Source organism: Proteus sp. PR00208, from assembly GCF_016238545.1.
GTDB lineage: Bacteria > Pseudomonadota > Gammaproteobacteria > Enterobacterales > Enterobacteriaceae > Proteus.
In genome coordinates this window covers 1-57671 of sequence record NZ_JAEHQE010000007.1, presented here as the reverse complement: position 1 = coordinate 57671, position 57671 = coordinate 1, and the positions used below count along the sequence as shown (strand labels likewise).

Genomic DNA, 57671 nt, shown 5'->3' with positions numbered 1-57671 from the left:
TGCAATGGTGAAGATAAAGCGGTCAGCAAATTTCGGGATCCAGTCCTCTTTAAAGAACATTTTGATCATATCCGCAATTAGCTGTGCTGAACCTGCATAACCTACACGGTTAGGCCCATAACGGTTTTGGAATAAACCCAGTAAACGGCGTTCCCCCATACTCATAAAAGCACCACAAGTGACCACAACAAGCAAGATCACAACGGCTTTTAATACGGTGAGTAAAATCTCTGTAACTTCAGGAGATAACCAGCTCATTATGCAATACCCCGCAGTTGACGAACCGATACACCCACCAGCGATGGAGAAATACCTGCCATACCTAACGGCAAGCCAATTTGACCTTGAGTCAGGTGAGCACTGATTTTCACAGGTAAGGTGAATTCACGGCCTTCGTAAGTAAACATAGCTTGCTGACCTTGAGTTAACGCTAATGCTTGGGCATCAGATTCACTCAATGTTAAATAAGCGGTTTCCATACGAGATTGGATAACTTCAGCGCGTTGTGATAACTCTTCACTACCAAATAAACGGTAGCAAGGTGCGACAGTCCATTGATTTTTCTGTGCATTAAATGGCGCAGGAATATCAGTGAAGTAGCCAAGTGTATTATCACCACATTCAATTAAACGCACACCTGGATCGCCAAAGCGTAAGCTGCCACCCACTTCTGCTTGGAATTTATTCCATGCTTGAGGTGAGTTCCAACCCGGCGCCCATGCAAATGGAATTTGCTGACGAGGTGCTGTTGGGCTGTTATTACCTTCCATTGAGAACGCAAATGGGGTGTCGATATCTTTTGGTTGACGCTGTTCATGAACAGACACATTCGCCAGCATAGATGTACGACCACTATAACGATGTGGTTCACGAGCCAGTTTTTGTCCACGAATACGGAATGACGCATTTGGTGCCGCATCAACAATGCCAGCAAACTGAGGAAGACTCGTCGCACAATGTTCAATCACATTGTCTAACTGTGTCCAATCCAGTGTTCTTTCATGCCATTGTGAATCAACCGCACTCAACCAACGCCAGCTTTCATGCATCACCACTTCTTTGTTATAGAAAGAAGGTTCGAAAACTTGGAAATAACGTTGTGCTCTGCCTTCTTGACTCACCATTGTTCCATCACTTTCAGCGAATGAAGAAGCTGGGAGAACAAGATGTGCTTTCGCCATAATGTCAGTTTGCTGGTGGTCGATGACAATTAAGTTATCTACTTTAGCAATCGCATCATCAATCACGTCGGCATCAAAATGACGATATAAATCGTTTTCCATGACAACAACGGTGTTAACTTGACCACTACGCATCATTTTTAATGCGTCATCAAGTGGCTGTGCATTCATCATGGCAAGACCCATGCTGTTTGCATCATCAGCAACGAAAGAAAGCCCTACTTCATTACCTTTTGCTTTTAATGCAAAAGCAATGTTAGCGGCTGCTTTGATAACGTCTTCGCTACCCGCATGGCTACCACTGATAATTAATGGTTTCTTGGCTTGAGAAAGTGCTTGAACAACCATTTCGATGTGTTTATTCAGCGCTTCATCAATACCATCAACAGCTGGTGCATCACCGTTAATGTTATTCGCAATCGCAAAGCCTAAACGCGCTTGATCAACAACGGGTGCGCGATAACTCCACGCAGCAACATCATCGAGGCGAGTTTCATCAACATGAGTGACAAACAGTGGGTATTTTGCACGTTGCCCGATATTCATAATCGCAGCAATTTGCCAGTCAGCCACTTTTTGAGCTGCCGCCATTTCACGCGCTTTACCTTTCACGGCCTGACGTACAGACAATGCCATACGAGCACCAGTTTGTGTTAAATCTTCACCTAACACTAAAACGGCATCGTAATCTTCAATTTCACGCAGAGATGGAGTATGAACGCCACCTTTTTGTAAAATATCTAACATTAAGGTCAGACGTTTTTGCTCTGATGCAGAGATACCGCTATAGAAGTTTTCAGCGCCAACAACTTCACGTAATGCGAAGTTACTTTCAATGCTTGCACGCGGGGAACCAATACCCACGATACGCTGACTTTTCTTCAGCATATCCGCAGCTGCTTGAGTCGCTTGAACAGCGTTAATTTCTAACCAGTTACTGCCTAAACGTTTTTTAGGCTGACGAGGTCTGCTTGCTAAATTCACATAGCCATAGCCAAAACGACCACGGTCACAAAGGAAATAGCGGTTTACAGTCCCGTTATAACGGTTTTCGATACGACGTAATTCACCATAACGTTCACCAGGGCTGATGTTACAACCCATGCTACAACCCTGACAAATGCTTGGTGCAAACTGCATATCCCATTTGCGGTTATAACGAGATGAGTGGGTTTTATCGGTGAAAACACCCGTCGGACAAATTTCAACCAAGTTACCTGAGAATTCGCTCTCTAATGTGCCATCTTCAACGCGTCCAAAAAATACGTTGTTATGTGCACCAAAGACACCAAGATCAGTACCATCAGCATAATCTTTGTAGTAACGAACACAGCGGTAACAAGCAATACAACGGTTCATTTCGTGAGAAATAAACGGTCCCAAGTCTTGGTTTCTATGTGTACGCTTAGTAAAGCGATAGCGACGCATAGTGTGACCTGTCATTACCGTCATATCTTGAAGGTGGCAGTTACCGCCTTCTTCACAAACTGGACAGTCATGAGGATGGTTTGTCATATACCATTCAACAACGCTTTCGCGGAATTTCTTCGCTTCTTCGTCATCGATAGAGATAAACGTGCCATCAGTCGCAGGTGTCATACAAGACATCACTAAACGACCGCGGGTATCCTCAGCATTTTGATACTGCTTAACCGCACACTGGCGGCAAGCGCCAACGCTTCCCAGCGCTGGATGCCAGCAAAAATAAGGAATATCTAAGCCTAAATTAAGACAGGCTTCTAACAGGTTATCAGCCCCGTTAACTTCATATTCTTTGCCGTCTACATGAATCGTAGCCATAGTCAGCATGCTTCCCAAAGGCCTGCACAGCAGGCGTTAAACCTAGAATGTGTCGTGAAAAATTACCAGCGGCTTTTCAGTAAGTTAGGCTGAATACCTCTGATCAAGTTGGCATTGGTATAATCTTCTTGAATAATGCCAGCCTCAAATTCTTCACGGAAATATTTAATGGCGCTTTGTAAAGGTTCTACTGCACCCGGTGCGTGAGCACAGAATGTGTGTCCCGGACTTAAAGAACGACATAAATGTTCAAGGGTTTCGATATCACCAGGGCGACCTTTACCGTTTTCTATCGCACGTAAGATTTCGACACTCCATGGCAAGCCATCACGACAAGGTGTACACCAGCCACAAGATTCACGAGCAAAGAACTCTTCTAAGTTACGGGTTAATGAAACCATATTAATTTCATTATCTACCGCCATTGCAAGTGCTGTACCTAAACGGCTACCTGCTTTTGCAATCGTGCCAAAATCCATTGGAAGATCGAGGTGATCTTCTGTTAAGAAGTCAGTACCTGCACCACCCGGTTGCCATGCTTTTAGCTTAAGACCATCACGCATACCCCCTGCGTAATCTTCAAGGATCTCGCGCGCTGTTGTACCAAATGGTAATTCCCATAAGCCCGGATATTTCACGCGACCTGAGAATCCCATTAATTTAGTACCCGCATCTGGGCTTTTACCTTCACTTAAGCCGATATACCAATCTTTGCCGTGTTCAATAATCGCAGGCACATTACACAGTGTTTCAACGTTATTGACACAAGTTGGTTTACCCCATGCACCTGATGTTGCAGGGAATGGAGGTTTAGAGCGCGGGTTAGCACGACGACCTTCTAATGAGTTGATTAATGCTGTCTCTTCACCACAGATGTAACGACCTGCACCCGTGTGAACAAACAGTTCAAAATCAATGCCTGAACCAAAGATGTTTTTACCCAGAAAGCCTGCTGCTTTTGCTTCTTCAATAGCATGGCGCAGATTCTTAGCCGCTTCAATATATTCGCCACGAAGGAAAATATAGCCACGGTAAGCTTTTAGTGCGTGAGCGCCGATAATCATCCCTTCAATTAACAGATGTGGAAGTTCTTCCATTAAGAGACGGTCTTTATAAGTACCCGGCTCCATTTCATCTGCGTTACAAAGGATGTAACGGATATTCATGCTTTCATCTTTTGGCATCAGGCTCCATTTCAAGCCTGTTGAGAATCCAGCACCACCACGACCTTTTAGGCCAGCATCTTTAACTTCAGTGGTCACCTCAGTCGGTGACATCCCTTTTAATGCTTTTTCTGCCGCTTTATAACCGTTTGTAGCACGGTATTCATCCAGCCATACAGGCTGACGATCATCACGTAAGCGCCACGTTAGCGGATGCGTTTCTGCGCTACGAATAATCGGTTTTGCTCCTGAAATTGCTGTCATGGATACTGCTCCAGTAACGTTTCAATCTCTTCAGGTTTAACAAAGCTGTGAGTATCGTCATCTACCATCATAGTAGGACCTTTATCACAATTACCTAAACAGCAGGTTGGCAGTAACGTAAAGCGACCATCTGGTGTAGTTTGACCAGGAATGATATTAAGGTGCTTTTCAATCGCTGCTTGAATGCCTTGATAACCTGTAATATGACAAACCACGCTGTCACAAAAACGAATGATGTGACGGCCAACGGGTTGACGGAAAATTTGGCTATAGAACGTCGCAACGCCTTCAACATCGCTTGCAGGGATCCCAAGAACATCCGCAATCGCATAAATTGCGCCGTCTTCAACCCAACCACGGTTCTTTTGCACAATTTTCAGTGCTTCAATAGAGGCTGCTCGCGGATCTTCGTAATGATGTTTTTCTTGCTCAATTTCAGCACGTTCTTCTTCAGTTAAAACAAACGTTGCTTTCTTTGAATGTGTTACATCAACGATTTCGATCTGCACAGCATCATCTTTTTGGTTTAATTCATTTTGCATGATTAACGATCCACATCCGACATTACAAAATCAATACTTCCCAGATACACAATCAAGTCAGAAACCAGACTACCGCGGATAACTGCGGGGATTTGCTGCAAGTGAGCAAAACTTGGCGTACGAATACGGGTACGGTAGCTCATTGTGCTGCCATCACTGGTTAAGTAATAGCTGTTGATCCCTTTCGTGGCTTCAACCATCTGGAATGATTCATTAGCAGGCATAACAGGACCCCATGAAACCTGTAGGAAGTGGTTAATCATGGTTTCGATATGCTGTAATGTACGCTCTTTTGGTGGAGGCGTTGTCAGTGGATGGTCTGCTTTAAATGGCCCTTCTGGCATATTTTTATAGCACTGTTCCAGAATACGTAAGCTTTGGCGTAGTTCTTCTACTTTCAGCATTACGCGGTCATAACAGTCACCATTACTTGCGACAGGGATTTCAAATTCAAAGTTTTCATAACCTGAATATGGACGCCATTTACGCACGTCAAACTCAACCCCAGTTGCACGAAGACCTGCACCTGTGACACCCCAATCTAATGCTTCTTTAGTATTATATGAGGCAACACCAATAGTACGACCTTTTAAGATACTGTTTTGCAGTGCTGCTTTTACGTAAGAATCTAGACGTTTTGGCATCCAATCTAAGAATTCACGTAATAAGCGTTCCCAACCGCGAGGTAAGTCATGAGCAACACCACCGATACGGAACCATGCAGGGTGCATACGGAATCCGGTAATTGCTTCAACGATGTTGTAAACTTTTTGACGGTCAGTAAAGGCAAAGAACACGGGTGTCATCGCACCAACGTCTTGGATAAAGGTACTGATATACAGTAAGTGGCTATTAATACGAAATAGCTCAGACAGCATGACACGAATGACTTTAACGCGTTCAGGCACTTCAATACCGGCAAGTTTTTCCACTGCAAGTACATAAGGCATTTCGTTAACGCATCCGCCGAGGTATTCAATTCGGTCTGTGTATGGGATATAACTGTGCCAAGATTGGCGCTCACCCATTTTTTCAGCACCACGGTGGTGATAACCCACGTCAGGCACACAGTCGACGATCTCCTCGCCATCAAGCTGAAGAATAATACGGAATGCACCATGAGATGATGGATGGTTAGGACCGAGGTTTAAGAACATAAAGTCCTCATTCTCAGTACCGCGTTTCATCCCCCACTCTTCAGGTTTGAATGTCAGCGATTCCATTTCCAGATCCTGTTTCTGCTTTGTCAGCACATAAGGATCGAACTCTGTCGCACGAGCAGGATAATCTTTACGCAACGGATGACCTTCCCAATCAGGAAGCATCATAATACGGCGTAAATTTGGATGCCCATTAAAGACAATCCCAAACATATCCCAGACTTCACGCTCATACCAATTCGAGTTAGGGAAGATAGATGTGATAGTCGGAACATTAAGATCATTTTCACTTAATGCGACTTTCAGCATGATATCTTTATTACGATCGATTGATATCAGATGATAGAAAACAGAAAAGTCTGCTGCTGGCAAGCCTTGACGATGCGTACGAAGACGCTCATCAAAACCATGCATATCAAACAGCATGACATAAGGTTTTGGTAAAGATTTGAGGTATAGCATTACCTCAATAAGTTGTTCCCGTTTTACCCAAACAACTGGCATGCCAGTACGAGTAGGCTGGAACGTAAACGCATCTGGCCCAAATTTCTGACGCAGTTCATTAACCACCTGATCATCAATATGATCGGTCGTTTCCCACGCTGGCCGAGCGCCTTTTTGCGCTATCTGATCGGTCATTTCTATTCACCACAACTTTGATCAGGGTTACTATGATCGCAACACATTGCTCTGGTTACGTCTTAGGCAAAAGCCTTTAAATTTCGTCAGGAGTACGCAGGTTTTTCACTGCGATACGTTCACCGTGTTTTCTTTCTCGTTCTGATTGCATATTGGCACGGTAAACACCTTGGTCGCCGACAACCCATGATAATGGACGACGTTCTTTACCAATGGACTCTTGTAATAACATCAGTGCTTGCATGTAAGCTTCAGGGCGTGGTGGACAGCCAGGAATATACACATCAACTGGAATGAACTTATCAACACCTTGCACTACTGAGTAGATGTCGTACATACCACCAGAGTTTGCACATGCCCCCATAGAGATAACCCATTTAGGCTCTAACATCTGATCGTATAAACGTTGAATAACGGGTGCCATTTTAGTAAAGCAAGTACCCGCAACCACCATAAAGTCAGCTTGACGAGGTGATGCACGTAATACTTCTGAACCAAAACGAGCCACGTCATGCACAGCCGTAAATGACGTCACCATTTCAACATAACAACAGGAAAGACCAAAGTTATATGGCCATAAAGAGTTTTTCCGTCCCCAGTTCACAACATCATGCAACGCATGTTCCAGTTTTCCCATATACACGCTGCGATGAACGTGAGCATCTAATGGGTCACTGACAATTTCCTGTGATTGCAGGGGATAACGGTCATTCTCACCGTTCGGATCTATGCGGGTGAGCGTATAATCCATTTCTAATGCCTCGCTTATTACTGCTGCGGATGTTTGCCGCTGGTTAATCGAACATGGCTTTTACTCGCGGTTTCACGACGAGAGCGAACAGGCGTCCAATCTAATGCGCCTATACGAACCAAATAGAATAATCCAGCTAATAAAATAGCGATGAAGACTGACGCTTCAATAAAGCCTAACCAGCCAACTTCACGAACGGAAACAGCCCAGGCATAAAGAAACAGTGCTTCAACATCGAAAATAACGAAAAACATGGCAACTAAATAGAATTTAGCTGACATGCGCAGACGAGCGCTGCCAACAGAATCAAGACCAGATTCATAAGGAACATGCTTTGCCCTTGCCTGTGCGCGTCCGCCTAAATAGCGGGCACCCAACAACATGAGCGAACATAACCCCAATGCGCCTATGAGGAAGACAGCAAATGCCCAATGATGGGCGATAACTTCGGTGGTTGTAGACATACTCATTGCTTACTCATCAAAGGTGGTGTCAATTAACCAACTCTTATCCGGCGGTTTACACCACATTTCTAATTACGAAAAAAAAGGCGAATTAAACAGACTTGCTAATTAAAGAAATAATAACAGTCTATTTATACCTTTATTATTTTTTGGAAAACTTTGCGACAAATCACTCAGTTTTCCATCGCGATTTAACAAATTTAACACTCATTTTTAACACTCAATTACTGGCTAATGCTAAAACGTGTCAGTCAACCGACAAACTTTATGCTAACACGCTTAGTCTAACCGATAATTCGATTTTACTACACCAGTATCTCAGGAAAAACCTGACTCAACACAGGCAAATGTGCCTTATTTTCTTGATCAAACTCACAAAATAGTCGAAAAAATACTTAATCAGTTTAAAATTTATCCAAATTTTAACAAATTAACTTTCTAATATTGTGGAGGAGGTCAAATATCCGATTAGATTTACTTTTTTATTCTCTTAAAACCTAGACAATCTTTTTATTTGTTAACAAATCCTACAACTGATTAACCAAGTGGAAAGGTAAACATTTTTTTAACAAACAGTTAAGGTAGTTTTGGGATGAAATGTCACAAAGATAAATACATAAAACAACATAATTATTAACAAGGTGTTACTATTTCAAAAAATGGCAATAAAAAACGGAAATAAACGCACTTAATTGCATCTATTCCCGTTTATCACTATTCATCACTATCCAGTTTTATTTGACTCTTTTTTAATCTTTAATTTTTGTGTTCTAACGCTAAAAAATTCACACAATTATTAATGTGATTATTCAAGTTCAGTAGAGCTAATATCTTCAGATGCAGTGACGGTATAAGGTGTTTTCTTGTTTTCAATCGCATTGAATACCGTTAACACCGCTTCATTTTGTTCATCAGAGTTACGATACAACCAATACTGTGTTTCAGGTAAACGAGGTAATCCTTCGCTTTCGCCTAAAATACGTAAATCGGCATTTTGCATTTCAAGTGGACGCGCAGTAATACCCACTTCTGCATTAACTGCGGCACGAACAGCGGATAAAGAAGCTGCTTCATAAGCAATACGCCATTGGATCCCAGCATCATCTAACGTGTTTATCGCTAATTGACGGAATGGGTTCGTTTCATCCATTACAACTAAAGGAATAGGCTCATTCATTTGTAATTGGAAATCTGGCGCGCAATGCCATAGCACTGGTGCTGTACGTAACGCTGTACGAGGATGATGACCAATACGTGCTGTTGTTAATGCTAAATCAATTTCATGATTATCTAGCATTGTTTCAATATATTGAGAACGCTTAATGCGAACATCAACAGCTAAACGTGGATACACTGATGCGATACGGTTTAATAAAAACGGTAATAAAGTATCAACAGAGTCATCAGAAGCACCAATACGTAGCTCCCCTTCTGCATCGCTATACGTTAATGATGCCGTTGCATCATCATTTGCACGCAGAATTTGACGAGCATAACCTAACAGTTGTAGGCCATGCTCTGTTAAAAGTTTATTACGACCATGGCGGGCAAAAAGCTCTCTACCGACCAATTGCTCTAAACGTTGCATCTGCTGACTCACAGCAGATTGGGTTCGACATACAGCAGCAGCGGCTGCTGCAAAAGTGTTCAAATCTGCTACAGCTACAAACGTTCTAAGCAGATCGAGGTCGAGATTCATTATCGGACGATTTGCATTAATCATTGTTTATTCTTCACTTATTTTTGATTTTTAAATTACATATACCTGGTGTTTTATATCAAAAGTCTAAAAAAGACTTCCGATTCAGACAGTACTCTACTCTGAAAAAGAGAGCAAAGACATACCGAATACTTTACATTTGTTTCTTATCGTTTACACCTCCTAGATGGAAAGGAATTGCATCTTTTTGTAACAAATTAAATTTTATTATCATTTCAAGCATTCACAAGAAAGAACTGTATACCGTCATCACAAGTTAGACTTAGATCATACTATATTGCTTTCTCATTCATAAATTTTAACATTTTGAAAATAATTTAAATTATCTTAACTATGCATTCGAATTTAAGTATCTTCCCCTATAAATTAAATTTAAGATTTAAATTTAATTTATACTTAAACTAATTGATTGCTATAGAATTAAATAGATTTAACCATATTATTTGAAAATTTAATATATTAAGCCAGATAATACAAATCCGATAAAATTATTCAATAATTGATTATGCAACATTTCATCTACCTGTGTATCACATCAACTTATTTCTAATCACCACACTAAAAAGCCCTCTTTCAATAGAATAATAATCCAGATTATTTTTCAAAACTGAAACATAAATCCGCCATAAGCAATACAATTAGTCATCAAAATAACATTCTAAGAATAAACTGACCTTTTACACCAAAAATTACCTAGCATCTTCAAAAGTTTGTAACGTAAGAGTAGAGTGATAGAACAGTTATTTGCTGGGACAGCCTTTTCATTTGTATCTTTCTATATGAATAGCAATCGGTGATAAATATCGCTAAGTCGCCATAATCACAATAAAGATACGAGTCAGACCCTATTAGGTAAACGCGCTATGAATCAGATTAAAAAATCAAACAAACTCGAACATGTCTGTTACGACATTAGAGGTCCGGTTTTGCAAGAAGCAAAACGTCTGGAAGAAGAAGGTAACAAAGTTTTAAAACTCAATATTGGTAACCCAGCACCTTTTGGCTTTGAAGCACCTGATGAAATTTTAGTAGATGTGATCCGCAATCTACCAAGCTCTCAGGGTTATAGTGACTCCAAAGGTCTATTTTCGGCGCGTAAAGCTATCATGCAGCATTATCAAGCTCGTGATATGCGTGATATCACGGTTGAAGACATTTATATTGGTAACGGTGTTTCCGAGTTAATCGTACAAGCAATGCAAGCCTTATTGAATAATGGCGATGAAATGCTAGTACCTGCGCCTGATTATCCTTTATGGACTGCCGCAGTTTCTCTTTCGGGAGGAAATGCCGTTCACTATATGTGTGACGAGCAACAAGGTTGGTTCCCTGATTTAGATGATATCCGCAGTAAAATTACAAAAAATACTCGCGGCATTGTTATTATCAACCCAAATAACCCAACGGGTGCGGTATATAGCAAAGATATTCTAATGGAAATCGTTGAAATAGCTCGTCAGCATGACCTGATTATCTTTGCAGATGAGATCTACGATAAAATTCTCTATGATGATGCAGAGCATCACTCTATTGCTGCAATGGCACCGGATTTATTAACCGTCACTTTTAATGGTTTATCAAAAACCTATCGTGTTGCTGGTTTTCGTCAAGGTTGGATGGTACTAAACGGCCCTAAAAAACATGCTAAAAGCTATATTGAAGGCTTGAATATGTTAGCGTCTATGCGTTTATGCGCTAACGTTCCGATGCAACATGCCATTCAAACTGCATTAGGCGGCTATCAAAGTATTAGTGAATTTATCCTTCCGGGAGGTCGCTTATACGAACAACGTAATCGAGCTTGGGAGCTGATCAATCAAATTCCTGGTGTTTCTTGCGTTAAGCCAATGGGTGCTCTTTATATGTTCCCTAAAATTGACTTAAATCGCTACAGTATTAAAGACGATCAGAAAATGATCCTCGATTTATTGTTGCAAGAAAAAGTGCTATTAGTACAAGGAACGGCATTTAACTGGCCACACCCAGACCATTTCCGTATCGTTACCCTTCCTCGTGAAGATGATTTAGATATGGCAATTCAAAAATTTGGTCGTTTTATCGTGGGTTATCACCAATAAGACTTATCAAATCAAAATAAAACGCAGTATAACAATCAGTTATATTGCGTTTTTTTATTTTCTTTTTTATTTACGTTTACATCTGTTAATTATCCACTCACAATAATCACTTCAATCACGCAATTGGGAGATATTATGAGTTACTTTTTTGCCCACCTTTCTCGCTTAAAACTCATTACTCGTTGGCCTTTAATGCGTAACATTCGCCAAGAAAATGTGTCTGAGCACAGTTTACAAGTGGCTTTTGTTGCCCATGCCTTAGCGGTGATTAAAAATCGTAAATTTGATGGCAATGTCAATGCCGAACGAATTGCATTACAAGCGATGTATCATGATGCAAGCGAAGTGATCACTGGCGATATGCCAACGCCTATTAAATATCACAATCCTCAAATTGCTCATGAATATAAAAAAATAGAAAAATACGCGCAGCAAAAACTAATTGAAATGTTACCCGAAGAATTACAAGATGACTTTCGCACTCTTATTGATGAGCAATTACATAGCGAGGAAGAAACCTTTATTGTAAAACAAGCCGATAGTCTGTGTGCTTATTTAAAATGCCTTGAAGAGTTAGCAGCCGGTAATAGCGAATTTAATCTGGCTAAAAATCGGTTAGAAAAGACCCTAGCAGAAAGACATAGCCCAGAAATGGACTATTTTATGAAGGTGTTTGTACCAGGGTTTAGTTTATCGCTTGATGAAATTAGTGAGTGATAATAATCACTCACTTTAAAGTTGATACTATAATTTAATGATATAAATCAATCTTCATTTTTTACATCGTTTTTATCAGGATTAATATCCTTATCATTCATACCTTTTATATTTTCCATTTCCTTTATATTTTCTGCTAAAAACTTCAATGTATTGGATTCAAAACTTACGATCAAACCTTCTGTTAATTTATTTAGCCTCTCAATTTTGCTATTATCTTTACCAATAACTAGATTTCTTATTCCTTTCATACCTCTAATAAATACATTACTTCTATTGATACTTTTTGTTTTTCCCATAGCAAGCATTATTATATCATTTTTATTTTCATTAAGTTTTAGTGCTTTCATATAATCTAATGTTTGGTCAATTGCCGAATTAACTGTCTCTAATCGTTTTTCTGAGTTTAATGTTGCAGCAAACTCTAAACCTTTATCTTTGATCATTTTTTCAATAATATTTTCGGCTTGTTCTAAATTAACATGAATATTATTGTCATTAAGATAGTGTTCAGCAATTCCTTGAAAAATATCATGTGTATTTAAATCACTTTTATTTCTAACAATATTTTTATTTTTAAAATCATTAACAAGTTCAAAAAGACCTTCTATTTTTTTATCAAATTTATTTGACTCCATTGTTTTTAATATATTTTTCGCTCTATTAGTGATATTCAACTTATTTTTTCCAGCGTCTATATATCCTTGGTATTTCTCATTTAAATAATCCTTTACATACTCAACAGAATCATTCTTATTATTATTTTCTAATATAGAAAAGATTATTGCTTCATCTGCATTGTTTAATTCTAATGAAATAGAAAAATTAGTCATTGCTTTTGATGCTTTATCATGAAACTCAGGTGCTAATGAAGTAAAATTATTATACTTTGATAATATCTCATTCCCCACACTTTCTTTATTATTCATCAAATTATTCGCGATCAATCCTTTAAAAACAGTACGACGTGTAGAAATAGCCTGTTTTATCTGTTTTAGATCATCGCTAACACTTTGAGTCAAATTTTTATTATGTTCACTAGAAAAAACAATATTTTTATTATTTACTCTTGCTGTTGATTTACCCTGGCTATTTTTTTCTATTATTATCTCTTTTATTTTATTACTTAATACTTTGTTACTTTCTTTTGATGTATGATTATTGCCATTAGTTTTAAACTCTCTACTATTGTTTGATATAGTGCTTATTCTATTGTCATCTTGAGTACTTTTATCATTCTGAATCAAAATTTTGTTTGAGGTGCTTATTGAATTTATACACATTATATGTCTCTCTTATTAAATTATTTTCAGATCAATAATATGACTATACTTTTTTTTCTAAGAAAGATTTTCAGAAAACACACATTCATAGATATGTCGCATACATCAAATAAAAAACATCGCCCAATAAATAAAAAACGCTGTTTATTAATTAACAAACAGCGTTTCAGCAAAACAAAAGTATTAATATTTAGAATGGGAATAATAGCGGGATCAGGAAGACACTAATCAACATCACAATAACCGTAAATGGCACACCAATCTTCATAAAGTCGGCAAACTTATAACCACCCGGCTCCAGGATCAGCGTATTAACAGGCGATGAAACTGGCGTCATAAATGCTGCAGATGCTGCAACACCTATCACCATTGCAAATGGTAGTGGAGAAACATTCATTTGGTTAGCCGCAGCTATAGCAATTGGTGCCATTAATACCGCCGTTGCCGTATTGGAAATAAACAACCCAATTGATGCACAAAGTATAAATAAACACACCAACATCACTTGAGGACCAGCACTACCCGCAACATCCATTAAACCATTAACAATAAGCTCTATACCGCCTGTTTTTTGTAATGCGGCTGCAAAAGGCATCATACCGACAATTAAAATAATACTTGGCCAATGAATAGAGCGATAAGCACTTTCCATATCAATACAACGGAATTTACCCATTAACAAACAGGCAATAAGTGCCGCAATAAAATTAGGGACTTCATTCGTCACCATTAACGCCACCATTAGTGCTAACGAAAACAGTGCATGAGGAGCTTGGGATGAAGCAGGGGCAACAGTTTCAATTTCTGCAGCTAAATTTAACACAATAAAATTACGTGGTTTCGTCGAAAGAATACGGATTAATTTCCAATCACCAATCACCAATAACACATCACCAAGGCGTAATGGCTCATCGACAATTTTACCCGGTAAAGCACTTCCTTCACGACGAATAGCAACCACGTTTAGTCCATAACGGGTACGAAATTTTATTTCTCTTAATGATTTGCCTAATAATTCGGAATCAGGATTCATGGAGACTTCAGCAAGCCCTACATCACGAGATTGTTCAGAAAAATATTCACCCCGCAATACCATTGGCTCTAATAGCTGTTCACGGCAAAACTCACGTAAATCGACATCACTGGCTGACATATCAACTAATAAAACATCACGCTCTCTTAATTCAGTACCACCCGTTGCGCTAACCATAACACGCCGAAAGCGCCTCCAGCGTTCAATACCGACAACGTTTGCACCATAACGAGAACGTAAATGTAATTCATCAAGTGAATGACCGACTAGCGGAGAACCTTTACGAATGGCTAAACGACGAGCACGCCCAGCTAACTGATAATCACGAATAAGATCACGGAAAGTCCGACGATAAGCTTCTTTTTGCTTACCATTATCGTTATTTCCTAGCCATCGACGTACCACCAGCATATAGAGAATGCCTGCGAATAATACGGCGATACCAATAGGTGTAATGGAGAAAAACTGAAAACTCGGTAAACCTTCTCTGACTAATTCACTGTTAACAACCATATTAGGTGGTGTTGCCACTAAGGTCATTAATCCACTAATCAGTCCAGCAAAGCCTAACGGCATCATTAAACGACCTGGCGATGTTTTCATTCGAGCAGCAACACTCAATACAACAGGAATAAAGATGGCAACAACACCTGTTGAACTCATGAAAGCACCTAAACTTGCAACGCATATCATTAATAGCACAAGCATTTTAACTTCACTGCTACCCGCGACACGAACTAGCCAGTCCCCCATTTGATAAGCCACACCTGTTCTCACTAACCCTTCACCAATAACAAAAAGGGCCGCAATAAGTAATACGTTAGGATCGCTAAACCCTACCGTGGCTTCATTTAATGAGAGAGTACCGCTAAGAACGAATGCGATGATGACAAGTAAAGCGACCACATCCATGCGGATTTTGTTGGTCGTAAAAAGGACAATAGCTATCAATAGCAGGCTTAAAACCCATAATAATTCGCTATTCAAAATGGCCTCGATCAGCAATAAGTGAAAACAGTTTAAGACATCAATTCACTACATTGATAAGTAGACCATTTTTACAACAATAAATCTTCTAATATGATCAAAGAAAAGACTATCTTTTGTGCGTTATTATTACTTTTTCAGCTTGCTTCTCGATTTGAATATCATTTAAAGAATCAATAATTAAATGAATCTCATTACGGCGAGGGAGAGAAAGAGGGGCATGAACGGCAACAACTTGGCATCCCGCATCTAAACCAGAGTAGAGCCCCGCAGCTGCATCTTCAAAAACCACACAATCTTGTGGTAATAATCCCAACTTTTTGGCACCTAAAAGATAAGGCTCGGGATTAGGTTTACCTTTACTAATGCATTCCGCTGTAACCCAATGCTTAGGTTCTGGAATACCCGTAACAGATTGGCGTGTTGTTGCGATCGGAACCGTACCTGATGTGACAATCGCCCACGGAATATTTAAGTCATTAAGGCGATTAATTAACTCAATAGCCCCCGGAAGCGGGGCTAAACCTTCTATTTGTGTTGATTCTAATTTCTCTAACCAACGAAATGTCTCGGTTATCTCTTGTTCGGTGGCATTAGGCATAAAATGGCGAATCGACTCAATAGCAGGCTTTCCGTGGATGTAGTCATTAATCTCTTGTGTTGATACACCGACACGCTCACCAAATAACGCCCAACAATGTTCAACAACTGGTAATGAATCGACTAATGTTCCATCTAAATCAAACAGAAAACCTTTACATGTGATTGCCATATTTTATGCCTACTTTTACCTTATAGTGATGCGTTAACTATTATGTACTGCAATTACGCATTAAGTATTTGCTGGATTTCAACGGCGCTAAGGTGATATTGGCGAGGGCACGCTAACCAAACATTAAGCATTCTTTGGTATTTTTCCCACATTGGTGTTTGAGAGTTAAAACCATGACTGCCACTATCGAAATGCGTGTAACGCCCTTCTGTATTCACCATAAAACGCACATAGCTAAGATAGCGGGATTCTGTCGCCGCATCAAAGCCTATAAATGCGACACGTCGAGCATCTGGCATCTCTTGTTCTTTTAAGTTATCACGAGAAACTTGCAGTGCATGGTACATTTCCATGACGTTAATAATGGTACGGCAAGTCTCTTCTGACATTTCATCGAAGTCACGATCAAGTTCACGTAATTGTAATCCATAACCACGTTCAATAATTGTCTGATAGCGACGATAACGTTCAGCGTTATCAGGATCCATCATAGTCATCATTTTATACTGATTAGAGAGGATCAAGCGTTGTGCGTGTGTCATTTCCATCATTAATTCTCCAAAGAAATCATTGAGGAGAGCATGACATTAATCAAAAGTATTGAGTAGTGCTAACTACGCGTTTTTTGATCTCAACGGGGTAATTCAGATGACAATAATGACAAACGAAGAAGGTAGAACAAATGTTCTACACATCATCAAGAAAAGAACGATCCAGTTGCTTAAAAACACGTTTTAATAAATGGGCTAAAGAAAGGTAAGTCGGTGTTTGCTCTACAGGGGCTAAAGCGATACCTGCTTCTTCAAATTTCTCACGAATTTCATAAAACCAGCGCAATAACGTAGCAGGAAGAGGCGTTGCTGCACGCTTGCCTAACCACCATAATCCTTGCATTGGCAAGCTACAAGCAAAGAGCGCTGTTGTAATTGCTGGCCCTAAATTGCCGCCTAATGCGATTTGCCATGTCATTGTAAAAATGGCGATAGGTGGCATATAGCGAATACCAAAGCGCGTGGCTTTGACAATACGATTTTCAGGGAAAACAGGCGCTAACTGCTTTTCAACCGGCCAGGTTTTTAAATACTCGTTACCCAAACGAAGCTTCTTAAAAAAGCCGGGGGGAGTCACTGTCGGTTCGCTCATAATGACCTCAATCAATTTCTTTTGTAACTTTTAAAAAATATCTATAAAGAATAAAAATCTTTTAGTAGAATTAAGTATATTTTGTCTTTGTTGCCTTTACTCTGTATCCTGTGCCCATTCTAAAGCTTTGTGGCAATAAAGCGCTATATTTTGTTTGCCGGCGTGATTTTCAACCCTTTTCGCCGATTTTAACGCGAAAAGTTAATGGGTGAATAAAAATCGTCCAATTAATGATTGGCAACTATAATTAGCATCAAGTTTTTTACTTTAAGCATGATGCGCGTCATTAATGTCATCATAGGAATGCGATAGGCTTTTATGATTGACGTTTTATTAACCACCGTCTTTATAATATAAAAGACACTACGACAACAAGATAAATAGGTAATTCCATGTCAAGTAAGCTGGTGCTGGTACTGAACTGCGGTAGTTCTTCTCTTAAATTTGCAATTATCAACCCAGAAAATGGTGATGAATTCCTGTCAGGTTTGGCTGAATGCTTCAACCTTCCTGAAGCCCGCCTGAAATGGAAAATGGATGGCCAGAAACACGAAGCTGCGTTAGGCGCAGGCGCTGCTCATAGCGAAGCATTAAACTTCATCGTAAATACTATTCTGGCTCAAAAACCAGAACTTTCTGCACAAATCGCGTCTATTGGTCACCGTATTGTTCATGGTGGCGAGAAATTCACTAAATCTGTCGTGATCACTGACGACGTTATCAAAGGTATTGAAGCAGCAATCCCATTTGCACCATTGCATAACCCAGCTCACCTTATTGGTATTGAAGAAGCACGTAAAGCATTCCCTCATTTAATTGAAAAAATGGTTGCTGTATTTGACACTGCATTCCATCAAACAATGCCAGAAGAAGCTTATTTGTATGCTCTGCCATACAGCTTATATAAAGATCACAGCATCCGTCGTTATGGTGCTCACGGAACTAGCCATTTCTTCGTTTCTCGTGAAGCCGCTAAAATGTTAAACAAACCTGTTGATGAGCTGAACGTAATCACTTGCCATTTAGGTAATGGTGGTTCTGTTTCTGCTATCGTTAATGGTAAATGTGTTGATACTTCTATGGGGCTGACTCCATTAGAAGGTTTAGTCATGGGTACTCGTAGTGGTGATATCGATCCTGCTATCGTGTTCCATTTACATGATGCTTTAGGCATGAGCGTTGAAGACATCAACAAACTGCTGACTAAAGAATCTGGTTTATTAGGTTTAACTGAAGTCACTAGTGACTGCCGTTATGTTGAAGATAACTACGACACTAAAGCAGATGCTAAACGTGCAATGGACGTTTACTGCCATCGTTTAGCGAAATACATCGGTTCTTACTGTGCACTGATGGAAGGTCGTTTAGATGCTATTATCTTTACTGGTGGTATCGGTGAAAACGCAGCAATGGTACGTGAATTATCACTGAAAAAACTGGCTCTGTTAGGTTTTGAAGTTGATCATCAACGTAACTTAGATGCACGTTTCGGTAAATCAGGCACTATCACTACCGATAACAGCCGTCTTGCTGTTGTTATCCCAACTAACGAAGAGTTAGTTATCGCTCAGGACGCAAGTCGCCTGACCGCTTAAGTTCTTTGATGTACTGCCAGTGTAATACTGGCAGTACTGTTTTACATAACGAGCAACCGATATTTAAAGAGGTTTCCGTGTCCCGTACAATTATGCTAGTCCCAACTGATACACGCGTAGGTTTAACCAGCGTCAGCTTGGGTGTTATCCGTTCTATGGAACAAAAAGGCGTTAGCCTGAGCGTGTTCAAACCAATTGCACAACCTCGTGTAAAAGGCGCGTTAGATCAGACAACTGCGATTATCCGCTCTCACTCCACTATTCAATCATCAGAACCTTTAAACATGGATTATGTTGAGTCTCTACTCAGCTCAAACCAAAAAGATGTTTTGATGGAAGAAATTGTTGCTAGATACCATGAAAACACCGCTGATGCAGAAGTTATTCTCATCGAAGGTCTGGTACCTATGCGTAAGCACCCTTTTGCACAATCATTAAACTATGAAATTGCAAAAACATTAGGTGCTGAAATTGTTTTCGTTACTGCATTAGGTAACAACACTGTTGAACAGCTAAAAGAGCGTATCGAATTTGCGCGTGCTGAATTCGGCGGTGTAAAAAACCAAAATATCACAGGCGTTATTGTTAACAAACTAAATGCACCTGTTGATGATCAAGGCCGTACTCGCCCTGACTTATCTGAAATCTTTGATGATTCAAGTAAAGCGATTATCTCTAATGTCGATTTAAAAACCATCGAAAAAAATAGCCCACTGCCTTTACTGGGTTGCATTCCATGGAACTTCGATTTAATCGCCACTCGTGCAACAGATATGGCAAAACACTTAAATGCGACTATCGTCAATAAAGGCGATATTGAAACCCGTCGTATTAAGTCTGTTACTTTCTGTGCACGCAGTATTCCACACATGTTAGAGCATTTCCGTCCTGGTTCACTTTTAGTGACTTCAGCGGATCGCCCTGATGTATTAGTTTCAGCATGCCTTGCAGCAATGAATGGCGTTGAAATTGGTGCAATCCTACTAACAGGTGGTTACCAAATCGATGCACCAATCAAACAACTTTGTGAACGTGCATTTGAAACTGGCTTACCAATCTTTATGGTTAGTGCGAACACTTGGCAGACCTCTTTAAATCTGCAAAGCTTTAGCTTAGAAGTTCCTGCTGATGACCATGAACGTATTGAAAAAATTCAGAACTACGTTGCTCAACATATCAATACACAATGGATTGATTCACTGACAGCGAACTCTGAACGCCCTAACCGCCTATCACCACCAGCATTCCGTTATCAGTTAACAGAACTAGCACGTAAAGCGAAAAAACGTATCGTTTTACCTGAAGGTGATGAGCCACGTACTGTCAAAGCTGCAGCAATTTGTGCTGAACGTGGTATCGCAACTTGCGTACTGTTAGGCGATCCTGAAGAAATTCGTCGTGTAGCAACTGCACAAGGTGTTGAATTAGGTACAGGCATTGAGTTAGTCGATCCTAAAGAAGTCCGTGAAATCTATGTGCCTCGCTTAGTTGAACTGCGTAAAAGCAAAGGTATGACAGAGGTTGTTGCTCGTGAACAGTTAGAAGATAACGTTGTTCTTGGCACATTAATGCTGGAAAAAGGTGAAGTAGATGGCCTAGTTTCTGGTGCTGTTCATACTACCGCTAACACTATTCGCCCACCATTACAGTTAATCAAAACTGCACCAGGTAGCTCATTAGTGTCTTCTGTGTTCTTTATGCTGTTACCTGAACAAGTTTATGTTTATGGTGACTGTGCAATTAACCCAGATCCAACAGCAGAACAACTGGCTGAAATCGCAATTCAATCTGCAGATTCTGCAATTGCATTCGGTATCGACCCACGCGTTGCGATGATCTCTTATTCTACTGGTAACTCTGGTGCAGGTAGCGATGTAGAGAAAGTTCGTGAAGCGACACGTTTAGCACAAGAAAAACGCCCTGATCTGATGATTGATGGTCCTTTACAATACGACGCGGCTGTTATGGCTGACGTTGCTAAATCTAAAGCGCCAAATTCACCTGTTGCAGGTAAAGCGACTGTGTTTATCTTCCCTGATCTGAACACCGGTAACACTACTTATAAAGCGGTACAACGTTCAGCTGACTTGGTTTCAATCGGACCAATGTTACAAGGTATGCGTAAACCAGTGAATGACCTTTCTCGTGGTGCATTAGTGGATGATATCGTCTACACCGTTGCGTTAACAGCAATTCAAGCAAGCCAACAAGAAAACGCATAATTACTGAAGTTCGCTTCAAATAAAAAACGCCAGATGATTGATTTCATCTGGCGTTTTTTTATTCTACAGATTTTTAATTTACTAAAATTCGAAGCAGTGTCAACGTCGATTCTGTCTCCTTTATAAAGGAGAATCAAGAAAAATCTCGCATATAAACTCCCAATACAAATACAACTAACATATTGATTTTAATCGTTTATTTATATTGTTTTTATTCAAAAAAAGATAGAAATGGGGTAGGTTTCTGTTAGTATGCAGGTGGGTGCTTGGATCATTTTGGTTCAAGCATTAGTGAGAGCCAAAAAGACGAAAGCCCCGAATTCTATTTTATTAAAATCCGAGGCAGTCTCAAACCAGACAACTTGATTCTGTCTCCTTTATAAAGGAGTGTCAAGAGAAATGGCTAAATTTGCCCTGATGGGGCTGATTGCTGTCTGTGTGACAGCACTGTGTTTATCATTACTTAGACATGAAAGATTATGCTCTTTCAATATTCGTAGTGGTCATACAGTAGTTCAAGCGACTTTATCTTGCGATAAATAGCTTTGTGGGGGAATTTTCCCCCACAATTTCTCATCACACGTTGTTGCGTTTTGTGGTTACAAGCACCCTACTTTAATCCACTAATACCCGTTGATTGGTTGCACCCCATAAAATCGACATCTCTGTAAATAATGCACCACTGATATCTTCAACTTCTTCAGCTGTAATTTCGCTATTACCTTGCTTACCAAAGAACACGACTTCATCCCCTGATTTGATATTTTTAAGATCTGTAATATCAACAATCACCGTATTCATTGACGTTTTACCTAAAACAGGCACACGTTGGCCACCAATTAAAGCATGCCCTGCATTACTAAAAACGCGGCGATAGCCATCTGCATAACCGACAGGAATATTCGCTAATACCGAGTCACGTTTTAGTGTGTAAGTACGGTCATAACCAACAGTATTACCTTTAGGATAATAATTGATTGAAGCAATATTCGATTTAAACGTCATAACACGTTTGTAATCTGTACTTGCGATAGTATCGCCATAGAAAATTCCGCCCACACGCACCATATCTAGCCATGATTCAGGTACGGTAATTGTGGCGAACGTATTTGCCATATGCAGAGTGACATCTTTACGATTTAGTCCTGTAACATCCAATACCTTTTGTGATTGCTGTTTAAAACGAGCAAGATCTTCTCTTACTTTATCAGCATCTTCTTCAGGATAGTGAGACATAATGCCAACCACTTTAAGGTTAGCTAATTGAGCAATTTGCTTCGCCTCTTCAAGCCCTGCATTATTATTCACTTCTAATCCATTACGAGACATTCCACCTGAATTTAAAGCTAAATGAATAGGGATCACTCTATTTTGTTGTTTAGCAATGGCATCTAATTTTCTAGCCATATCTAAATTACCAATCAATTCTTCCACGTTATAGCTTGTTGCCTGAGCCATCTCTTGCTCTGTGGCATTACGTACACGCATTAAACGGCCTTGGAATCCTAGATCACGAACTTCTTTTAGCTCTTGGTTATTCGTTACGCCAATACATTGCACATTATTTTCAATCATAACAGGTGCAACTAATGATAAATCATGACCATATGCATCGCCTTTTAAAACAGCACAAAGAGAGGATTTATCACCTAAAAGTGATTGTACTTTCTTCACATTAAAATCGAGCGCACTACGTGAGATTTCAATCCATGAGTTATTCACGATTGCAGGTTGAACCTGCGCCGTTTGAGTCACGGGAGGATTGTGATTAATCGGTTGTTGGCAAGCAGTGATAACAAAAAGTGGTAACAACGCAAGATATCGAATACCAAAAGACATCTTCTTTTTCCTTAGTGATTGTGATGTAAACCTATTTTTATAATTAATTAGGTACGAAAATATACACACAGTGAATATTCACTCAGGATAATAGCATTATTATTCACAAAATAAACATATAAATTCACATAAAAAAACGCCCCAATGAATTAATTTCAATGAGGCGTTTATCTATCTTAATTCTTAAAACAATCAGCGAACAATAATACCTAACAGAATACCGATAACACCAAAGTCTGCATCACTAAATGTAGTGTTAGCAATACCGATATCGCCAAGCACAGGCAAGAGGAATACAGGTAAGAAGGTAATTAATAAACCTTGAGCAAAGGCACCTAAAATAGCACCACGACGTCCACCGGTTGCATTACCAAAGACCCCCGCTGTTGCACCTACAAAGAAGTGAGGAACAACACCTGGAATGATCACCGTCCAATCTAAGGCATAAAGAATGAACATACCGATAACGCCAGCGGCAAAGCTACTTAAAAAGCCGACCAATACCGCATTAGGAGCATAAGGGAACACCACTGGACAATCTAAAGCGGGTTTTGCATTAGGGACTAACTTATCAGAAATACCTTTAAATGCTGGAACGATTTCAGCAATCACCATACGTACACCTTGCAGAATAATATAAACACCTGCTGCAAAGGTTATGGATTGCATCAATGAGAACATAAACCAGTTTTTGCCACCACTGACTTCACGAACAAAAGCATCGCCCGCAAATAAACACGTAATGATAAAAATAATACCCATTGTAAAGGCGATGGCAACAGGCGTATCACGTAAAAATAGTAAACTTTTAGGCACATTCATCTCTTCGGTTGAATGCTCTTTATTACCAAATTTACTGCCGATAAAACCAGCAACAACATAAGAGATAGTCGAGAAGTGTCCTAATGCCACATCATCAGAACCGGTAATTTTTTTCATATAAGGATGAGCAATGGCAGGGAAAAACACCATTGAAATCCCAACAACTAATGAACCTACCGCAACTAATACTGTACCTTCTAAGCCAGCGGTTGCCAGAATAACCGCCACCATCATAGACATAAATAAAGTATGGTGACCCGTTAAGAAAATAAATTTCCACGGGGTTAAACGTGCAATTAAGATATTAATCAACATGGCAAAGAACATAATCATAGCCATCTCTTTACCAAAGCTTTTTTGTGCAATAGAGACAATCGCCTCATTATTTGGCACAACGCCTTGAATACCAAATGCATGTTGGAAAATTGTTGAGAAATCACCCAGTGAGTTGATAACTAACCCTGCACCTGCACCTAAAATAACAAAACCCATAATGGTTTTTACGGTGCCTTTGATACATTCTGTCACTGGTTTTTTCTGGGCGATTAAACCAATTAATGCGATCAAACCCACTAAAATGGCTGGCTCTGAAAGCACATCACTCATTAGAAAGCGGAAAAAGTCCATGATAGGCTCCTTATAACGCGCCTAATTCACGTAATGCGACAGAAAGTTTTTCTTTCATCGCTACTTTGTCAATCATGTTATCCAATGAAACAACCTTTCCATTTACCGCTTGTGAATTGAGTTGCTCTGCAATATCACGCGTACCTACATAGATATCACTTGGTGTGCCTTTTGCTGATCCCAGATCAACGTGATCTACTTCTGCATTCACAGAAATATCTTTTAGGATACTTTTGATGCTCATTTCCATCATTAAGCTACTACCTAAACCATTTCCACACACAACTGTAATTTTCATGATATTCCCCTTGGTAATTTAAATCGTCATTAATAATTGTTGATAACGGCTAATACATCCGTTTTGCTTTTCGCATTAAATAGCTTTTGAATATCTGCATCGTTATCAAAAAGTTCGGCTAATTTCACAATGGCATTAATATGGCTATCGTTATCTGTTGCAGCCAAAACAATCAGTAATTTCACTGGATCGTTTTCATCAGCACCAAATTCAACACCTTGCTCAACAATCGTTAATGCAAGAGAAAGTTGATTAACACCATCTTCAGGACGAGCATGAGGCATCGCAATACCGGGGCCTAAAACATAATATGGCCCTATTTTTTCGTGTGATTTGTAAATTGCATCGATATAACGAGGTTCAATACAACCTTTATCAATCAATGGCTGACATGCCACTTTGACTGCATCTCTCCAATCGATAACGTTTGGAACCACTTGCACCACATCGGGCGTTAATAACGTTTTAAGCATACTTGCAACCTCGATAAGACTCTCTATGAGCTTCGTTATTAAGGATAGTAATCATTAATGGTAGCGCTATCTAGATAGATCATTCGTAATTGTGATAGCGCTATCATTTTAATGAAATGTTAATTGCAGAAAATGCCAACAATTGACACTGTATTGTTTCAGCATAATAGGAAGATTTCAGGTAGGATCTGCGGTTAATAAAATAGGCTAGGCAAGCATAATAACAAATGATCAAAACACGTAAGCGCCGAAATACAGGTCGCGTCACATTACAAGATGTCGCTAAACATGCAGGAGTCGGATCAATGACCGTCTCTCGTGCATTGCGAACCCCTGAATTAGTTTCTGATAAGTTACGAGAAAAAGTTAATCAAGCCGTAGAGGAACTTGGCTATATTCCTAATGCCTCGGCAGGTGCTTTAGCTTCAGCACAAAGTCATATTATTGCGGTACTGTTGCCCTCCTTCACAGATAGAGCCAGTGCAGATTTTATGCAATCTTTACAACAAATACTCAATCGCCATCAATATCAAATTTTAGTGGGTTGCTATGAGCATCAACCTCATAAAGCCAGTGATGTGATTAATATGCTGTTGCAAAGTAATCCTGCCGCATTAGTTGTCTTTGGTTCACAGCTTAGCCCAACTCATTTTTTGCATATCAGTAATGCCAATGTGCCTGTTGTCAGCGTTGCCAGCCAACCAGATGAACAAGCCGCTATTAGTATTGATTGTTCTTATGAGCAAGCGGCATATGATTTAACAAACCATTTAGTCACCCGAGGAAAGCGTTGTATTGGCTATATTGGTGCGTTACAAGGACAACGCCTGCACCACCAGCAAATAACCGGTTGGTCACGAGCGTTACTCAAAAATTATTTAAATGCTGAGCAAAGTGTCACTACACCTGATCCCGCATCTATGGCATACGGTCGACAAGCATTAACAGAGATTTTATTGCGCCAACCCGAACTAGATGCGGTCATTTGTAGCCATGAGAGTATTGCATTAGGTATGATTTTTGAGTGTCAACGTCGATTAATTAAGATCCCACAAGATCTGGCTATCGCTTGTTTAGAAGGCTCTGAAAATAGTGATCAGATATCCCCTTCTCTCACATCAATTCGTTTTGATTATCACAAAATGGGAAAAGAGGCAGGAAAACATCTGATAGCACTTTTACAACGTTTAAGAGACGAAGATGATAACGCTATATTCGAAGATACCGTTATCAACTATGCTTATCGATTTGAGTTAGGGCAAAGCACCCCTTAGTCCACAGTTTCTCTACTTTCTAGGCGTGTACTGTTGTTACGTGTTAACCAAAGAGAGAGGGCTTTTAATGAATCAGGCGTGAATTCATCACAGCGCTCAGTAATTTCAGAGGGAGTTAACCAACACACTTCCTCAATTTCTTCTGCTTGCAGTGCGAAGGGTCCATGAGAAACACAGCTAAACAAGCTTCCCCATACACGGCAACTTTCATCATCATAATAAAATTGACCATGCTCAGCAAAAGGGACTCCAGCAATACCTAACTCTTCTTCAGCTTCACGACGCGCACTTTCAAGTAAATTCTCACCTTGCTGAACCACACCACCCGCAGTAGCATCTAACCAACCAGGATAAAAATCTTTTATTTCAGTTCGACGCTGCGCCAAGATTTTCCCCATTCCATCATGAACAACGATATAAGTTGCTCTATGTCTTAGATTTTCAGCTCGCATTTGTTGACGTGTTGCTTGTGCAACGACTTCATTTTTATCATCAACAATATCAACCCATTCAACCAATGCCGTCTTTTCTTGTTCCATCCTCAACAAACCTTTTTTAACCGATACTAAACGATCGTAATTTTTATCCTGAATATACCAAAATCACTATTTTTCACCACTACAATAATCATACGTGACTTGTTTTATCCATCTTGCGCTTTTTTGCTTTTTATGATGTTAAAAGGCAGACTGTGATTATATTGTCTATTTAGTGCCTACTTTATTTTGGAGCTTTTAATGATTGACTTATATTATGCAGATACCCCAAATGGCCAAAAAATAACGCTTTTTCTTGAAGAAACAGGCATACCTTATCAGTTACATCGCATCGATATTAGTAAAGGCGATCAATTTAAACCTGAGTTTTTAGCAATTTCACCCAATAATAAAATTCCCGCGATTGTAGATAATTCACCTATTGATGGTGGTGAGCCTATCTCTATTTTTGAATCAGGTGCTATTCTTATCTATCTAGCTGAAAAAAGTGGCAAATTGCTCAGTCAAAATTTACGAGAAAAAACAACACAACTACAATGGCTGTTTTGGCAAGTGGGGGGATTTGGCCCAATGTTGGGACAAAATCATCACTTCACCCGTTATGCCACAGAAAAAGTCCCTTATGCGATTAAACGTTATACTGAAGAAACACAGCGTTTATATAGTGTATTAGAGAAAAGGTTAGCGCAGTCACCTTACCTTGGGGGCAAAGAGTACAGCATTGCGGATATCGCCACATATACATGGGCTCGTCTGCACGATCACCACAATATTGATTTAGCAAATTATCCCGCAATTGATAAATGGCTAAACAACATTAACCAACGCCCAGCTACGAAAAAACTCTTTAGCTAATATAAGCAATTTATATATCAGGATGATATTTATTCTTTATCAAGCAAGTAGATCAGGAGGATTGTGATGAAAATACTTATCACAGGTGGTACAGGATTAATTGGCAAAGCATTAGTTTGTGAGCTTGCGCTCGCCAATAATGATATTACGGTGCTTTCTCGTTCGCCTCAAAAAGTTTATTCGCATTTTTGTAATGAAATCACCTGCTGGACTCAACTCAACGATAAACAAAATCTTAATGAGTTTGATGCCGTTATTAATCTTGCTGGAGAACCTATTGCTGATAACCGTTGGACTCCCTCTCAAAAGCAAAAACTGGTTAATAGCCGTTGTCATTTAACCCAGAAATTGGTTGATTTGATTAAAGCTAGCGATTCTCCTCCAGCAGTTTTCATTTCTGGCTCCGCAGTAGGTTTTTATGGCGATCAAGGTGATACACGAGTTACAGAAGAGACGCCAGCAAATCCTGAGTTTACACATGAACTCTGTGCAAAATGGGAACGTATCGCGCTTGAAGCTCAAACACCATTAACACGAGTTTGCTTGTTGCGTACAGGGATTGTACTTTCAACTCTCGGTGGCGCACTGCCTAAAATGAGCAAACCTTTCAAATTAGGATTAGGTGGCAAATTAGGGAGCGGAAAACAGTATATGCCGTGGATACATATCGATGATATGGTCAGTGCGATTGTTTTCTTGCTTAAGACCCAAGATGCTAAAGGCGCTTTTAACTTAACAGCACCTAACCCAGTACAAAATAAAGAGTTTACTCGCCTATTAGGAAAAGCTTTTAATCGCCCAGCATTAATGACGGTTCCCGAAAGTGTATTGCGTCTAGTGATGGGAGAAAGCGCGACATTAGTATTAGGTGGACAACAAGCCATTCCTGAAAAATTACTCAATGCAGGCTTTGAATTCCGTTATCCACAATTAGAAGAGGCATTAAAAGATATTATTACCACTGGAAAATAATCTCTTTTAATTCGAATTAGGTATTCTACCGAATAGACGCAGTCAACAACGCTGCAACTTGAAGTATGACGAGTAAATACTCTAAATAATTCAAGATGCAGCTAGGCGACAAGTGAATCTATTCCTTGAAAAAACGCCTAGGAGCATACATCAGTATGTGACTAGTGCGAATAAACGCAGTCAACAACGCTATACCTTGAAGTATGACGAGTATACTTAGCGAGTGGGCTTATCGCCCTCCCACCTTTGAAATAAATCATCAGGTAAATCAATCTCAAACTGATCAAGTACACGATTTACTGTTTGATTAACAATATCATCAATCGTTTTAGGCTGAAAATAGAAGGCAGGTACTGGTGGCATAATCACTGCGCCTAACTCAGCAGCCTGTGTCATTAATCGCAAATGACCTAAATGCAGTGGCGTTTCACGCACACATAATACTAACTTACGCCCTTCTTTTAATACCACATCCGCAGCGCGAGTGACTAAGGTATCTGTATAGCTATGAACAATACCTGACAGGCTTTTGATTGAGCAGGGTAATATGACCATTCCATTGACACGAAACGATCCTGAAGAGATAGATGCGCCAATATCGCGATCGTCATAAATCACATCCGCTAAAGCATGAATATCTTTTAGCGAATAATCAGTTTCTAATGAAATCGTACGGCGTGCAGCTTGGCTAATCACTAAATGTGTTTCAACTGACGGCACAGATTTTAGTATCTCTAATAAACGTATACCGTAAATTGCACCACTGGCACCTGTTAGCCCAACTATCAGCTTTTTCATTATAATCCTCAGAATATATACCTTTGTTAATCATTATGATGATTAACCCTCAAAAAACAAGCGTCGATGCAGAACACACTGGCATCGACGCTTTATAAGGAAGGTATCTTACCGAAAAATCAGCCTTCGTTATAGATTTCCAAATTTTCTATTTCATTCTGATCACGAATTTTATGTTCATCATCACGACGTAGATTTTCTAAATAATCCAAGTAATCTTGATCGATATCTTTCGTAATATAAACACCGTCAAATACAGAACATTCAAACTGATTAATATCAGGATTCTCTTCTTGTACTGCGGCGATTAAATCAGTGAGATCTTGGAAAATAAGTCCATCAGCACCAATTAATTTACGAATTTCATCCACTTCACGTCCATGAGCAATAAGCTCATTGGCATTTGGCATATCAATACCATACACATTAGGGAAGCGAACTTCTGGCGCAGCTGAGGCAAAATAGACTTTCTTCGCACCCGCTTCTCTTGCGAGCTCGACAATTTGCTCTGACGTTGTGCCACGGACAATAGAGTCATCAATCAACAGAACATTTTTATCACGAAACTCTGCGCGATTTGCATTCAGTTTACGTCTAACTGACTTACGACGCTCTTGCTGACCCGGCATAATAAAGGTACGACCAACATAGCGATTTTTTACAAAGCCTTGGCGATAAGGTTTATTGAGAATATGCGCAATTTCTAAGGCAATATCACAAGATGTTTCAGGGATTGGGATCACAACATCAATGTGTAAATCATCCCATTCTTTGGCAATTTTAGCGCCTAATTTCTGCCCCATGCGTAAACGCGCATTATAAACCGAAATTTTATCGATAAAGGAATCAGGGCGAGCAAAGTAAACATACTCAAACAAACAAGGCATTAACTGCGGATTTTCAGCACATTGGCGAGTAAAGAGTTGTCCTTGCTCTGTGATATAAACCGCTTCACCCGGTGCAACATCACGTAAAAATTCAAAACCTAAAGTATCAAGCGCAACACTTTCAGATGCGACCATATATTCATGGCGACCATCTTCTAAGGTACGTTTACCCAATACTAAAGGGCGAATACCAAAGGGATCACGAAAAGCCAGTAAGCCATGACCGATGATCAAAGCAACACAAGCATAAGCCCCGCGGAGTTTTTTATGCATTGCCGCAACGGCTGCAAAAATATTATCAGGCTCAAGCGGGAAATGGTCAAAACGGTCTAATTCGTATGCCAATACATTGAGCAGGATTTCAGAATCAGAGGTGGTATTGATATGGCGACGTGCTGTTTCAAATAATTGGCGACGTAATAAATGCGCATTGGTTAAATTACCATTGTGCGCCAACGTAATACCAAAAGGTGAATTCACATAAAAAGGCTGCGCTTCTGATGCACTAGAACTACCCGCAGTTGGATAACGGACATGCCCTATCCCGATAGTACCTTTTAAACGCAACATATGACGGGTTTCGAATACATCTTTAACCAGTCCGTTCGCTTTGCGAAGACGGAAACCGTTGTTACCGTCTATTGTTGCAATGCCTGCTGCATCTTGACCTCGGTGTTGTAACACCGTTAACGCATCATAAATTGATTGGTTTACTGGATTAGCTCCAGCGATACCGACAATACCGCACATGAATAGATCCTCATCAGCCAGACGGAGAGGTTATATTCTCTCCGACACGAAACTTGACGCATTTTGCAGGTAGTCAAAGAACCACCTAATAATATGGTTGAATTGAGGAATAAGCTCAGAACGTTGCCAATCAGCGCTATCTGCCATAGGCGTAAATGCGCCTAAAACAAAAAGTAATGCTGAAACTATCAGCACGCCTCTTAAAGCCCCGAAACAGACCCCCAATACACGATCTGTACCTGATAACCCTGTGCGTTGAACAAGAGAGCTAATCACATAATTCACAACAGCACCGACAATCAGTGTCGCAATAAATAACGTGACTATTGCAATCCCGTTACGAACCAGCTCATCTTCAAACCGGGTAAAATAGACGGCAAGATAAGGATAAAACTGACTAGCAACAAAGAAACCACAACCCCAGGTGATGAGTGACAATGCTTCACGAACAAAGCCACGGATCAGGCTGACTAATGCGGAAAAACCAATAATGGCAATGATGGCGTAATCTATCCAGACCATAAATTCTTTATCCAATAATGATGCTCCGCATTAATACGGAAGCATTCTAACAGAAAACGAAAACGTTTGCGTAATGCTAATTTTCGCTAATTTCAAAATAATTTACGGCGATATGAAAAATCATAATCGCCGCAATAAGTTAACGCTTTGTTACATCACTCATCTGATGACTCGTTTAGAAAAAATTAAGGCTTATATGCCCTTACCTCACCTTGTAAGCCCGTAAGCTCTTTTAAATGAGGCAAAATAGCCTGTAATTCTGACTTAGATGCACTAGGACCAATGTAAATTCGAGTCACTTGTCCAGCAACAGGACGTGCAGGTACGGTATATACCGGATAACCTGAGAAATGCATTTTCGCAATAATTTCTTCTACCTTCGCCGCATTTTTCAACGCACCTAATTGAACAACCCAAGCCTCGCCTTTCGGTGGCTGAGTTTCTTGTACTGGTGGTGCTGGTGGTTGTACTGGTGGCGTAACCACAGCCGGAGGCTCTGGTGTAGGCGTTGGCTGTTGTGGTGGTTGTACCGGTGGTGTAACAGGTACAACAGCAGGTGGTTCAGGTGTTGTAACAGCAGGTTGCTCGACACCTGTCACAGCTTCAGAAAGCATACCTTCAGATGCGCCTTCTGATGGAGTAGAAGGCACTGAAGTTTGCTCTATCGGGGCGATAGATTCTATTTCTTGCTCATCACCTGGTTTGGGTACTAAAGGAATAGAGGCGAACTGGTCTTCGTTATATTTCTTATCGCCGTCGAGCAGTGCGGGTAAAAAAATGACCCCTACTGCCACCAATACAACGGCACCGACTAAGCGATTTTGAAATTTACTTGCCACCCACACTCTCCTTTTCCAAAAGTTCCATCACATGCGCGACTGTATGAAATGAGCCACAAACCACAACAATATCGTTAGGAGCAGCATCGGACATTGCTTGTTGCCATGCATTTTCAACACTATCGAATACCATTGGTTTCTCGAGATGTTGAGCTAACACATCCGCAGAAGCGCCACGAAATTCATTAAGTGGAGCTACATACCAATGATCAGCCAATGGTGTTAAGCACGCTAAAGTTCCTGCGATATCTTTATCACCCAGCATACCAACAACAATACGCACTTGAGTATCAGATTTTTGTGGTAATTGTGATAACTTTTCCGCTAAATATCCTGCTGCATGAGGATTATGTGCCACATCAAAGATAACCAAAGGATGTTGAGAAATTACCTGAAAACGACCTGGTAATTGTGCACGAGACATACCGTCGACAATACTTTGCTGTGTTATTGCTTGGCTGACTTTGTCATCAGATTTAAGCAAGCAACGAATAACCCCCATCGCTGTCGCCGCATTGGCTAGCGGAATATTAGGGATTGGCAGCGCATCAAATTCACAGTCAACACAACGCCAATGCCAGTGATCATCTTCAATAACAAAGGACCAATCTGTTCCACGACGGAAAAGCTTTGCTTGTTTTTCATTGGCAACTTGTGCAATGGAATGAGGCATATCTGGCTCACCCACAACACCATAATGATTGGCTCGGAAAATACCTGCTTTCTCGTGGCCAATATGCTCTCTATCTGCGCCTAACCAATCAGTATGATCGAGGGCAATACTTGTGATAGCAGCAATATCCGCATCAACGATATTTGTCGCATCTAACCGACCGCCTAATCCTACTTCAAGAATAACAACATCAAGTTGTGCTTGTTGAAATAACTTCAGCGCAGCCAGAGTGCCATATTCAAAAAAAGTGAGCGAGATATCGCCTCTAGCTTGTTCAATTTCTGCAAAAACCTCACAGAAAGCATTTTCGGAGAGTTCTTTGCCTTGGATACGAACGCGTTCTGTATAACGAACAAGATGAGGGGAGCTATAAACGCCGACTTTCAATCCTGATGCTATCAAGATTGACTCTAGCATATGACAGGTTGTGCCTTTTCCATTCGTGCCTGAGACAGTAATTACCTTAGGCGCAGGACGTAACACATTTAATATTTTTCCTACCTTGCCTACTCGCTCTAACCCCATATCGATGGCGCTGGAGTGTAAATGTTCAAGATAAGAAAGCCACACCGACAAAGGCGATGTGGCTTTAGGAGCAGTTATGATATTAGACATCTTCTTTTTTATTCGTTTCGATGTTAATTTCTGGCTCGTTGTCTGTAGATTCAATTTCATCAGCAATCATTTCTTCACCGATGATTTCATCTTCATCTTCTACTAAATCATATTGAGTCAGCTTAGCCAGTAATTCAGCCAGCTCATCACGCATTTGAGGACGACGAATAATCATATCAATCGCCCCTTTTTCTAACAGGAACTCACTACGTTGGAAGCCAGCAGGCAGTTTTTCACGTACTGTTTGTTCAATAACGCGGGGACCTGCAAAGCCAATCAATGCTTTAGGTTCAGCAACGTTGATATCCCCTAACATCGCTAAACTGGCAGAAACACCACCCATTGTAGGGTCAGTCATAACTGAAATATAAGGTAAACCACGCTCTTGCATTTTTGCTAATGCTGCACTGGTTTTGGCCATTTGCATTAATGACATCAGCGCTTCTTGCATACGAGCGCCACCACTTGCAGAGAAGCAAACTAATGGGCAGTTATCTTCGAGTGCTTGTTCAACCGCACGAACAAAACGCGCCCCAACAACAGAAGCCATTGAACCGCCCATAAACGCAAATTCAAAGGATGCAGCAACAACTGGCATCTTTTTCAGCGTTCCTTTCATCACGATTAATGCGTCTTTTTCTTGCGTTTGCTTTTGAGCAGCGCTAATTCTGTCTTTGTATTTTTTAGAGTCGCGGAATTTCAGAATATCTTTAGGTTCTAATTCGCTACCTAATTCTGTTGTACTTCCTGTATCAAGGAAAGTCTCAAGGCGACGGCGCGCTGAAATGCGCATATGGTGATCACATTTAGGGCAAACCTCTAAATTGCGCTCTAATTCTGCGCGATAGAGTACCTGCCCACAGCTATCACATTTAGTCCAAACCCCTTCAGGGATATTGGCTTTACGTGAACTTGTGATAGTGCTTTTGTTTAGAATTTTTTCAATCCAGCTCATTAATGGACCTTTTCGTCTGAATCTGACCTTCGCCAGTAAAATTATTGTTAGCGTATCAACCACAATACACTGGCTGTGTGGTTAGCAAAGTTTATGATGATACCGCTTACTGAATTTCAGCGCATCTCTTTATTATGGCTATTCTACGGCAAAAACTGATGATAACTGCTCAAACCTCTTTGTTATCACTTTCTTTCTTTGCTTTTGCACTCGCTCTACGATGGCGTAAGATCTCAATAACGCCCGGTAAAATAGAAATAACAATAATGGCAACAATTAGCAATTTTAAGTTCTTTTGAACTATATCTAAGTCACCAAAAAAGTATCCTGCATAAGTAAATAGCAGTACCCATGCAATTGCCCCAGTAACATTATAAAAGGCAAAGTGACGATATGACATTTTACCCATTCCTGCAACGAATGGCGCAAAAGTTCGGATAATCGGCACGAATCTTGCCAAAATTATTGCTTTACCACCATGCTTTTCATAAAAAGCATGGGTTTTATCTAGATATTCACGACGGAAAATCTTTGAATCAGGCTTACTAAACAGTTTTTCGCCAAAAAGTCGTCCAATAGAATAGTTAACCGCATCACCTAAAATAGCTGCACAAAGTAGCAGTAAAACAATAATATGAACATTCACATCATTAGTTTCTAATGAAGCTAAAGCGCCAGCAACGAATAATAAGGAGTCTCCGGGTAAGAAAGGCGTTACTACCAACCCTGTTTCACAGAAAACAATAAGAAACAAAATGGCATAAACCCATGTACCATATTGAGCAACAAGCTCAGCTAAATGGGCATCAATATGTAAAATAAAATCGATTAGAAATTTTATTAAATCAACAAATTGCGTTAATATTTCCATAAATCCTCAGAAAACTGGGTGTTTTTATGATTGAGATATCTCAATAGGGTTATCCGCTAAAAATAGTGGCCCCATTGCAGGTTTTGGTAATTCAAATTGCTCAGGATAATCCACAGATACCAAGTACAGTCCATTTGCTTTGGCTGTTGCAGCCGCTTTGGTTCTGTCTTTTAAGGCTAATAATTCAGCCATCCAAGTAATATTCTGATTGCCACACCCTATTTCTAGAAGACTGCCAACAATATTTCTCACCATATGATGAACAAACGCATTCGCTTTAATATCCACGACAACATAGTCACCATATCGAGAAACATTGACATGCATAACGTTACGCCATGGCGTTCGAGATTGACATTGGACAGCTCTAAAAGAGGTAAAATCATTTTCACCCAGTAGACATTGTGCTGCTTGATGCATGCGTTCAGCGTCTAAAGGATAATGAAAATGTGTCACTCCAGATGACAAGATAGCGGGACGATAGCGATGATTAAAAATCACATAGCGATAACGTCTTGCTGTTGCACTAAAGCGAGCATGAAAATCGTCAGAAACTGTTTTTACCCAACGTACTGCAATATCCGCAGGTAAATGGGTATTCACTCCCATAGTCCAAGCGGGATCTTTGCGATGTGCCGTTGTTTCAAAATGGACAACTTGCCCCGTTGCGTGAACACCAGCATCTGTCCTTCCAGCACAAAAAACCGATATAGGCTCATTAGCCACTTGTGAAAGTGCTTTTTCTAGCCGTTCTTGTACACTACGCACTTCATTTTGGCGTTGCCAGCCATAATAGCGACTACCATCATATTCAACGCCTAAAGCAATTTTTATTGTTGTGCTTTCAGAGGCAACCGCTGACTCAGTCAAGGGCTGTTCTGTCACTTCAGCACTCACTTGCACATTCATTAGTAAAACTGCTCCTGCATTAATTGCTCTGCTACTTCAACAGCCATTAATGCCCCGCCAAAGCGCACGTTATCTGCTACTGACCAAAATTGTAAGGCTTCTGGCATACCATAATCATTACGGAAACAACCTAAATTCAAGCTCACATTGCCTGAAGCATCAGTCACTTGTGTTGGAAAATCATTTTCATCACTGATATTCAGATCTTCATTTTCTTGTAATGTCTCACGCGCTTCATCACTCCCCATTGGACGAGATGTTTCTAATTGCACGGATTGCGCATTACCATAAAAAACGGGTGCTTGTAATGTGGTGACAGAAATAGGCAAACCTTCGTCTTGCAAAATTTTACGAATTTGGTCAACCATGCGACGCTCTTCTTGTATAGAGCCTTCGTCATCAACCATTAAAGGTAAAATGTTAAATGCTAATTGCTTATTAAAACGACCTAATTCAGGAGGAATACCGTTAAGTAAACGGGCACTTTGCCCTGCCAGTTCATCTACGGCTTGTTTTCCAAAACGAGAAACAGACATTAAGTTTGTCACGCTAAGGCGTGTTAAACCCGCAGATTCTGTTAATGGGTTAATGGCGCGTAATAATTGGCTTACCATGCTATCAGCTATTGAAACAATATTACGAGTACGGTATTCCGCTAGCATTGCACTGTTCACGCCAGGAACAACCAATGGTATATCCCAATCCATTGCAAAAATGCCACTACAATCAATAACAATACAGCCAGCATCAGCCGCTTGTTGTGCATATTGCGCACTGATTTCTGTTGGTGCGGCAAAGAAAGCTAATTGAATATCAGCCCACTCGATATTGTGAATACCTTGAACCGCAACACTTTTGCTGTTTACACGCACCGATTTTCCAATGCTATCTTCACTTGCGATTGCAGTTAATTCACCAATGGGAAATTCACGCTCTTGTAGCAGTTCTAAAATCGCTTCACCAACAGCGCCTGTTGCACCAACAACTGCAATATTCCAACCTTCTCCCATAAGATATCCTCCAATAACATAAATTTTTAAAAATAATATTTTGCTTTATTTGTGTGTAGTACTTTTATATGTAGCACTAAAGCCAATTGCATTTAATGTATCAACCGTAGTTTGATTATCACAAATGACATGGAGTGAAGACCACTCACGACGAACAGGATAAAATTTGCGTAATTTATCAAACTCCCCTTTTATTCCTGCTACTTTTCGTAATGGAGCATCATCACGACGCACATCATAAACAAGATGAATCAGTTGTTTTAAAAGTGTTTGAGTTAACTCACCTTGTACTGAAATGGTGGAAATAGTAGGTGCAGGTAACAGAGTTGATAATTCAACTTTTTGAGGCTGTCCAATAAAATCACAATAAGCTTCAAAAACTTGAGTTGTACCACGCGCCTTACCTTCTAAGGTGTAACCCGCAATATGTGGTGTTGCGATATCAACTTTATTTAATAACTCAATAGAGAGATCTGGCTCTGGCTCCCAAACATCCAACACAACGCGTAAGGATTTACCTTTCTCAAGTACAGACAATAATGCTTGATTATCAACAACATCGCCACGGCTCGCATTAATTAAAATACGACCTTCAGGTAATTTTTCGAGGTTGCTCTCATTAATTAAATGATAACTTTTGTATAAGCCTGATTTATTGAGAGGTGTATGGAAAGTTAGAATATCTGCTTTTTCTAACAATGTTTCCAATGGATGAAACTCTTCATCATCACCATTATCCGCTCTTGGTGGATCGCAAAGTAAAACATTTACACCCAATGCGCGAAGGCGCGTTGCTAATCGACCGCCCACATTTCCCACACCGACAATACCAACGACTTTATCGGTCAATTGAAAGCTATCTTGCTCTGCTAACATCATCAGAGCAGAAAATACATATTCAACAACCGCGATAGCATTACAACCTGGGGCTGATGAAAAACCAATTTGTTGCTGTTTTAACCATGCAATATCTACATGATCGAAACCCGCAGTCGCGGTTCCAACAAATTTTACTGGCTTGCCTGATAATAAGGATTCATTGACTTTAGTAATTGATCTCACCATTAAGGCATCAGAATCATTAAGCTCATCAGTAGGTAATGGGCGACCAGAAACAGCTTTTACCTCACCTAATTGGCGGAAAAGTTGTTCCGCATAAGGCATATTTTCATCAACCAGAATTTTCACGGTGTTATCTCACTGATTTGGTATTTATGTGTGTAAACAATCAATCGAAAAACAAAATTAAGCGGTCTATTTTGCCACTTATTCACAGTAAAGCCTATTATTGACAGTAAAATCCGCCTAGATTTTAAGTAAATATATGAAAAGAAGACTTAACAATTGGGTAATCGACGAAAACGTTCCGGTGTTGTGCCAGCATATTGTTGAAACATCGCAATAAATGAGGATGAAGAGCTATATCCCACATCAAATGCTATTTCATTCACGCTTTTCCCTTGTTCTAATAAAGAAATTGCATGTAAAAAACGTAGGCGCTTACGCCATTCACTAAATGACATGCCTAATTCTTGTTGGCAACGACGAGAAAGTGTTCTTTCTGAGGTATAACGCTTTTTAGCCCATTCTTCTAACGAGGTATTATCCGCTGGATCCTGCTCTAATACAGAAAGTATGGGAGCAAGTAATTTATCTTTAGAAGACGGTAAATAAGTATGATGTATTGGCGAAACTTTAAGTTGATCAATCAGTACTTGAGCTAAGCGAAAATCTTCTTCTGTTTGTGGTTTACACACACCACGATGAAAAAAGTCAGAAAATATAGTTGAAAAAATAGCACTTAATTGAATCAAACAAGGTTTATCTAATAATCCTTCACACCAACTTGGTGCGATATCTAGCACCTTAAAAGAGAGTGTTTTTTTATTGTAACTAGCATGCCCTACATTTTTGGGTATCCATACACTAAATTCTGGTGGCGCTAAAAACCGCCGTCCTCCAGCTTCTAAATCCATGACACCAGAAATCACATAAAGTAACTGACCAAAATCATGTTGATGATAAACAAACTCTGTTTCAGCTAATAGTTGTTCATCACGAAATCGAACTGTATCTGGATCAGACAATAACCATTGCATTTTTTGTTGTTCAATTGTCATCTTTATGTTGATCTCTTGTCATGTTGTCTTTATTGGCCTATCTGTTGTCTGGTTTTCATTATATATATCTAATCAGACAGACTTACAATAGCGACCTGGTTTAAAAATAGATGTGAGAACAATGAAAAACGCAATTTTTCCGCTTTTAGCGGTGTTAATCTGGTCCATTAATGCAGTTGTCAATAAAGCAGCCGCGTCTGTTATCGATCCTGCTGCAATCTCTTTTTATCGTTGGTTCCTCGCCTTTTTAATTATGACACCTTTTTTGGTCATGCCAGTTTGGCATCATCGTAAAACCGTCAAACAATATTGGTGGAAATTATTTATTCTTGGTGCATTAGGGATGGTGATGTACCAAAGTTTAGCTTATTATGCGGCACATTATGTTAGCGCAACATTTATGGGGATTCTGAACTCTCTCATCCCATTATTAACCGTTATTATTAGTATTTTTGTTTTACGTGTTGTACCTACGGTAGGTATTGTTTTAGGCACAGTGCTTTCAATTAGTGGCTTAGTTTGGCTAATTAGCCGTGGCGAACCTTCTCAATTGCTTTCTCAAGGTTTGGGTTATGGTGAGCTGATGATGTTTATTGCTTCGGCGTCATACGCCCTTTACGGTGTATTAACAAAACGATGGTCAATTGCACTACCTAACTGGCAATCACTTTATGTGCAAATTGGATTTGGTGTTCTGCTATTATTGCCAAACTTCTTTCTTGCCGAAAGTGTTGCGTTAACAAAAGATAATATTGGATTAGTTATTTTCGCAGGTATCGGAGCTTCTATTCTTGCACCTTATCTGTGGATTTTAGGTGTGATGAAATTAGGTGCAAATACGACCTCTATTTTTATGAACCTAATGCCATTATTTACTGCAATGATTGCTATCGCGCTTCTCGGTGAAGAAATGCATAGTTATCACTTAGTGGGTGGTGGTATTGTGTTACTAGGTGTGCTCTTAGTGCAACAACTTAGAACGCCGCTGAATTTCCGACGTCAGTCTGCTCAGAAAAAAGCAGATTGCCATCAGGAGATGTGAGTCAATGTCAAAAAGACAACAATAAAAAATGCCGGCTAAATTCTTAGCCGGTCACATTCATAATGTTAGGTTTAATAAATAAAACTGACACAAGAAATCAAAGTATAAAATATAAAGTAATACAAGTATCCGAGGCAAACATTACCAACTTTTATATTAAATAGCTCCTACTTATTTGTAATAAAATAACCCAGATCAATTTTTTTGCACTCTTTTTGTCTTATTCAACTTTTCCATTCACCTAACTCCATATAAAACAAAATATTTAATGATTTTGGATAGAATTAAATTAAACGATTGAAATAAAATGAAGCTAATTTATTTTTCTCAATATAAACAACATATTAACAAATTTTGTCTATTTTATTAGAATAATAAAATGAGTAACTATTAGGAAAGGTATTTTTAAACGTTATTTATATAATCTTTTTTTTATGATTTTTATTCGAAAAATATCTTTATTAGAATAATAAATTATTTTTCATAATAAATTTCAAATAAAAAAGCAGACTCCATTAAAATGAAGTCTGCTTTTTTTAATAAGTAAATATAAGTATATCTAACTATTTTTTATATTTACTCATGACTAATGAAGCATTTGTACCGCCAAAACCAAAGCTATTTGACATTACAGTCTCCAGCTTCTGTTCTGTTGGTTGAGTAATGATGTTCATCCCCATTGCTTTATCGTCTAATTCTTCGATATTAATGCTTGGTGCAATAAACCCATGCTCTAACATCAGTAAGCTATAAATTGCTTCATGCACACCAGCAGCACCTAATGAGTGACCAGTCATTGCTTTTGTTGCTGAAATAGCTGGAGTATGCGAACCAAACACTTCCGTGATAGCTTCAAGCTCTTTTAGATCACCAACTGGCGTTGAAGTACCGTGTGTATTGATATAATCAACTTTATCAATACCTTGCATCGCCATTTGCATACAACGCACAGCACCTTCACCTGAAGGAGCAACCATATCTGCACCGTCAGATGTTGCACCATAACCTACGACTTCACCATAGATGTGTGCACCACGCGCTAATGCGTGTTCTAATTCTTCAACAACCACAATACCGCCACCACCTGCGATAACAAAACCATCACGATTTTTATCGTAAGTACGAGAAGCTTTGGTTGGGGTTTCGTTATATTTAGTTGAAAGTGCACCCATTGCGTCAAATTCGCAGGTCATTTCCCAACTTAACTCTTCACCACCACCAGCAAATACAACATCTTGTTTGCCTAACTGGATAAGCTCAACAGCGTGGCCAATACAGTGTGCTGATGTTGAACAAGCAGAACTGATTGAATAGTTAACGCCTTTAATTTTGAAAGGTGTTGCTAAACAAGCTGAAACGCCTGATGCCATTGCTCGAGTTACCATATAAGGACCTACGCCACGTAGGCCTTTAGCTCTCATGCCATCAGAACCTTGCACTTGGTTACGTGGAGAACCACCACCAGAGCCAACGACTAAGCCAGAACGAATATTAGAAACTTGGTCTTCTGTCAGACCTGAATCAGCTATCGCCTCTTGCATAGATAAATAGGCATAAACCGATGCGTCGCTCATAAAACGGCGGATTTTACGGTCAATAAGACCTTCAGTATCAAGCTTAACGTTGCCCCAAATGTGGCTACGAAGCCCCATCTCTTTAAATTCTTCTGAGAAAGTTATCCCGGAACGACCTTCCTTTAAAGAATCCAGCACTTCTTTCTGGTTATTACCAATGCTCGAAACAATACCCAGACCCGTGATCACTGCGCGCTTCATTCATACCTCTTTACAATAATAGTTGTAGCTGCGGGATTTCTGACTAGCACTTTAGCGTACAGTTGTACGCCGAACAAGTCCGATCAGGATCTTTTTTACAAAAATACAGATAACCTAATAAAACGCTTTCCCCTTTAAGGCTGGCACAAGCTACCTAACAGCGCTAAGATGTTGGATAATTTTTTCGAGAAATACAGGCAGTTCCGTGAATAATAGCCCGATAAATACTGCGTCTTTAAGTTGGAATGAACTTGGTACGCCTATCTCTGAACAATTTGGCGATATTTACTTTTCAAACCAAGACGGTCTAGAAGAAACTCGACATGTGTTCTTACATGGAAATCATTTTCCATCACGTTTTGGTACACATGTACGCTCTGAATGTGTTATCGCAGAAACAGGATTTGGTACTGGGCTTAACTTTTTAACACTATGGCAAGCTTTCGAGCAATTTAGACAAACGTCTCCTGACTCTCGTTTAAAACGCCTTCATTATATAAGTTTCGAAAAATTCCCTCTGACTAAAAGTGATTTACGATCTGCACATCGCCATTGGCCTGAACTCGAAAAATATTCACAAGCGCTTTGTTCTCAATGGCCATTAGCCATTGCAGGTTGCCACCGCATTATTCTTGCTGATGGAACAATCACATTGGATTTATGGTTTGGTGATATCAATACCTTGTTACCCCAAACACGCCAAGCGCTACATAACAAAGTGGATGCATGGTTCTTAGATGGTTTTGCTCCTTCTAAAAATCCACAAATGTGGAGTGAAACTCTCTTTCAATCGATGGCTGATTCAATGAGAGAAAACGGCACATTTGCAACATTTACCGCCGCAGGGATCGTCAAACGAGGTTTGCAAAATGTTGGTTTTGAGATAAATAAAATCAAAGGATTTGGTCAAAAAAGAGAGATGCTGACAGGTGTTTTTCCACATACTCCATCCCCTGAGTTTCTCCCTTACTATGCAAGACCAAGTGCAACCAAAGCACAGAATATTGCAATTATAGGTGGCGGTATTGCCAGCACATTTACGGCACTTTCGTGCCTAAGAAGAGGCGCCAATGTCACCTTATATTGTGAAGATAAACAACCTGCAACTAATGCCTCAGGCAATCGACAAGGTGTGTTATATCCTTTACTTAATGGCAAATCCGATGAACTAGAACAATTTTTCACAACCGCATTTCTATTTGCTCATCGCACTTATGACAATTTGAGTAAAGCAGGTATTCCTTTTTCACATCAATGGTCTGGTGTCGCACAGATTATTTATAACGAGAAAGTTCGTAAAAAAGCACAGAGAATTATGGATAATTCTATACCTTTTGCTCAAATAGCATGTTATCTCGATGAAAATGAAATCAATAAACTCAGCGGAATAGATGTTAATTGTGATGCATTGTTTTACCCACAAGCGGGATGGCTTTCACCGACTGAGCTCACGATCAATACATTAAAATACGCTGAACAATTAGGTTTAACGTTGCGATTTAATCATCAAGTCACTCAAATAAGTGCGCAGAAAGCATCTTGGTGCTTAGATATTGTTCATCACGATGGAGTGAGTGCGACACAATTTCAATCACAATATGATTGCGTTATTTTGGCAAATGGACACCGAATCACAGACTTTACTCAAAGTGCAAAATTACCCATTAGCGCAGTTAGAGGTCAAGTTAGCCATATTCCAACAACAAAGACATTATCAAAACTAAAAACGGTACTTTGTTATGATGGCTATTTTACGCCTGTTGATCACCAAGATAATTTGCATTGTGTAGGAGCAAGCTTTCGCCGCGATCGATTAGATTTAGCTATTTCGACTCAAGAGCAAGAAAATAACCAAGCTCATCTTATACAGTGTTTAGCAAAAGCCCCTTGGGTTAAAGAAGTTGATTTTAGCCGAAACGAAGCGCGAATTGGGATTCGTTGCACTATTCGCGATCACCTACCGTTATTAGGTGAAGTACCTGATTTCGAAAAATTGCGCGTGGCATACACGCACTTAGATAGATTTAAGCGTAGAAGACAAACACCCGCTTTAGCTCCTGCTTATCATCAACTTTATATTATCAGTGCGTTGGGCTCTCGTGGATTATGTTCAGCGCCTTTATCAGCTGAAATTCTGGCAAGTCAAATTTTTGATGAACCTTTTCCGGTTGAAGATGATGTATTGAATGCCTTACACCCTAATCGTTTTTGGGTAAGAGCATTACTACGAGGAAAACCGATTGAAGTGAAATAGCCAAGGTGATAAGTAGTATTGAAGCACTTAATTGAAATGATTATTAATAATAAAAGAAAATATTTTAGCCAAATAACTCATATCATACCTCCAAACGCCATAAATGTAGCTACAATGTAGCTACTTTTAATGGTGACTACTCCCCACCCGCATTGGCCGAGGGTTTACGGCGTTTTTCGCTAAAAAACGTTTCTTTGTATAAAAAAACTAAACCTCAAATTTCATTGCACAGCGCGTTTCTTTTACAAAACCCCCGCTTTCAACTTCATTATTTAAGATTTCTTGCAAAGAATGAGGAATTTCGCTTTCTGACAAAATAGAAAAACCTAAGCGTTGATAATACGGCGCATTCCAAGGAACATGGCGAAATGTCGTCAACGTAACGGCACTAAATTGATGTGCCTTTGCTTCATTTTTTACTTTTTGAATAAGTAATTTACCAATACCTCTATTTTGCCAAGCTTCACTCACTGACAACTCATGAATAAATAAACTTTCAGGTAATGGCATCGTCATAATAAAACCAACTGGTTCATTCTCACTATTAACAGCCACCCAATGCCCTTTATGGTTAATAAAGGCTAAATGTTTTTCAACACTTTGTACGCCACTCTCACTTATCCAACTTAAATCTTCTAAAGTACTAAAAAGTTGCCCTGCTGATTGCTCGATAGCAGGCAATTTAATTGCATCATCAATTTGTGTGGGGCGAAGAGTAATATCGTTATTTTTTATTTCGTTTTGTGTTGTTGTCATCTCTTTTTCCAGCTCAGGTGTTTTTATACTTTTATGCTTAATTTATTAAAAAGCCATCCCGTAGGATGGCTTATGTTAAAGCTAAAATAATTTCTTATTTTTTAAATCGTTAATCTTTAGGTAATATGCCATAAGATTGAAATTTACCACTATCTTCCATAAACTGATTATAATACTTGTTGTCTTCTACAGAGTCTTTCACGGCTCTATTAGCATACGCGCTAGAGACAGCGAGTGTCGCCTTATAAAGTTTATCTTTTAATGTTTTATGGATCTTCGGATCTTCACTTTCTTGAATTTGATTTAATAATGAAACTAGCTCTTCTGCTTCAGCTTGAATATCAGGATCAGTAAATTCTGCTGTCGGTAACATATAGTCTAAATCAAGATTAACAGAATCGTTATATTCATCTTCTTGAGTAAACGGAGCTAAATCTTTACTGTATTCCGCTGAAATATATTTAATAAATTCAGGTTTATCAAAGCATTTGTTTTTTATGCTACCGTCATTATTTTTATTGCGAGTGCGGATTTCATTAGGAAATGGCTCGCCTAAGGCATAAGTACACTGAAAAACATTACCATCAATTAATGTGGCATTAGTACTACGCACTGGAAGTTCAAATTCATAGCCATTAATAATAACTGGGTAATCGACAGGTTTAAATTGATCTGTTTTTCCCTTTACTGCATAAACTTCAGAAAGGGTGTAATACATAAAATTATCAGGATTTAATATGCCACCATTATTATGGTCATAAACCATAAATCGAGCATCATTACCGGCACTATCTTTTAAATTATGCTCACCAGGTGATAGTGTTATGTAGCCATTTTTACCCGGCTCTACATGATATTCTTTACCATCGACGCTAAAACTAATGACTTTTTCACTTGGATTACTGTAATAAAACTTATTTTTTTTATTATCTAAATCAAGTTGATCACAAGCAGATAAAAATAAAACAGCGCTAGTCAGTAGTCCTATTTTAAAGAAATTTTTCATCGTATCGTTATCCTTATCATAAATATTCTATGCAAATCATTTGCATCCCGAGAAACATTCCTAAAAAACATTTAAAAGTAATTTTACAGAAATGGCAAGGAGTTACAAAAGATAGCACTATTATGCTTAATCAATGAGAGATACATCGACTTTGAAAAATCAAATAAAAACAATTGATAAATAGTAAGGATCAATTTTTGTATAAAAACCAATCTAATTCAACAGTAAATATCTTAAATATAACTTAGAGGCAGTGATCTTAATAAGATTTTAAGAAAGAAAAAAACAACCGATTTATGCCGGTTGTTCTCTTAGTAGACATGCCGAATTAATTAATTGAGTTAACTAAATCATGCCATGTAGACAAAACTAACGCTTGATCTGGAGGTGAAAGCTCGCCTGCTTTTATCGCCTTTTGAATGCTCTCTTCTACACGCGTTCTTAACGCTTCTAACTGTGTGTTATTTTCTTGCTCAAGTTCAGCAATAGCCAGTGTAATATGGCCTTGTAAATACCCGCCTGCAAATAACTCATCGTCAGAGGCATGTTCAACACGGCTATCAATTTTATCTAATAAGTACGCTTCATACTCAGAAAGCATTATTTATCCTCAATATATAATGTTGCTACTTTTTTATATTTACCTTGTATTAGCAAAGCATAAATACGTATGTTCTAGCAACCTTACTACTTCAGACTCCACCCTATTGGGTAAAACCTTCACAGTGGATAGGCGATAGTTATTCTCGCAATCCTTAATTAACTAAAGGATTTTCCTGATAAGGAAACATCTCTTCCGTTAGCTCTGAGGTATTGTAAAACAAATGTAACGCATTAATAAATAGCTGTGCTCGAGGTGGCGTGTTTTTATCTCGTAAATAAGCGAGTACTTGTTCTCTAACTTTATTTCTAAATTCATAGCGGTCAGGTTCAAAGTTACCTTCTAAATTGTCACAACTGACATTAAAAGGATAACCAGCAGCTTGGCAAAATAACCAATCCAATGCTTGAGGTTTGATTTCTACAACTTCAAACTGTCCTTGAGTGGTTTCATCTCGTCCATCTGGGCAATACCAGTAGCCATAATCAACTTGTTGACGACGAGCCTCTCCGGCGATACACCAATGTGATATTTCATGTAATGCACTGGCATAAAAACCATGAGCAAAAATAATTTGGTGATAAGGTGTCTCTTCATTTGCAGGCAAATAAATCGGCTCATCATCCCCTTTAACTAAACGGGTTTGGAAACTTTCGCTAAAACATTGATTAAAGATATCAATTAACTGTTGATAATGATGTGCTGACATTTAAAAACCATCTATTCCTAATTAAAAAGAGCAGAAAACCAAAGTGCAATAGTATCGCCATGATTGTCATGTATGAGTTTGATGCTCATCAAAAAGGAGATAATGACCAGCATAGGTCTTATTAATTTTTGCCCTTTTGTTAAGACTAAACCTGCACCTAAGCGAGCGCCAATAAACTGCCCACAAAGCATAATTAAACCAATAGTCCAAATAACCTGCCCACCAATAATAAAAAACAGTAAAGAGCCAAAGTTAGAGGTGAAGTTAAGTAACTTAGCATGAGCCGTCGCTTTTGAGAGATTATACCCAAGTAACATGACATAACCTAAAGCGAAAAAAGAGCCTGTTCCTGGTCCAAAAATACCATCATAAAAACCGACGCCACCACCAAGCACTGCACCAAATGTATAGTAGCCAATACGTTGTTTACTGTCTTGAGCGCCTATTGATGGAGTAAGAAGAAAATAGAGACCAATAGCTATGGTAAGAATAGGAAGCGCTTGTTTAAGGATTTCTGGATTAATAAACTGCACCAACATGGCACCAGAAACCGCACCAATAAAAGTCATTAAAATTGCAAATCGCTGCGCTTTTAAATCAATAACTTTTCGACGTATAAAATAGAGCGTAGCCGAAAACGAGCCACCTACCGATTGCAGTTTATTCGTTGCGAGAGCCTGAACAGGCGGGATACCAGCAGATAACAAAGCTGGAATAGTGATTAACCCACCACCACCAGCAATCGAATCTATAAAACCTGCGATTAAAGCAACAAAGAAGAGAAGAAGGTAGATGCCATCTGAAAAGAGCCAATCCATTTATCTATCCGAATTATTAGGAATGAAGGACGTGTTGCTGTGTTTATCTCATTTATTTAAAAAAGCTACAGCAACACGATCTGAGCATAATAAAATTAGGCGCTCACACCTTTAAAGCTAACATCAAACTTACAACAGTTTATCGACTACGTTATTGACGTAGAATGATTACCATTGCATTAATGGAGGTACAACGTCACCACATTGACCACGTTGGCGCAATGCATGATCGAGCAACACAATTGCCATCATTGCCTCTGCAATCGGAATAGCGCGTATTCCCACACAAGGATCATGACGACCTTTGGTTATCATATCGACTTCTTCGCCATCACGATTTATCGTTTTACCAGCAATAGTAATGCTAGATGTTGGTTTTAAAGCGATATGAGCAACAATTGGCTGACCACTGCTAATTCCACCTAAAATGCCACCTGCATGGTTGCTAGTGAAACCACTCTTAGTGATTTCATCTCTATTTTCAGTGCCTTTTAATGTCACAACACCGAAACCATCACCAATTTCAATTCCTTTAACAGCATTGATACTCATTAATGCGTGTGCTAAGTCTGCATCTAGTCTGTCAAAAACTGGCTCCCCAAATCCTGCTGGCACACCCTCTGCAACCACAGTCACTTTTGCACCAATCGAGTTACCTTCTTTTTTAAGCGCACGCATATATTCATCAAGTGCTTCTAAACGAGAAGGATCTGGGCAGAAAAACGGATTAGTTTCAACGATAGACCAATCAACAAGATCACAAGTAATTGGGCCTAGTTGAGAAAGATAGCCTTTTACTTCAATACCCATTTTCTCTTTTAGGTATTTTTTTGCGATTGCACCAGCAGCAACACGCATTGCGGTTTCTCGTGCAGAAGAGCGCCCACCGCCACGATAATCACGCAAACCATATTTTTGCTCGTAGGTATAATCAGCATGACCAGGACGAAAAACATCTTTGATTTCACTGTAATCTTGAGAACGTTGATCCGTGTTTTCAATCAGTAAACCAATGCTTGTTCCTGTTGTAACACCATTAAATACACCTGATAAAATGCGCACTTGGTCGGGTTCACGGCGCTGAGTGGTATAACGTGATGTTCCGGGTCTACGTCTATCTAAATCAACTTGTAAGTCAGCTTCTGTTAAAGGCAATCCAGGAGGTACACCATCAACAATGCAACCTAATGCAATACCATGAGACTCACCAAAAGTCGTGACTCTGAATAATTGTCCGATACTGTTTCCTGCCATCCCTTTATTCCTATCTTTTACTGTGTGATGTTATCAATATGTTATTTGCAATAAGTAACAATCTACCGTCTCATTGCTGTTACATCAACGTTTATCATTGGATAAAACAGTGTGAGTGTTCAACAAGTTGTTCACGGGTCAACATGAAAACACCAAGTCCACCATTTTCAAACTCAAGCCATGTAAATGGAACTTCTGGGAATTGCTCAATAAGATGAACCATACTATTACCCACTTCACAGACTAAAATACCTTTTTCACTCAGATATTCAGGGGCTTTTAGTAGGATTTGTCTCGTAATATCTAGACCATCAATACCCGAAGCTAATGCTAATTCAGGTTCAACTTGGTATTCATCAGGTAAATCACCCATATCTTCGACGTCGACATACGGAGGATTTGTCACAATAATATCGTAAGGCGTTGGAACAATAGCGTTAAATAGATCTGATTGCATTGGATAAACACGATGCACTAAACCATGATTTTCAATGTTAAATTCAGCCACTTCCAGAGCATCTTCAGAAATATCAACCGCATCGACTTCAGCATCTTCAAACTCATGAGCACAAGCAATCGCAATACAGCCACTTCCCGTACATAAGTCGAGAATGCGTGTTGGCTCTTGCTGAATTAAACCATCAAAATGGTTATTGATTAATTCACCAATAGGAGAGCGAGGGATAAGCACACGTTCATCAACATAAAATTCGTGACCACAAAACCAAGCGCTATGAGTTAAATAAGGGACTGGAATTTTTTGCTCAATTCGGCTTTCGATAAGCGTAATGATTTCCATCTTTTCAGAAGTTGTTAACTTGGTTGATAACAGTGCATCTGGAATATCTAAAGGAAGTGCAATGGTTGGTAATACAAGCTGTAATGCTTCATCCCACGCGTTATCTGTGCCATGACCATAATAAATATCAGATGAATTAAACTGACTCATAGCCCAACGTAACATATCTAGGATAGTGCTTAGACCAGCAACCGCTTCCTCTTTTAGTGTTATATCCAAAACTGTTGTCCTCTGAAGAAATAGAAAGTCTGTAGTTTGCCATGAAGATGGCGATAAATCAGCGGGAAACCATAAAAAAACATCACTACATTATTATTCTCTTTACCATAACCATACACTTACTATGGTTTTAAACTTCAATCAGCTAATTAAAAGCAAAATTTACGATCTACCCATAAATAAAAATTAGTGTTTTATACTTTTAATTTAACTTTTATTAGCAAGTTAATGAAATTGAACCATACTTAAAACATGAAAGAATTAACTGTGTACTAAATGCGCCTATAGATTTTTTTCATTCGATATGCAGTCATTTTAAAGCAAATAGCTAATTTTAAAGACTATTTTTGATATCAATTTATCGTTTTTTATCGCAACCTGAAGATATAACAACGTTTTATGTTCCACAGATATCATGAGTAGAGCAACTTGTTAACCAGCCTATATTTGCTAACTATGTGACTATTTCGGCAGGGTAAATTCCCTGCCTTTTTTTATGCTAAATTTATAGTCTATATTTTTTATCTCTAACACTATTTCATGTACTATTGCCTGATAAAGACAGTAACACTATGAAGAATCGTAAAAAATGAATAAAAAATTTTCATTGCCACCTTCTGAAATTGAGTTATTTCAGGAGATGATAAAAGGCACTAAGAAATTAGCTCAAGATAAAATACTTCATTCACCAAAACGTAAAAAAGTGACACACTACGCTGTTGAACGTTTACAACAAGAGCAAGTTGACGCCTCTTATTATTTTTCAGATGAATTTCAACCTAACTTAGCCACAGAAGGCCCCATGCGCTATTTAAGAGAAGGCGCTAATGCTTATGAATTAAAAAAACTACGTCGTGGTGATTATGTACCTGAGTTTTTTCTAGATTTGCATGGATTAACACAACTAATTGCAAAACAAGAGATTGGCGCATTAATTGCGGCATGTAGACGAGAGCATGTTTATTGTGCCTGTATTATGCATGGTCATGGCAAACATATTTTAAAACAACAAACGCCACTTTGGTTAGCACAACACCCTGATGTAATCGCTTTTCATCAAGCCCCAAAAGAATGGGGAGGCGATGCTGCATTATTAGTCTTAGTGGAAAACGACGATATCGCTCGCCGCTAAACCCCAAAAATTCTATCGCATTAACCCTTAAATCACCTATCAGGTGAAATAAGGTGTTAATTACTTTCTTAGATAATTGATTTAAATTTCATTTCAATGTTGAGGGTGACACTTGCCATAGCAACTCCCCTGCTCCTTTTGATAAGTCAAAATCAACACAAGCAATGGTTGATGTTGAAAACATAGGAGCACACACAGCTGGGCAGAGTTCAGCGACAACATAGCCAACTAAAGGTAAGTGAGAAATAACAAGAATATTTTTATATCCTGTATCTCCCAAGGCACGTAAGTAATGTGCAACATGTGAAGGATTACCACCGGGGATAAGCCCATCATCTATTTCTATTTTACTAGGTAGCGCTAAATCTGCTTTTACGGCATCCAATGTCTGTTGAGCACGTAAATAAGGACTAACTAAAACATAATCGATTGTATGTCCCTGCGTTGTCATCCATTCAGCCATTTTTATTGATTCACTTTTCCCACGTTCAGTCAGTGGTCTTAGTGCATCGCTAGCAGCATCAAGAGCCGCTTCTCCGTGGCGCATAATAAAAATTTGCATAGTAAATTATTAAACCTATTTTATTTTTGTAATTACTGGTATTTACACTTGTAAGATACTTAATTTAATTCATTTTAAATCAATATGTTCCCATATAAAATCGTCAATACCCTAATTGCAATAGCATTATTAATCTTTTTAAGGTCATGCCCTTGGTTTACAAATTAACATCATTTTCAGAATTTTATTTTAAAAAGCTTTGTTTTTAAATTTATTTTCAAATAACTATTTTGCCATATCTGGCTATAATTAACACTTTCGACCTCTTTTTCCATTAAAAATTCACCAATTATTAATCTGACGCAAAGAGTACAAGAAAAAAGGCGCCTAAGCGCCTCAATCAAAACAAATGTCACAAAAGGAAAAAGCAATGGTAAAGAGATGATATTAATCGTAAAAACGTTCATTTCGTTTAGCCATTTCCACTAAACGCTCACAAGGGCGATATTTTTCTCCATATTTATCGGCAAGTTGGTTAAGTTTTTCTTCCACCTTTGTTGTTCCCATACTGTCCATATAACGGAATGGGCCACCAAAAAAAGGAGGAAAACCGATACCAAATACAGCACCAATATCACCATCTCGTGGTTGCTTTATAATATTCTCATCTAAACAACGAACCGCTTCATTTAACATTAATAATAAACAGCGTTCCGTAATTTCAGAGGAAGACAATTGGTTTTTAGGCTTAATTTGTAATAGTCGATATATGGCTGGATCAGGTTGTTTTTTATTTTTACTGAATGAGAAAGGTAATGCATGTTTTGCATAAAGATAAAAACCTCGTCCATTTTTACGACCTTTTCTATCATCAGCAATAATGGCATCCACAGCAGGAGGAGAGGCAAATCTTTCACCAAATGCATTCACTAATATTGGTGTTATTTTTGTGCCAATATCAATACCCACTTCATCCAATAACTGAATAGGCCCTACAGGGAAACCAAACTGGACAAGTGCTTTATCAATATTCTCAATAGGCTCCCCCTGTACTAAGCAGGTCAATGCTTCGCTGATATAAGGAGCAAGGATACGGTTGACGTAGAATCCAGGTTTATCACCAACAACTATTGCAACTTTGCCCTGTTTTTTAGCAAAAGCTACCGTTGTAGCAATCGTTTTTTCATCCGTATTTTCATGTGGAATAACTTCAACCAAAGGCATTTTTTCTACTGGACTAAAATAGTGAAGCCCGATCACTTTTTCTGGGTATTTTGCTGTTTCTGCAATTTTATGAATAGGAAGCGAAGAGGTATTTGAAGCAAAAATAATTTTACCTTTCCCCACGCCTTCAATATCTGCGACCATCTTCTGTTTTAAAGCAAGATCTTCAAAAACAGCTTCAACAATAATATTTGATTGATGGAAACCGCTGTAATCCAAGGAGCCCGAGAGCAACCCCATTTGGCGCTGACGTTCACGTGCAGATAATCTTTTTTTACTCACTTTGGCTGAAAGCGCTTTCCAACTATAATTAAGTGCCTGAGCAATTCCCTTATCACTGATATCTTTAATTCTTGCTGGTAAATTACCTTTTGTCGCCGTGACAAAGGCAATACCACCACCCATTAATCCACCACCTAAAATACCGATATGATGCAAATTATCTGGTTTTTCGGATGATCCTGTCTCATTCTTAAGTGCCGTAGAAGCAAAAAAGAGATGTCTTAATGCAGATGAAACTGGCGTCATAGCAAGTTCACCAAACGCATTTGCCTCTTCTTTAAACCCTGCTTGAATATCTTTTTCAAGACCACGTTCTATAACATGAAGAATACGCTCTGCTGCTGGATAGTGGCCTTTTGTCTTTGCCAATGTACGTTTTTTCGCTTGCCCAAAAAGAATATTTCTACCTAACGTTGTATTGGCCCAAAAACGATCCATCACTGAATGTTTTTTCTGTTCTTTTTTACCCAATAAAATCCATTTAGCAGCAACTTCTAATAGAATATCTTGTGAGACAACATCATTTACAAGACCTAATTTTAAGGCTCTCTTCGCATTAACTTGTCTCCCCGTTAAGATCATATCTAACGCAGATGTCACACCAATAAGACGTGGTAAGCGTTGAGTACCACCGGAACCAGGCAGCAATCCAAGTTGCACTTCAGGAAGCCCTAAACGCGTTTTGCTATTATCAGAACAAATTCTCCCATGACAGGCTAAGGCCAATTCAAGCCCTCCGCCAAGGCATGCGCCATTAATAGCGGCCACAACTGGCAATGGGTAGTTTTCAAGTTGAGTAAAAAGATCCTGTCCTGCTTTTGCTAATGCACTCGCCTCTTCTTTAGTTTTACAACCCGCAATCATGGAGATATCCGCACCCGCAATAAAACTGTCTGTTTTACCTGAGGTGATAATTAATCCTTTTACACCAGAATGTTGCTGAGCTTGCCTTAAAACATCTTGAAATTGCTGCACAAACTCTGCTTTTAGCGTGTTTACTTTTTCACCAACAACATCGATGCTGATAACACCCACTTTGTCATTACGAACTGAGAACTGAAAAACAGATGATTTTTCTAGTGTTGTTTGTTGTTCCATTATTCCACCTCCAAAATCATCGCTGCACCCAATCCACCCGCAGCACAAGCAGTGGTTAACCCAAAACCTCCACCTCGACGTTTAAGCTCATGTAGTGTCTGTGTGACCATTCTTGCGCCAGTCGCAGCAAAGGGATGTCCATAAGCAATAGAACCGCCTAGTACATTAAATTTATCCATATCCACTTCTCCAATCGCCTTGGATAATCCTAGTTGCTCTTTAGCAAACCGTTCACTGGCAAACAGCGTCAAATTACTGAGTGTTTGTGCGGCAAAAGCTTCATGCATATCAATTAACGTTAGATCACTCAATGCAAGACCTGCGCGAGAAAGCGCAAGTGGTGTGGCATATGATGGCCCCAATAGCATATCTTTCCAGACATCTGTCGCTGTAAAAGCATAACTGCGTAAATAACCTAAAGGTTGATAACCAAGACTTTTAGCAACAGATTCTTTCATCATTAATACCGCGGCTGCGCCATCCGTTAATGGCGTACTGTTTGCGGCGGTGACACTACCATGTCGACGATCAAATGCCGGTTTTAGTTTGGCGTAAGAATCAAGAACAGAGTTTTTACGGATATTATTATCTTGATGGAAACCTTCTTTGTAAGGCGGAAAAAAAGCGGTCATCACTTCATCATTTAGTTTTCCCATCTCCCATGCTTTAGTTGCTAATTGATGGGAACGATGTGCTAATTCATCTTGAGCAACTCTAGAAATATGATAAGTCTTTGCCATTTGCTCTGCGGTGTCTCCCATGCGTAATCCTGTTGAATACTCAGCAACGGCAGGCGCTACAGGGAGCAAATCTCGAAATCGTAATTGGCTTAAATAACTTAATCGTTGACCTAATGATTTAGCCTTATTAAGACTTAATAAAACATCTGCAAGCTTTTTACTAACACCAATAGGCAAAACTGAAGACGAATCTGCGCCACCAGCAATACCGACAGAGACATGTCCTGCCATCATACTTTCAGCAACATTAGCAATCGCCTGAAAGCTTGTTGCACATGCTCTTGTTACACTATAAGCATCAGTTTTTACACTTAATCCTGCACCGAGCACTATTTCTCTAGCAATATTAGGTGCTTCTGGCATTTGAACCACTTGTCCGAAAACAAGTTGATCAATAATTTCGGGAGGAATTTCATTGCGAGTCACTAATTCTTGAACCACTGAACGCCCTAATTCAACCGCAGGTATTCCTCGATACGCAGTCGCTTGTTTAGCAAAAGGTAAACGTAGCCCGCTGACAATGGCGATGCGATCTTTCATAGCACTGTTCGTTGATGACTTCATAACGGCTCCTGACAAAATGATTTCCTAACACCAAAGAGGTCTGACCTGATAATAGTGTTAACAAAAATTTCACTTTTCAGAAACGTCATTTTACGAGAAGTGGGAGTTAGCGCTCAATATTTCGATGAAATGTCTGAAACTTAACAATAATGATAGAAAAGATAATGGTGTGATCGAGAGAGATAAAAAAGGCTGTTGAATTTCAACAGCCTTAAATCTATTAATTTCAGAGGATTAACGTAATCCCAGCTGGAAAATTAGGTTTTCTGCTTCACAAGAGAATGTAAAATCAGCGGTTAGTTGAACACCACCATCAACATCAGCAAATTGTTGATTAATTTTGCAAGGCTCTGAAGCGATAGATTGTGCTTTTGCACTAAGTTGATCTAACATTGCTTGCGCCTGTACTTTATCAGCGAAGACATGCTGATATGACGCTGTGCAATTCTTATTGTCAATAATAGTACCCACATCTACACAACAGCAAGCAGCGGTTTCTTCTGCACTACAACGATTAATTGCGTCTGCCATTTTAGTCTCCCAACGAAAGAAATGTTAATTATCTATCATAATCATAAAAAAATAAAATAAACTGCTTTAGCTCAAATTTTATTACAATTTTACAAAAATAATTGATTTTTCTGTTTATTTAACAATCAAAAACATCTTTATTGGGATATTTTGTGAAAAATATGTTAACCAAATCCCAATTATTGAATCAAAATGGAAATATTTGTAAAACATACTTGCAACATTTAGGGTGATCAACTTTATAC

Annotated in this window: 52 protein-coding genes (1 of these 52 running past the window's edge); 11 read left to right on the top strand and 41 right to left on the bottom strand. The window is 39.2% G+C overall.

Features of this window, described 5'->3' with window-relative positions; all coding sequences use genetic code 11:
- The 8 genes from nuoH to hexA form a co-directional block, all read right to left on the bottom strand.
- Positions 1 to 258 carry the beginning of an NADH-quinone oxidoreductase subunit NuoH gene (gene nuoH / locus JEP36_RS07030; RefSeq protein WP_006533300.1) on the bottom strand. It extends 720 nt beyond the left edge of the window, so only the first 258 of its 978 coding nucleotides appear in the window; its start codon is at positions 256 to 258; its stop codon lies beyond the left edge, outside the window.
- The gene (nuoG, locus tag JEP36_RS07025) at positions 258 to 2990 is read right to left on the bottom strand and encodes an NADH-quinone oxidoreductase subunit NuoG (RefSeq protein ID WP_198619768.1); all 2733 of its coding nucleotides are present in this window, start codon (positions 2988 to 2990) and stop codon (positions 258 to 260) included. Before nuoG ends, nuoH begins: the two co-directional genes overlap by 1 nt.
- A gap of 53 nt (positions 2991 to 3043) precedes the next feature.
- The gene (gene nuoF, locus JEP36_RS07020; protein ID WP_023581728.1) at positions 3044 to 4408 is read right to left on the bottom strand and encodes an NADH-quinone oxidoreductase subunit NuoF; all 1365 of its coding nucleotides are present in this window, start codon (positions 4406 to 4408) and stop codon (positions 3044 to 3046) included.
- Positions 4405 to 4950, bottom strand: a complete 546-nt coding sequence (gene nuoE, locus JEP36_RS07015; RefSeq protein WP_006533305.1) for an NADH-quinone oxidoreductase subunit NuoE — start codon at positions 4948 to 4950, stop codon at positions 4405 to 4407. The genes nuoF and nuoE overlap by 4 nt, the downstream gene beginning before the upstream one ends.
- A gap of 2 nt (positions 4951 to 4952) precedes the next feature.
- Entirely contained in the window at positions 4953 to 6749 is a 1797-nt protein-coding gene (gene nuoC / locus JEP36_RS07010; RefSeq protein ID WP_100158480.1) for an NADH-quinone oxidoreductase subunit C/D, read from the bottom strand.
- Positions 6750 to 6825: 76 nt separating this feature from the next.
- On the bottom strand, positions 6826 to 7500 hold the full coding sequence (locus JEP36_RS07005) for a NuoB/complex I 20 kDa subunit family protein (RefSeq protein ID WP_004243697.1): 675 nt from the start codon (positions 7498 to 7500) through the stop codon (positions 6826 to 6828).
- 17 nt (positions 7501 to 7517) lie between these two features.
- Complete coding sequence (locus tag JEP36_RS07000) at positions 7518 to 7970, bottom strand: NADH-quinone oxidoreductase subunit A (protein ID WP_036912633.1); 453 nt, start codon at positions 7968 to 7970, stop codon at positions 7518 to 7520.
- 799 nt (positions 7971 to 8769) lie between these two features.
- Positions 8770 to 9687, bottom strand: a complete 918-nt coding sequence (gene hexA, locus JEP36_RS06995) for a transcriptional regulator HexA (RefSeq protein WP_109374122.1) — start codon at positions 9685 to 9687, stop codon at positions 8770 to 8772.
- A gap of 860 nt (positions 9688 to 10547) precedes the next feature.
- On the opposite strand from hexA, the gene JEP36_RS06990 reads away from it, so the two are divergent.
- Together JEP36_RS06990 and yfbR are read left to right on the top strand one after the other, a co-directional pair.
- Positions 10548 to 11762 carry a pyridoxal phosphate-dependent aminotransferase gene (locus tag JEP36_RS06990; RefSeq protein ID WP_100158515.1) on the top strand — a complete coding sequence of 405 codons (1215 nt, stop codon included), beginning with the start codon at positions 10548 to 10550 and terminating at the stop codon, positions 11760 to 11762.
- A 135-nt stretch (positions 11763 to 11897) separates the two neighbouring features.
- Positions 11898 to 12479 carry a 5'-deoxynucleotidase gene (gene yfbR / locus JEP36_RS06985; RefSeq protein ID WP_198625793.1) on the top strand — a complete coding sequence of 194 codons (582 nt, stop codon included), beginning with the start codon at positions 11898 to 11900 and terminating at the stop codon, positions 12477 to 12479.
- Positions 12480 to 12526: 47 nt separating this feature from the next.
- Here the strand turns inward: yfbR and JEP36_RS06980 are convergent, their stop codons facing one another.
- The 5 genes from JEP36_RS06980 to yfbV all read right to left on the bottom strand — a co-directional run bounded on the left by JEP36_RS06980 (position 12527) and on the right by yfbV (position 17697).
- The gene (locus JEP36_RS06980) at positions 12527 to 13762 is read right to left on the bottom strand and encodes a hypothetical protein (RefSeq protein ID WP_198630025.1); all 1236 of its coding nucleotides are present in this window, start codon (positions 13760 to 13762) and stop codon (positions 12527 to 12529) included.
- A 190-nt stretch (positions 13763 to 13952) separates the two neighbouring features.
- Positions 13953 to 15782, bottom strand: a complete 1830-nt coding sequence (locus tag JEP36_RS06975; RefSeq protein ID WP_151435577.1) for an SLC13 family permease — start codon at positions 15780 to 15782, stop codon at positions 13953 to 13955.
- Between the two features lie 109 nt (positions 15783 to 15891).
- Positions 15892 to 16554, bottom strand: coding sequence for a sugar phosphatase (locus JEP36_RS06970; protein ID WP_198619764.1), 663 nt, complete (start codon positions 16552 to 16554; stop codon positions 15892 to 15894).
- A gap of 53 nt (positions 16555 to 16607) precedes the next feature.
- Positions 16608 to 17102: a YfbU family protein gene (locus JEP36_RS06965; protein ID WP_088495118.1), complete on the bottom strand. Its 495-nt coding sequence runs from the start codon at positions 17100 to 17102 to the stop codon at positions 16608 to 16610.
- Between the two features lie 139 nt (positions 17103 to 17241).
- Complete coding sequence (gene yfbV / locus JEP36_RS06960; protein WP_198630024.1) at positions 17242 to 17697, bottom strand: terminus macrodomain insulation protein YfbV; 456 nt, start codon at positions 17695 to 17697, stop codon at positions 17242 to 17244.
- A 392-nt stretch (positions 17698 to 18089) separates the two neighbouring features.
- Between yfbV and ackA the strand changes: the two genes are divergently transcribed.
- From ackA to JEP36_RS06945, 3 genes are all read left to right on the top strand, one after another.
- Positions 18090 to 19292: an acetate kinase gene (ackA, locus tag JEP36_RS06955; protein ID WP_109374116.1), complete on the top strand. Its 1203-nt coding sequence runs from the start codon at positions 18090 to 18092 to the stop codon at positions 19290 to 19292.
- A gap of 77 nt (positions 19293 to 19369) precedes the next feature.
- Positions 19370 to 21514: a phosphate acetyltransferase gene (pta, locus tag JEP36_RS06950; protein ID WP_109374115.1), complete on the top strand. Its 2145-nt coding sequence runs from the start codon at positions 19370 to 19372 to the stop codon at positions 21512 to 21514.
- A gap of 399 nt (positions 21515 to 21913) precedes the next feature.
- Complete coding sequence (locus JEP36_RS06945) at positions 21914 to 22057, top strand: Hok/Gef family protein (RefSeq protein WP_109374114.1); 144 nt, start codon at positions 21914 to 21916, stop codon at positions 22055 to 22057.
- 72 nt (positions 22058 to 22129) lie between these two features.
- Here JEP36_RS06945 and alr read toward each other — a convergent pair whose 3' ends face one another.
- The 4 genes from alr to JEP36_RS06925 form a co-directional block, all read right to left on the bottom strand.
- Entirely contained in the window at positions 22130 to 23353 is a 1224-nt protein-coding gene (gene alr, locus JEP36_RS06940) for an alanine racemase (protein ID WP_109374113.1), read from the bottom strand.
- 192 nt (positions 23354 to 23545) lie between these two features.
- Complete coding sequence (locus tag JEP36_RS06935; protein WP_196533828.1) at positions 23546 to 24802, bottom strand: PTS ascorbate transporter subunit IIC; 1257 nt, start codon at positions 24800 to 24802, stop codon at positions 23546 to 23548.
- Positions 24803 to 24812: 10 nt separating this feature from the next.
- Positions 24813 to 25100, bottom strand: a complete 288-nt coding sequence (locus JEP36_RS06930) for a PTS sugar transporter subunit IIB (protein ID WP_196533829.1) — start codon at positions 25098 to 25100, stop codon at positions 24813 to 24815.
- 29 nt (positions 25101 to 25129) lie between these two features.
- A complete protein-coding gene (locus JEP36_RS06925) occupies positions 25130 to 25573 on the bottom strand; it encodes a PTS sugar transporter subunit IIA (protein ID WP_198619763.1) in 444 nt (147 codons plus the stop codon).
- Positions 25574 to 25800: 227 nt separating this feature from the next.
- On the opposite strand from JEP36_RS06925, the gene JEP36_RS06920 reads away from it, so the two are divergent.
- Positions 25801 to 26847: a LacI family DNA-binding transcriptional regulator gene (locus JEP36_RS06920; RefSeq protein WP_109374110.1), complete on the top strand. Its 1047-nt coding sequence runs from the start codon at positions 25801 to 25803 to the stop codon at positions 26845 to 26847.
- Here JEP36_RS06920 and yfcD read toward each other — a convergent pair.
- Positions 26844 to 27386, bottom strand: coding sequence for an NUDIX hydrolase YfcD (gene yfcD, locus JEP36_RS06915; RefSeq protein ID WP_099073791.1), 543 nt, complete (start codon positions 27384 to 27386; stop codon positions 26844 to 26846). The genes JEP36_RS06920 and yfcD overlap by 4 nt on opposite strands.
- A gap of 198 nt (positions 27387 to 27584) precedes the next feature.
- Here yfcD and JEP36_RS06910 point away from each other — a divergent pair, with 198 nt between their 5' ends.
- Positions 27585 to 28199 (top strand): glutathione binding-like protein, encoded by a 615-nt coding sequence (locus tag JEP36_RS06910; protein ID WP_109374109.1) that lies wholly within the window; start codon positions 27585 to 27587, stop codon positions 28197 to 28199.
- 66 nt (positions 28200 to 28265) lie between these two features.
- Entirely contained in the window at positions 28266 to 29171 is a 906-nt protein-coding gene (locus tag JEP36_RS06905) for a TIGR01777 family oxidoreductase (protein WP_198630023.1), read from the top strand.
- Between the two features lie 216 nt (positions 29172 to 29387).
- Here JEP36_RS06905 and JEP36_RS06900 read toward each other — a convergent pair whose 3' ends face one another.
- The 11 genes from JEP36_RS06900 to JEP36_RS06850 all read right to left on the bottom strand — a co-directional run bounded on the left by JEP36_RS06900 (position 29388) and on the right by JEP36_RS06850 (position 40120).
- The gene (locus JEP36_RS06900) at positions 29388 to 29969 is read right to left on the bottom strand and encodes a UbiX family flavin prenyltransferase (RefSeq protein ID WP_198619761.1); all 582 of its coding nucleotides are present in this window, start codon (positions 29967 to 29969) and stop codon (positions 29388 to 29390) included.
- A gap of 119 nt (positions 29970 to 30088) precedes the next feature.
- Positions 30089 to 31606, bottom strand: coding sequence for an amidophosphoribosyltransferase (purF, locus tag JEP36_RS06895; protein WP_075670606.1), 1518 nt, complete (start codon positions 31604 to 31606; stop codon positions 30089 to 30091).
- 30 nt (positions 31607 to 31636) lie between these two features.
- A complete protein-coding gene (gene cvpA / locus JEP36_RS06890; RefSeq protein ID WP_023581692.1) occupies positions 31637 to 32128 on the bottom strand; it encodes a colicin V production protein in 492 nt (163 codons plus the stop codon).
- 185 nt (positions 32129 to 32313) lie between these two features.
- A complete protein-coding gene (gene dedD, locus JEP36_RS06885; protein WP_196533833.1) occupies positions 32314 to 32967 on the bottom strand; it encodes a cell division protein DedD in 654 nt (217 codons plus the stop codon).
- The gene (gene folC / locus JEP36_RS06880; RefSeq protein WP_198630022.1) at positions 32957 to 34255 is read right to left on the bottom strand and encodes a bifunctional tetrahydrofolate synthase/dihydrofolate synthase; all 1299 of its coding nucleotides are present in this window, start codon (positions 34253 to 34255) and stop codon (positions 32957 to 32959) included. The genes dedD and folC overlap by 11 nt, the downstream gene beginning before the upstream one ends.
- Entirely contained in the window at positions 34248 to 35210 is a 963-nt protein-coding gene (gene accD, locus JEP36_RS06875) for an acetyl-CoA carboxylase, carboxyltransferase subunit beta (protein ID WP_109370914.1), read from the bottom strand. Before accD ends, folC begins: the two co-directional genes overlap by 8 nt.
- Positions 35211 to 35379: 169 nt before the next feature.
- The gene (locus JEP36_RS06870) at positions 35380 to 36081 is read right to left on the bottom strand and encodes a DedA family protein (RefSeq protein WP_109370915.1); all 702 of its coding nucleotides are present in this window, start codon (positions 36079 to 36081) and stop codon (positions 35380 to 35382) included.
- 24 nt (positions 36082 to 36105) lie between these two features.
- Positions 36106 to 36990 (bottom strand): tRNA pseudouridine(38-40) synthase TruA, encoded by an 885-nt coding sequence (gene truA / locus JEP36_RS06865; RefSeq protein WP_232797506.1) that lies wholly within the window; start codon positions 36988 to 36990, stop codon positions 36106 to 36108.
- Complete coding sequence (locus JEP36_RS06860; protein WP_196533837.1) at positions 36990 to 38000, bottom strand: aspartate-semialdehyde dehydrogenase; 1011 nt, start codon at positions 37998 to 38000, stop codon at positions 36990 to 36992. Before JEP36_RS06860 ends, truA begins: the two co-directional genes overlap by 1 nt.
- A gap of 45 nt (positions 38001 to 38045) precedes the next feature.
- Positions 38046 to 39188, bottom strand: a complete 1143-nt coding sequence (gene pdxB / locus JEP36_RS06855) for a 4-phosphoerythronate dehydrogenase PdxB (RefSeq protein ID WP_198630021.1) — start codon at positions 39186 to 39188, stop codon at positions 38046 to 38048.
- A gap of 149 nt (positions 39189 to 39337) precedes the next feature.
- On the bottom strand, positions 39338 to 40120 hold the full coding sequence (locus tag JEP36_RS06850) for an AraC family transcriptional regulator (RefSeq protein ID WP_198630020.1): 783 nt from the start codon (positions 40118 to 40120) through the stop codon (positions 39338 to 39340).
- A 121-nt stretch (positions 40121 to 40241) separates the two neighbouring features.
- On the opposite strand from JEP36_RS06850, the gene JEP36_RS06845 reads away from it, so the two are divergent.
- Positions 40242 to 41162 carry a DMT family transporter gene (locus tag JEP36_RS06845; protein WP_109370919.1) on the top strand — a complete coding sequence of 307 codons (921 nt, stop codon included), beginning with the start codon at positions 40242 to 40244 and terminating at the stop codon, positions 41160 to 41162.
- Between the two features lie 563 nt (positions 41163 to 41725).
- Here JEP36_RS06845 and fabB read toward each other — a convergent pair.
- A complete protein-coding gene (fabB, locus tag JEP36_RS06840; protein WP_088495099.1) occupies positions 41726 to 42937 on the bottom strand; it encodes a beta-ketoacyl-ACP synthase I in 1212 nt (403 codons plus the stop codon).
- A 205-nt stretch (positions 42938 to 43142) separates the two neighbouring features.
- Here fabB and mnmC point away from each other — a divergent pair, with 205 nt between their 5' ends.
- Positions 43143 to 45191 carry a bifunctional tRNA (5-methylaminomethyl-2-thiouridine)(34)-methyltransferase MnmD/FAD-dependent 5-carboxymethylaminomethyl-2-thiouridine(34) oxidoreductase MnmC gene (gene mnmC, locus JEP36_RS06835; protein ID WP_198630019.1) on the top strand — a complete coding sequence of 683 codons (2049 nt, stop codon included), beginning with the start codon at positions 43143 to 43145 and terminating at the stop codon, positions 45189 to 45191.
- Between the two features lie 207 nt (positions 45192 to 45398).
- Here mnmC and JEP36_RS06830 read toward each other — a convergent pair whose 3' ends face one another.
- The 7 genes from JEP36_RS06830 to prmB form a co-directional block, all read right to left on the bottom strand.
- Complete coding sequence (locus JEP36_RS06830; protein ID WP_198630018.1) at positions 45399 to 45947, bottom strand: GNAT family N-acetyltransferase; 549 nt, start codon at positions 45945 to 45947, stop codon at positions 45399 to 45401.
- A 109-nt stretch (positions 45948 to 46056) separates the two neighbouring features.
- Positions 46057 to 46953, bottom strand: a complete 897-nt coding sequence (locus JEP36_RS06825) for a hypothetical protein (protein ID WP_198630017.1) — start codon at positions 46951 to 46953, stop codon at positions 46057 to 46059.
- Between the two features lie 328 nt (positions 46954 to 47281).
- Entirely contained in the window at positions 47282 to 47554 is a 273-nt protein-coding gene (locus tag JEP36_RS06820) for a YfcL family protein (protein ID WP_109370924.1), read from the bottom strand.
- Between the two features lie 154 nt (positions 47555 to 47708).
- Positions 47709 to 48263, bottom strand: a complete 555-nt coding sequence (locus JEP36_RS06815) for an elongation factor P hydroxylase (RefSeq protein ID WP_198630016.1) — start codon at positions 48261 to 48263, stop codon at positions 47709 to 47711.
- A gap of 17 nt (positions 48264 to 48280) precedes the next feature.
- Positions 48281 to 49081 (bottom strand): sulfite exporter TauE/SafE family protein, encoded by an 801-nt coding sequence (locus tag JEP36_RS06810; protein WP_198630015.1) that lies wholly within the window; start codon positions 49079 to 49081, stop codon positions 48281 to 48283.
- Positions 49082 to 49249: 168 nt separating this feature from the next.
- Positions 49250 to 50335, bottom strand: coding sequence for a chorismate synthase (aroC, locus tag JEP36_RS06805; RefSeq protein WP_198625803.1), 1086 nt, complete (start codon positions 50333 to 50335; stop codon positions 49250 to 49252).
- Between the two features lie 94 nt (positions 50336 to 50429).
- Complete coding sequence (gene prmB, locus JEP36_RS06800; RefSeq protein WP_232797528.1) at positions 50430 to 51299, bottom strand: 50S ribosomal protein L3 N(5)-glutamine methyltransferase; 870 nt, start codon at positions 51297 to 51299, stop codon at positions 50430 to 50432.
- A gap of 643 nt (positions 51300 to 51942) precedes the next feature.
- Between prmB and smrB the strand changes: the two genes are divergently transcribed.
- Complete coding sequence (gene smrB, locus JEP36_RS06795) at positions 51943 to 52485, top strand: endonuclease SmrB (protein WP_109370928.1); 543 nt, start codon at positions 51943 to 51945, stop codon at positions 52483 to 52485.
- 88 nt (positions 52486 to 52573) lie between these two features.
- Here smrB and sixA read toward each other — a convergent pair whose 3' ends face one another.
- From sixA to JEP36_RS06775, 4 genes are all read right to left on the bottom strand, one after another.
- On the bottom strand, positions 52574 to 53047 hold the full coding sequence (gene sixA, locus JEP36_RS06790) for a phosphohistidine phosphatase SixA (protein WP_196533845.1): 474 nt from the start codon (positions 53045 to 53047) through the stop codon (positions 52574 to 52576).
- 387 nt (positions 53048 to 53434) lie between these two features.
- Positions 53435 to 55591 carry a fatty acid oxidation complex subunit alpha FadJ gene (gene fadJ / locus JEP36_RS06785; protein WP_198619750.1) on the bottom strand — a complete coding sequence of 719 codons (2157 nt, stop codon included), beginning with the start codon at positions 55589 to 55591 and terminating at the stop codon, positions 53435 to 53437.
- The gene (gene fadI, locus JEP36_RS06780; protein WP_109370932.1) at positions 55591 to 56895 is read right to left on the bottom strand and encodes an acetyl-CoA C-acyltransferase FadI; all 1305 of its coding nucleotides are present in this window, start codon (positions 56893 to 56895) and stop codon (positions 55591 to 55593) included. The genes fadJ and fadI overlap by 1 nt, the downstream gene beginning before the upstream one ends.
- A 234-nt stretch (positions 56896 to 57129) precedes the next feature.
- Complete coding sequence (locus JEP36_RS06775) at positions 57130 to 57426, bottom strand: YfcZ/YiiS family protein (protein WP_006533378.1); 297 nt, start codon at positions 57424 to 57426, stop codon at positions 57130 to 57132.
- Between the last annotated feature and the right edge of the window lie 245 nt (positions 57427 to 57671).

Excerpts from the sequence above, each read along its gene's own strand:
- JEP36_RS06980 (WP_198630025.1), bottom strand. The coding sequence starts at position 13,762 with ATGTGTATAAATTCAATAAGCACCTCAAACAAAATTTTGATTCAGAAT.
- truA (WP_232797506.1), bottom strand. The coding sequence starts at position 36,990 with ATGAATGTGCAAGTGAGTGCTGAAGTGACAGAACAGCCCTTGACTGAG.
- JEP36_RS06965 (WP_088495118.1), bottom strand. The coding sequence starts at position 17,102 with ATGGAAATGACACACGCACAACGCTTGATCCTCTCTAATCAGTATAAA.
- sixA (WP_196533845.1), bottom strand. The coding sequence starts at position 53,047 with ATGCAAATTTTTATTATGCGCCACGGAGAAGCGGCTCTTGATGCTGCT.
- JEP36_RS06935 (WP_196533828.1), bottom strand. The coding sequence starts at position 24,802 with ATGGACTTTTTCCGCTTTCTAATGAGTGATGTGCTTTCAGAGCCAGCC.
- JEP36_RS06910 (WP_109374109.1), top strand. The coding sequence starts at position 27,585 with ATGATTGACTTATATTATGCAGATACCCCAAATGGCCAAAAAATAACG.
- prmB (WP_232797528.1), bottom strand. The coding sequence starts at position 51,299 with ATGTTACGTTGGGCTATGAGTCAGTTTAATTCATCTGATATTTATTAT.
- nuoC (WP_100158480.1), bottom strand. The coding sequence starts at position 6,749 with ATGACCGATCAGATAGCGCAAAAAGGCGCTCGGCCAGCGTGGGAAACG.
- JEP36_RS06925 (WP_198619763.1), bottom strand. The coding sequence starts at position 25,573 with ATGCTTAAAACGTTATTAACGCCCGATGTGGTGCAAGTGGTTCCAAAC.
- ackA (WP_109374116.1), top strand. The coding sequence starts at position 18,090 with ATGTCAAGTAAGCTGGTGCTGGTACTGAACTGCGGTAGTTCTTCTCTT.
- fadJ (WP_198619750.1), bottom strand. The coding sequence starts at position 55,591 with ATGGAACAACAAACAACACTAGAAAAATCATCTGTTTTTCAGTTCTCA.
- yfbV (WP_198630024.1), bottom strand. The coding sequence starts at position 17,697 with ATGAGCGAACCGACAGTGACTCCCCCCGGCTTTTTTAAGAAGCTTCGT.
- nuoF (WP_023581728.1), bottom strand. The coding sequence starts at position 4,408 with ATGACAGCAATTTCAGGAGCAAAACCGATTATTCGTAGCGCAGAAACG.
- JEP36_RS07005 (WP_004243697.1), bottom strand. The coding sequence starts at position 7,500 with ATGGATTATACGCTCACCCGCATAGATCCGAACGGTGAGAATGACCGT.
- smrB (WP_109370928.1), top strand. The coding sequence starts at position 51,943 with ATGAATAAAAAATTTTCATTGCCACCTTCTGAAATTGAGTTATTTCAG.
- JEP36_RS06820 (WP_109370924.1), bottom strand. The coding sequence starts at position 47,554 with ATGCTTTCTGAGTATGAAGCGTACTTATTAGATAAAATTGATAGCCGT.
- nuoG (WP_198619768.1), bottom strand. The coding sequence starts at position 2,990 with ATGCTGACTATGGCTACGATTCATGTAGACGGCAAAGAATATGAAGTT.
- cvpA (WP_023581692.1), bottom strand. The coding sequence starts at position 32,128 with ATGGTCTGGATAGATTACGCCATCATTGCCATTATTGGTTTTTCCGCA.
- JEP36_RS06945 (WP_109374114.1), top strand. The coding sequence starts at position 21,914 with ATGGCTAAATTTGCCCTGATGGGGCTGATTGCTGTCTGTGTGACAGCA.
- yfbR (WP_198625793.1), top strand. The coding sequence starts at position 11,898 with ATGAGTTACTTTTTTGCCCACCTTTCTCGCTTAAAACTCATTACTCGT.
- JEP36_RS06850 (WP_198630020.1), bottom strand. The coding sequence starts at position 40,120 with ATGACAATTGAACAACAAAAAATGCAATGGTTATTGTCTGATCCAGAT.
- JEP36_RS06775 (WP_006533378.1), bottom strand. The coding sequence starts at position 57,426 with ATGGCAGACGCAATTAATCGTTGTAGTGCAGAAGAAACCGCTGCTTGC.
- fabB (WP_088495099.1), bottom strand. The coding sequence starts at position 42,937 with ATGAAGCGCGCAGTGATCACGGGTCTGGGTATTGTTTCGAGCATTGGT.
- accD (WP_109370914.1), bottom strand. The coding sequence starts at position 35,210 with ATGAGCTGGATTGAAAAAATTCTAAACAAAAGCACTATCACAAGTTCA.
- JEP36_RS06810 (WP_198630015.1), bottom strand. The coding sequence starts at position 49,081 with ATGGATTGGCTCTTTTCAGATGGCATCTACCTTCTTCTCTTCTTTGTT.
- JEP36_RS06990 (WP_100158515.1), top strand. The coding sequence starts at position 10,548 with ATGAATCAGATTAAAAAATCAAACAAACTCGAACATGTCTGTTACGAC.
- fadI (WP_109370932.1), bottom strand. The coding sequence starts at position 56,895 with ATGAAGTCATCAACGAACAGTGCTATGAAAGATCGCATCGCCATTGTC.
- JEP36_RS06860 (WP_196533837.1), bottom strand. The coding sequence starts at position 38,000 with ATGGGAGAAGGTTGGAATATTGCAGTTGTTGGTGCAACAGGCGCTGTT.
- hexA (WP_109374122.1), bottom strand. The coding sequence starts at position 9,687 with ATGATTAATGCAAATCGTCCGATAATGAATCTCGACCTCGATCTGCTT.
- JEP36_RS06900 (WP_198619761.1), bottom strand. The coding sequence starts at position 29,969 with ATGAAAAAGCTGATAGTTGGGCTAACAGGTGCCAGTGGTGCAATTTAC.
- nuoE (WP_006533305.1), bottom strand. The coding sequence starts at position 4,950 with ATGCAAAATGAATTAAACCAAAAAGATGATGCTGTGCAGATCGAAATC.
- purF (WP_075670606.1), bottom strand. The coding sequence starts at position 31,606 with ATGTGCGGTATTGTCGGTATCGCTGGAGCTAATCCAGTAAACCAATCA.
- JEP36_RS06920 (WP_109374110.1), top strand. The coding sequence starts at position 25,801 with ATGATCAAAACACGTAAGCGCCGAAATACAGGTCGCGTCACATTACAA.
- JEP36_RS06870 (WP_109370915.1), bottom strand. The coding sequence starts at position 36,081 with ATGGAAATATTAACGCAATTTGTTGATTTAATAAAATTTCTAATCGAT.
- JEP36_RS06970 (WP_198619764.1), bottom strand. The coding sequence starts at position 16,554 with ATGGCAATCACATGTAAAGGTTTTCTGTTTGATTTAGATGGAACATTA.
- aroC (WP_198625803.1), bottom strand. The coding sequence starts at position 50,335 with ATGGCAGGAAACAGTATCGGACAATTATTCAGAGTCACGACTTTTGGT.
- JEP36_RS06930 (WP_196533829.1), bottom strand. The coding sequence starts at position 25,100 with ATGAAAATTACAGTTGTGTGTGGAAATGGTTTAGGTAGTAGCTTAATG.
- JEP36_RS06830 (WP_198630018.1), bottom strand. The coding sequence starts at position 45,947 with ATGACAACAACACAAAACGAAATAAAAAATAACGATATTACTCTTCGC.
- JEP36_RS06845 (WP_109370919.1), top strand. The coding sequence starts at position 40,242 with ATGAAAAACGCAATTTTTCCGCTTTTAGCGGTGTTAATCTGGTCCATT.
- folC (WP_198630022.1), bottom strand. The coding sequence starts at position 34,255 with ATGTCTAATATCATAACTGCTCCTAAAGCCACATCGCCTTTGTCGGTG.
- JEP36_RS06905 (WP_198630023.1), top strand. The coding sequence starts at position 28,266 with ATGAAAATACTTATCACAGGTGGTACAGGATTAATTGGCAAAGCATTA.
- yfcD (WP_099073791.1), bottom strand. The coding sequence starts at position 27,386 with ATGGAACAAGAAAAGACGGCATTGGTTGAATGGGTTGATATTGTTGAT.
- JEP36_RS06825 (WP_198630017.1), bottom strand. The coding sequence starts at position 46,953 with ATGAAAAATTTCTTTAAAATAGGACTACTGACTAGCGCTGTTTTATTT.
- alr (WP_109374113.1), bottom strand. The coding sequence starts at position 23,353 with ATGTCTTTTGGTATTCGATATCTTGCGTTGTTACCACTTTTTGTTATC.
- JEP36_RS07000 (WP_036912633.1), bottom strand. The coding sequence starts at position 7,970 with ATGAGTATGTCTACAACCACCGAAGTTATCGCCCATCATTGGGCATTT.
- JEP36_RS06815 (WP_198630016.1), bottom strand. The coding sequence starts at position 48,263 with ATGTCAGCACATCATTATCAACAGTTAATTGATATCTTTAATCAATGT.